The organism is Streptomyces glaucosporus (assembly GCF_039533345.1).
In the GTDB taxonomy this organism is placed as follows: domain Bacteria; phylum Actinomycetota; class Actinomycetes; order Streptomycetales; family Streptomycetaceae; genus Streptomyces; species Streptomyces glaucosporus.
In genome coordinates, this window is the sequence record NZ_BAAATJ010000004.1 from 169,452 (window position 1) to 225,102 (window position 55,651).

The window sequence follows — 55,651 nt, forward strand, 5'->3', positions numbered from 1 at the left end:
AGGTCTGATGGCGAAGAAGAGCAAGATCGCCAAGAACGAGCAGCGCAAGGCGGTCGTCGCCCGGTACGCGGCCCGGCGCGCGGAGCTGAAGGAGATCCTCCGCCGTCCGTCCTCGACCGACGCCGAACGCGCCGCCGCCCTGGCCGAGTTGCGCCGCCAGCCGCGAGACGCCAGCGCCACCCGGGTGCGCAACCGCGACGCGGTGGACGGCCGGCCGCGCGGGCACCTGCGCAGGTTCGGGCTGTCACGGGTGCGGATGCGGCAGCAGGCACACGCCGGCTTCCTTCCCGGAGTCACCAAGTCCTCCTGGTGACACGCCGCTTCGCGGCGGGGCGGCCGACCGCCCCGCCGCGAGGGCGGTGATGCGGCGCGTTCCGGACCGGAGGCCGGCGCGGCCGGATTCAGTCCTCGGCCCCTCTCCGCACCCGGCGGGAGGGAGCGAAGGCGTAGAGGTCGAGCATGCCGGGCGGATCGGCGAGACCGGGGCCGCCGTCGCCGGCCCAGGCGGCGATGTCGGCGGTGGCGTCGGGGTCGTTGACCAGACCGAGCCAGACCGGCCGGCCCCCTGCCGCGCGTCCGGCGGACGAGGGCTGGACGACCACGACGTTGGCGTGTTCGCACGCGTCCAGGCAGTCGGTGACGCGCACGGTCGCGATGCCGTCCAGCGCCCGGCGCAGGTCCCGTAGCTGGGCGGCGTGGTCGAGCCCGGGGATCTTGGCGCTGCCGCAGCAGCAGCCGCGGCAGACGGTGACCGTGCACCGTGCCGCTCCCGCCGGCGGGACGGGGGCGGCACGGCGGGTTCGCCTGCTCATACGGCGTCTCCTTCGGAGGTGTTCTTCCAGGCGGCCTCGCGCAGCAGACGCAGCCCGTTGAGGCCCACGACGACGGTGGAGCCCTCGTGTCCGGCGACGCCGAGGGGCAGCGGCAGGGTACCGAACAGGTCCCAGGCGACGAGGACGGCGATGAACGTCCCGGCGACGGCGAGGTTCTGGACCACCAGCCGGCGCGCGGTCCGGGACAGCCGCACCACGGCGGGGACGGTGGCCAGTTCGTCGCGGACCACGACGGCGTCGGCGGTCTCCAGGGCGAGGTCGGAGCCCGCCTTGCCCATCGCGATGCCGCAGTGCGCGGCGGCCAGGGCGGGGGCGTCGTTGACGCCGTCGCCGACGACGAGGACCCTGCGGCCCTGCCCCTCCCATTCCCGCACGGCGGCGACCTTGTCCTGCGGCAGCAGCCCGGCGCGGACGTCGGTGATGCCGACCTGGGCGGCCAGGTGCTTCGCGGCGCGCTCGTTGTCGCCGGTCAGCAGCACCGGCGGCCGTCCGGTCAGCTCGGTCAGCGCGGCGACGGTGGCGGCGGCGTCCGGCCGCAGCCGGTCGGCGATCCCCAGGACGCCGACGGGGCTCCCGTCACGGAGCACCACGACCGCGGTGCGCCCGGCGTCCTCCACCTCCCGGACGGCGTCGCGGACCGGGCCGGCGCCGCCGGGCAGGAGCCGGTCGGGGGAGCCGACCTGGACCGTGTGGCCGCCGACGGTGGCGCTCACGCCCCGGCCGGGGGCGGAGGCGAAGCCGGCCGCGTCGGCGACGGCGAGGCGGCGTTCGCGGGCGGCCTCGGTGACGGCGCGGCCCAGCGGGTGCTCGCTGGGGTGCTCGGCCGCGGCCGCCAGGGCCAGCAGCCCGTCGTCGGTCAGGCCGCTGCCGGGCAGCGGGCGCAGGTCGGTGACGCGCGGGGCGCCCTCGGTGAGGGTGCCGGTCTTGTCGAGCGCGACCGTGTCGATCTGCCCGAGGCGTTCCATGACGACCGCGGACTTGGCGAGCACGCCGTGGCGTCCGGCGTTGGCGATGGCCGACAGCAGCGGCGGCATCGTGGAGAGCACCACCGCGCACGGCGAGGCCACGATCATGAACGTCATCGCGCGCAGCAGCGCCGACCGCAGCTCGTCGCCGAGGGCGAGCGGGACGGCGAAGACCGCCAGGGTGGCGATCACCATGCCGATGGAGTACCGCTGCTCGATCTTCTCGATGAACAGCTGGGTGGGGGCCTTGGTCTCCGAGGCCTCCTCGACCATCTTCACGATCCGGGCGATCACCGTCTCGGACGGGTCCCGCTCCACTCGTACCGTGAGGGCGCCCGTGCCGTTCACGGTGCCGGCGAACACCTCGTCCCCGGCTCCCCTGGCCACCGGCAGCGGCTCGCCGGTGATGGTGGCCTGGTCCACCTCGCTCTCCCCGGCCAGGACCCGGCCGTCCGCTCCGATCCGCTCGCCCGGCCGGACCAGGACGGTGTCCCCGACCGCCAGTTCACCGGCCGGGACGGTCTCCTCGCCCCCGCCGGGCAGCAGCCTGGTCGCGGTGGCCGGGGCGAGGTCGAGCAGGCCGCGCACCGAATCGGCGGTGCGGGCGGTCGCGACCGCCTCCAGGGCGCCGGAGGTGGCGAAGATGACGATCAGCAGCGCCCCGTCGAGGACCTGGCCGATGGCCGCGGCGCCGAGCGCGGCGACCACCATGAGCAGGTCCACGTCCAGGGTCTTCTCCCTCAGGGCCTTGCATCCCTCCCAGCCCGGCTCCCAGCCGCCGGTGGCGTAGACGGCGGCGAACAGCGGGCCCCACAGCCAGGCGGGCGCGCCCAGCAGGTACAGGGGGAGGGCGGTCAGGAACAGCACCAGGGCCGCGAGCGCCCAGCGGGCCTCGGGCAGCGCCAGGATCCGGGTGCGCCGCCGTGGAGGAGCGGCCGGGCGCGCGCCCGGCGGCGCCGGGGTGGTCAGTGTGGAGGTCATCGGCGAAGAACCTTCGGTGGGCGGGGGATCCGACCTCCACACCATACAGGAACGAATGAACATCCATTCATGTAATCGTGTCCGTAGGATGGTGCGCATGGGCCACGGAGCGAAACCCCCCGAGAACAGCGGCGCGGTCCCGCGCACCCGGCTGACCGCGCAGAACGCGCCCAAGGTCGCCGAGACCCTCCAGGCCCTGGCCACCCCCTCCCGCCTGCTGATCCTGGCCCGGCTGCGCGAGGGCCCCTGTCCGGCCACCGAACTGGCCGCCGCCGTCGGCATGGAGCAGTCCGCCTGCTCCCACCAGCTCCGCGTCCTGCGCACCCTCGGCCTGGTCACCGGCACCCGCCAGGGCCGCTCCGTCGTCTACGCCCTCCACGACGACCACGTCGCCGAACTCCTCGACCAGGCCCTCTACCACGTCGAGCACCTGCGCCTGGGCATCACCGGCACCGCGGCCGGGGCGGCCTCACCGGCCACCGCCCCCTGAACGACCGCCCCGCCGCGGCCGGGCGCCGCGCGGAATCAGGAGTTCCGGGTGTGGTGGTCCACCAGGCGGGTGAGCAGCCGCACGAACCGGTCGCGTTCGGCCGGGCTCAGCGGTGCGAGCAGCTCGTCGTGGAGGTCGTCCAGGACCTTGTCGAGGCGGCGCAGGTGGCGGCGGCCCCGGGCGGAGATCGTGATGACGTTGCGGCGCCGGTCGTCGGGGTCCGGCGCCCGCTCGACGAGACCGCGCTCGACCAGTTCGTTGAGCACGCCGACCATGTCGCTGCGGTAGATGCCGGAGCGGCTGCTCAGCTCCGCCTGGCTGCCCGGCCCGTACTCCTGCAGCGAGGCGAGCACGGCGTAGTGCCACTTGCGGGCGTCGGCCCGGGCCAGCCCCTCGGCGATCAGCCGGTCCGACCGCACGGCCAGCTGCGACAGCAGCCGGCTCGCCCGCCGCCGCAGCCTGTCGGGCGTCCTGAGCGCGCCGTCCTCGGGCACGTCCGCGGTCTCGGCTCCGGTCATGGCACTCATCCTGTCCATTGCGTTAGTCCGACTAACGGTATACGTTCACCGACGCCCAGAACGTTAGCGCGACTAACGCTCATCGAGTGAGCCCCGAGGAAGGAAGCCCATGCCCACCAGAACGGTGCGGATCCCCACCGCGGACGGCCGGGCCGACGCCTTCGCCGCCTTCCCCGGCCACGGCGAGCGGCACCCGGGGGTGCTGATGTACGCGGACGGCTTCGGCATCCGGCCCGTGCTGCGGGAGATGGCCCGCGAACTGGCCGGGCACGGGTACTACGTGCTCGTCCCCAACCTCTTCTACCGGCACGGCCCGGCGCCGGTGATCGAACTCCCCGGACACATCGGGGAAGAGGCCCGGCCCGCGGTCATGGCCAGGCTGATGCCCCTGATCGAGGCGCACACCGCCGAACGCGCCCTGCGCGACGCCGACGCCTACCTCCGGTTCCTCACCACCCGGCCCGAGGTCGCCCCCGGGCCGGTCGCGGTGACCGGCTACTGCATAGGCGGTCTCCTGGCGATGCGCACCGCGGCGGCCCACCCCGGCCGGGTGGCCGCCGTCGCCGCGTTCCACGGCCCCGTGGGCGCCGGCGGGCCCGACGGCCTGCGCCGCCTCCTCTCCGGGCTCACCGCCGAAGTCCACCTCGGCCACGCCGAGACCGACATGACGCCCGAGGCCCTCGGCGAGCTCAACCGGGCCCTGGACGCCGCGGGTGTCGACCACACCTCCGAGATCTACCCCGGCACCGTCCACGGCTTCACCATGTCCGACACCGACGCCTTCGACCCCGCCGGGCTGCGGCGCCACTGGGACCGCCTGCTGCCCCTCCTCGCCCGCACCCTGACCGGCGGCTGAGGACCCGGCCCGGCCACCGGGTGTGCGACCGGTCTCGTGCGGCAGCGCTCGGCGAGCCGGCGCCGCCCCTCGACGCCGGGAGGCGCGTTCCCGTGCGTCATGCGGTTGCGTCATGCGGTTGTGTCATGCGATGGGCCCGGGGCGGAGGCCCGCTCGGCGGTGTCCCGCCGGGCGATGGCCTCGGCCACCTGCTCGATGGCGGCGCGCAGAAGGGCGCCGTAGGCGTTCCGGGGGAGATCCGGGGCGTGCTTTCCGGCCGCGTCGATGTGCTCGGTGGCGGCCTCGAAGGATCCGAGCCGGCGGTGGTCGTCGGCGAGGTTGAGGTGCAGGGACGGGTAGAAGCCGGCGATGCGGAGGCCGGCGTGATGCTCCTGGACGCGCTGCTCGGTCAGGGCGTCGGCGGCGTCCAGGGCCCGGACGTCCCAGGTCAGAGCCTGGGCGGGGTGGTCGTGGAGGTCCGCCAGGTGATGGGCGAGGGTGCAGCGGTGCAGCGGGTCGCCGGTGACGCCGATCGCGGACCACAGGTCCAGGAGCTTCCGGCGGGCGGAAGCGACGTCGCCGGCTCGGCCTTCGGCGACGGCTCGGCCGATGGCTTCCATGGTCGGGTCGGGGCCGGTGGGAGTGGAGGTCATGGCGGGCTCCTCGTCGTTCTCGATCAGGGTTCTCGCTCAGGCGGGGTGGTCGGGCTTGACGGGCATGGCCAAGGAGGTCAGATCGCCGCGGTCGGCGGAGCGGATGGTGACGGGCCGGTCGGGTCCGCGCAGGTCGAGCATCAGGTCGGGGCCGATGGCGGTGCTGACGGCCGGGTAGAGCGTGGTCAGCTCGAAGGAGATCCGCAGGTCCTGACCCGTCACGGTGGCCGGGAGCGGGAAACCGGGGTGCTCGTCACCGGCCGTCAGGACGTTCAGGCCGTGACGGGTCGCCCACAGGGCGATCCGCTCTCCCGGGTGTTCCTCCAGAGCTCGCAGGAGCAGGTCCTTCGGGACCGTCACCCGGGTGGTGATCTCGGGCAGCGATGCGAGCATCAGCCGGTGGTCGGGGAACTCCTCCGGCAGCAGCCGGCAGTGCCGGTCCTCCCGGTCCGCCATGCGCAGCCGGATCCCGTGCGGCGTCGCTTCGATCCGCACCAGCGCGCTGCGTCGGATCTCGGCGGCCGCGGCCCGCAGCTCGTCGCCGTCGACCGTGGCGGCCCATGCCGTGGTCGCCGGTTCGGCAGGCACCACGGTTCGTGTCGAGAGCCGGTAGCGGTCCGTCGCGGTCAGCGTGACCGCCTCAGGGGTCGCCTCCACGCGCAGTCCACCGAGTACCGGGATCCCCGGATCGCGTGCGGTCGCGGTCAGGACCTGCTCGATCGCGTCCGCCAGCACGGGCCCCTTCAGCGCGGCGATCGGCAGGTGGGGCACGTCGGCGAGCGACGACTTGATCAGAACGGCCTTCCGCCGCACCGCTGCCGCGTCCCTGAGGACCTTCGCGGCGTGCTCGTCGATCAGGCGGGACGCCTCGTCGGGTTCGGCGTCGAGGACCGCCTCGACAGTGGTGAGGGGCATGGCGATCTCACGGAGCCGGCGCAGCGCGGTTGCCCGTGGCACCTGGTCGGCGCTGTAGTGGCGGTAGCCCGTGACCGGATCGACCTCGGCGGGAGGAAGCAGCCCGGAGTCGGCGTAGAAGCGCAAGGCGCTCGGGGTCAGGCCGGTGCGGCGGGCGAAGACCCCGATCGGCATCAGTTCGGAATGCGGCACCCCGCCATCGTCGGGCTTCAACCAACTCGAAGGTCAACACCGGCCGGGGCCGGCCGCGCCGTCTCAGCCCCCGGAGCGGGGTTCCCGTCCCGCTCCCGGACCGGGCGGGACGGCGTCGGGGGTGGGGTGGCAGGCCAGCACCCGGTCGATTCCGGTGAGGGACAGCAGGCGTCGCACCGGCCCGCTGGGAGCGATCAGGGCCAGGCGCCCGCCGGCCGCCCGGGCGGTCCGGTGGGCGAGGAGGAGACGGGTGACGCCGGTGGAATCGATGAAGGACACGCCGGACAGGTCCAGCAGGACCGCGGCGGCGCCCGCCTCCAGAGCCGATCGGACCTCTCCGGTGACGAGATCGGCGCTGTGGTGGTCGAGTTCGCCCACCAGGACCAGCAGGAGACGGCCGCCGCTCAGGGGGCGGACCTCCACGCTCAGCGTCTCGGGCGGCTCGGGCCGCTCGTGCGTCTCGGGCGGGGGGTGCGGGGCGTCCCGGTCGTCGTGCATGGCCCCTCCTCGTCGGGTTCCGCTGTCGTCTGCCCGGCCGGGCACCGTCAGGGGGTCAGTTCCTGCTGGTGGCCGCCGCGCCATTCGGCGAGCAGGACGGTGGCGTCGTCGTCCAGCCGATCGGCGTGGTGCTCCAGGACGGCGTGGACCAGGCGGCGCAGCGTCTCGTGCAGGGTGAGGCGGCCGGAGTGGTGGCGCAGGACGAATTCGACGAAACGGTCCAGGCCGAACTCCCGGCCCTCCGTGTCGCGGGCCTCGGTGATGCCGTCGGTGTACAGCACGATCCGGTCGCCGGGCTGGAGCTGCTCGTGGCACACGGTGATCGGCAGGCCCAGATCCGTGCCCATCGGACCGGCCGGGGGACACTGCAGCTGCTGCCACCACCTGCCGGTGCGGACGAGCACCGGCAGGTGGTGGCCGCGGTTGACCCAGCTCAGCCGCCCGGTGTCCAGGTCCAGATCGGCGATGATCCCGGTGGCGTAGCGGCTGGTGCCGAACTGCCCCACCAGGGCCTCCTCCACCTTCCGGCTGGTGCCGGCCAGGTCGGCGCCCTGACGGCGGGCGTTGCGGCAGGCGGCCACCGCCACGTTGGCGGTGAGCCCGGCGGTGGCGTCGTGGCCCATGGCGTCGAAGATCCCCAGGTGAAGGGTGGTGTCGGCCACGGCGTAGTCGAAGGCGTCGCCGCCGATCTCGTAGGCCGGCTCCGAGACCGCGCCGATGGTGACGTCGTGCCCGGCGAAGGCCGGCGGCGGAGTGAGGTTCCACTGCATCTCGGCGGCCACGTTCATCGGCGCGGTGCGGACCAGGCGGGCGTAGGAGTCGCTGAAGGACCGCTTGCTCAGCAGCAGCAGCGCCATCACCGAGGACAGGGCCCGCAGCGCGTAGCGGGTCTCCTCGTCGTCGCCGGGGGTGTCCGCGCGCACCACGCCCAGGCGCTCCACGCCGTCGGTGATCGGCGCCCACCACCGCCGCAGCCCCTCGGCGGTCCGGTTCGGTTCGGCGACCAGGTCCACCCGCTGGTAGGCCAGGCCCGGCAGCGTGCCGTCGATGCGCAGCTCCAGCCCTCCCCGGCCCGCGTCCGGTCCGTGGCCGGTGACCTCCCGCAGCACGGTCTCCTGCAGGTCCACCAGGAAGAAGACGACGTGGCGCAGGCCCGCGGCGGAGACGTGCCCGGCCACCATCTCCGGCAGCTCCTCCAGCGTCGCGACATGGCTGGCCAGCACCAGCTCGACGAAGGGCTGCGACACCCGCGCGGTGTCGGCCATGGTGGAGCCTCCTTACGGGACGGGCCGGTCCCGGCGGCCGCGCGGCGCGGCGGGGAGCGCCCGGTCCTCCCCGGCGCCGGGACGGGAGGAACGGGGGCTCTCCGGCTGCCGGTTCCCGGCCCGGGGGACCGGCGTCAGGAGTCCTTGAGAGGGTCGTGGCCCCAGTTCATCAGGGAGTGGCGCCAGGCGGTGTCGGTGGTGTCGCCGGAGGGCCGCTGGGCCAGGTGGCGTTTGATGTAGCCGGTGACCTTGCGCATGTGGGCGACGTCGTCGTCGCTCAGGTCGGACTTCGCGGTTCGCAGCAGGTCGACGATGCGGCGGCCGGAGGCGTGGCCGGTGCTCTCCTCGCCGCCCTCGTGCTGTCCGGCGGCCCGGGACTCCTCGCTCTCCAGCCAGTCCTGGAGCTGTTTGGGGGTGAGGTTGACCAGTTTCCCGAACTCGGCGACGGTCTCGTCGCGGTCGTGCTCAGTCATCCTCGGCATCCTTCGCGTTCCTCCTGCGCAGGGCGTCGGGGCGGTGGACCGCTTCGCCGCCGGACTTCTCGCTGCGCACCCGGTACTGCGGATCGTCGGGGGAGGCGTCCACCGTGCGGCCCCCGGCCTCGGTACGGGAGGTGATCTCCTCCTCGACCCGGCCGGTGGCCTCGCCGCCGTGGCTCTTCCAGGAGACCTCGTCGCCCTTGCGCGGCCTCTCGCTCTTCTTCGTCATCGGTCCTCCCGCGGGGGTGGGACGGGGACTGTCCACCGTCCCGGCGCAGACTTGCGGGGTTTCACGCTTTCCGGGTTCCATGCCGCGCACCTGCTCCCACCGGAGGGAACCGGGGCCCGGAGCGGCGGGGCGGCGGCCCGCCCTGCGTCCGCCGGGTGGTTCTCCCCGCCGGCGGCATCGGCCGCGGACGAACGGGTACACGTCCGCCGCCGACCGACCGTTCGACCCCGGGGGAGGCCGCCGGTGAGCGACCGCATCGCGGACGTCTGGGGAACCCGCACGCCGCACGCGAAGGACACGCCCTGGCCGGTGCGGGTGGACACCCATCTGGACGCGCCGCTGACCGAGGAGGACGTGGACCGGTGGGTGCAGTCCGCGTGCGTGCTGTGCAGCAACGGCTGCGGCTGCGACATCGCGGTCAGGGACGGCCGCATGGTCGGCGTCCGCGGCCGCGCGGCGGACACGGTCAACCACGGACGTCTGGGACCCAAGGGGCTGTACGGCTCGTGGCAGTGGAGCCGCACCGACCGCCTCACCCGCCCCCTGGTCCGCGACGGGAGCGGAGAACTGGTCGAGAGCGACTGGGACACCGCCATGGGCCGCATCGTCGAACGGTCCAAGGAACTGCTGGCGAGTGACGCGGGAGCGCTCAGCCACGGCTTCTACACCTCCGGCCAGCTCTTCCTGGAGGAGTACTACACCCTGGCGGTGATCGGGAAGGCGGGCCTGGGCACCCCGCACATGGACGGCAACACCCGGCTGTGCACGGCGACCGCGGCGGCGGCGCTGAAGGAGAACTTCGGCTCGGACGGCCAGCCCGGCTCCTACGGCGACATCGAGGCCACCGACGCCGTCTTCCTGTTCGGGCACAACATGGCCGAGACCCAGACGGTGCTGTGGGCGCGCGTCCTGGACCGGATCCACGGCTCCGACCCGCCGAGGATCGTGTGCGTCGACCCGCGCACCACCAAGGTCGCCGAGGCCGCCGAGGAGACCGGCGGGGTGCACCTGGCGCCGCTGCCGGGCACCAATCTGGCGCTGATGAACGCCCTGACGCGCGAGATCGTCCGCCGCGGCTGGACCGACGAGGACTACATCGCCCGCCACACCCTGGGCTTCGACGAGCTGAAGGCCGTCGTCGAGCCCTACACCCCCGAGCACGCCGCGCGGATCTGCCGGGTCCCGGCCGACGACATCCGCCGCGCCGCGGAGATCTTCGGCACCTCCGAGCGGGTGCTGTCCACCGTCCTCCAGGGGTTCTACCAGTCCCACCAGGCCACCGCCGCCTCGTGCGCGGTGAACAACCTCCACCTGCTGCGGGGCCTGCTGGGGCGGCCCGGGTGCGGGATCCTGCAGATGAACGGCCAGCCCACCGCCCAGAACACCCGCGAGTGCGGCGCCGACGGCGACCTCCCGGGCTTCCGCAACTGGGACAACCCCGCCCACATCCGGCAACTGGCCGGCCTGTGGAACGTGGACCCGCTGGTCATCCCCCACTGGGCGCCGCCGACCCACGCCATGCAGATCTGGCGGTACTGCGAGCAGGGCTCCGTCAAGCTGCTGTGGATCTCCGGGACCAACCCGGCCGTCTCCCTGCCGGAACTGCCCCGCATCCGGGACATCCTCGGCCGGGACTCCCTGTTCACCGTCGTGCAGGACGGCTTCCTCACCGAGACCGCCCGCTTGGCCGACGTGGTGCTGCCCGCCGCGCTGTGGGGCGAGAAGCAGGGCACGTTCACCAACGTCGACCGCACCGTGCACCTGTCGGAGAAGGCGGTCGAACCGCCCGGCCAGGCCCGCAGCGACCTGGACGTCTGGCTGGACTACGCCCGGCGGATGGACTTCCGCGACCGGGACGGCGCCCCACTGGTCAAGTGGTCCGACCCGCAAGGGGCGTTCGAGGCGTGGAAGGAGTGCACCCGCGGCCGGCCGGTGGACTACACCGGCCTGTCCTACGACAAACTCCGCGGCGGCAGCGGCATCCCCTGGCCGGTCGACGAGGCGGCGCCGCACGGCACCGACCGCCTGTACGCGGACGCCGAGTTCCCCACCCACGCCGACGTCTGCGAGACCTACGGACACGACCTGCTCACCGGAGGCGCGATCGGCGAGGAGGCCTACCGCGCCAAACGCCCCGACGGACGGGCGTTCCTGAAGGCCGCCCCCTACGTGCCGCCGCCGGAGACCCCGAGCGAGGACCATCCGTTCGCCTTCACCACCGGCCGCACCGTCTACCACCTCCACACCCGCACCAAGACCGGACGGGCCCGGCAGTTGCGCCGCGCCGCGCCGCGGGTGTGGGTGGAGCTGTCCGCCGGCGACGCGACACGGCTCGGGGCGGCCGAGGGAGACCTGGTGCGCCTGGAGTCCCCCCGGGGCGTCATGGAGGCCCCGGTGCGGATCGGCCGGGGCCGCGACGGAGTGGTGTTCGCCCCCTTCCACTACGGCTACTGGGACCGGCCCGGCACCGGCGGCGCCGCACCGGACGGGCACCCGAGCGCCGCGAACGAGCTGACGCTCACCGAGTGGGACCCGGTCTCCAAGCAGCCGCTGTTCAAGGTGGGCGCGGTCCGGGTCACGAGGATCGCCGACGCCGCCGGCCCGTCCCCGGCCCCCACCACCACGGCCTCCGCGCCGGCCGACCCGGCCGGGATCCCCGCGACCGCCGGCAGCCCGGACGCCGGCGTGACCGAGCAGGTGGGCGCCGCCCCGCCGCCGAAGCCCCCGCGGCAGCCGGAGGACTCGCCGGAGCAGCCCGGTTCCGGGGGAAGCACCGCGTCGGCCGCCGGCCGGGGAGGCCCGGAAGGCGCGGAGGGCCCGGAGGGCCCGGGGGGCACGGAAGGCACGGAAGGCACGGAGGGCACGGAGGGACGACCATGAACCTCGCCGTCTACGTCGGCCTGCAGCACGCCGCCTCCCGGACGCTGGCCGACTCCTTCCGCCAGGTCGCCGAGGGCCATGCCGCCGAACCGGACGTGCACCACCTCTGCCGCACCCTGGCGGACCTCAGCGACACCCACGTCGACAGGCTCGCCCCCATCGCCGACCGCTACGGCGAGCAGCGGGTGGACGAGCCCGAACGGCTGCACGCCCAAGGACTGGCCCAGCCCCGCTCCGGCGGCGTCGGGCTGCTGCGCGACCTGCAGGACCTGTACACCCTGGCGTCCTTCACCGACATCACCTGGACCGTCCTGGGACAGGCGGCCCAGGCGACGCGCGACCGCGAACTGCTGGACGTGGTGCGGGCCTGCCACACCGACACCCAGCGGCAGCTGCTGTGGCTGAACACCCGCGTCAAGCAGGCCGCCCCCCAGGCGCTCGTCGCCTCCGGAGCCGCCACGTGAGCCAGGAGCCGGGCGGACTGCCGGAGAGGGCCGCACAGCGCGCCGGCCGGGACCGTCCCCGCGGACGTCGGGGCCGTCCGCTCCCGCGGGCCGGCCGTCCCCCGCTCGCACCCGTCCGCACCGTGTTGCGCACCGAGGCCCCGATGTCCGCGCGGACCCGCCGGCACGGGAAGCCCGGGAGCGCCGCGATTCCGGCAGGTCCGGTGAGCACCCGCCGCACCGGGGCCCTGCCCGGCCGTCCGTTTCCGGCCGCCCGGCAGCCGCAGGCGTCGCGAGGAGAGCGGGCCCGTCGTCCGCCGGGGCGCGAGGTGGCGCCGGATCAGCCTCTCTGGCCGGATCAGCCTCTCTGGAAGAATTCCACCTCCGCCAGGGCCAGGTGACGGCCCTCGGCCAGACCGACGGCCGACCGCAGGACCAGACGCACCGACTTCACGTCGCTGATCCCGGTGGGGAACGTCTGCGGCCCCGGTGTGTCGCCGAGGACGAGCTCCTCGTGGTGCTTCGTGCCGTCCTGCCTCGTCACCTCCAGGTCCAGACGGAGGGCGCGTGCCTGGCGGGCGTAGTGCTCGGGGGACTTGGACGCGCCGTTGACGATGATCAGGTCGACCAGCCGGAACGGCTCGCGGAAGGTGTAGGTCACCGAGGCGCCCGGTGCAGGCGCGCCCCAGTAGCGGTTGCTCAGCCCGTCCGTGGTGTTCGTCGCCGGGTGCCGGGGGAGCTCGGCGCTCGCCTCGATGCCCACCGGGGTCACGGGCCTCGGCTTGCTCATCTTGTCCCGGGCGTCCTCGAACACCGCGCGTCCGGCCGGCAGCAGCATGAGGCCGCCCGCGCCCAGAGCCACCAGCACGGACAGGATCACCAGGAACCGCACCACCCGGCCCGAGCCCGCCCGCACCCGGCGGCGGAACGGCCACACGGTCCGCCACCACGGCAGCGGGTCGCGCCGGGCGGCGGGGCTCAGCGCGGTCGCGCAGCGCCGGCAGAACCGGCGGTGCGGCGGGTTGGGGGTGCCGCAGGAGGGGCAGGGCGCTCCCGCCACGTCGTCCGGCACCGCCGCGGACCGTACGGCGGGGCGCGGGGCCACCGGCTTCGCGGGGCGCACGGGCAGCACGGGAGGGGCCGGTGCCTCGGGGGCGGGGCCGGCCGGAGGCCGGGGACCCGGTGTGCCCCGGCCGGCCCGAGGACGCGGTGCGGTGGGGGGTGATGCCGCGGCCCGGTCCCGCGGTGGCCGCGGCCCCGCTCCTGACGCGGCGGGTCCGGAGGGCCGCGGTGCCGTGGCGGGGTCGCCCTCGTCGCCGGAGGGGGCCTCCCCGGCGCCGGCGGTCGGGCGGTGCGCGGGGGCGGGAGGCCCGGTACGGGCATCGCCGCGTCCGGCCTGCGGGGGAGGGCTCGGGCTCTCCTCCCGGCCGGGCCCGACGCCGGCCGGCCGGGCGTGCGGCGACGAGGCGCGGGGAGGCGCGGCGGACGGGGACTCGTCCGCCGGCGGTGCGGGCGCCGGGGCGGGGGCCGGCGGGACCGGAGGCTCCGAGCGCGTGCTCGGGGCTTCCGGGGTGTGCGACCAGCCCAGGTACGTGCCGCAGTTGCCGCAGAAGTCGTCACCCGGGTCGTTGGACGCCCCGCACGCGGGGCACGCACGCACGGCGTCACCTCCCTTCGTCGGTGGGCGGGCCGGGCAGGACCTCCACCCGGCAGACGGTGTGCACCGGGCACATGGCCCTGACGATCTCGCGGACCCGGTCCGGGTCCACCCGCGTCGCGCGGCCCGGCCACACCCGGACCAGGGTCTCGGGGGGCGGGTCCGGCGGGAGGTCGGCGCCGGCGGTGCGCGACCACGCCGCGCCGCCGTCGCCGGTCACCTCGGCATGCACGCCGAGCATGAGCCGCAGGCCCTCGACCAGGCCGCGCCTGGTGCCGCGCCAACGGTGCAACTCCACCGCGCGGGCGACCGCCTCGCGGCGCGACTCCAGGGGCCACTGCGGGTCGTCGGCGGCGCCCACCCACGACGCCAGCCAGGCCAGGAAGTCGGGCGGGGCCAGGCGGGGGTCGAAGTAGGCGGGCAGGTTGTCGAGGGTCGCGAAGACCGGAGCGAGGACGGTGTCGAGACCGCCGGTGAACCGCTGCGCGAAGTCGTCCTCGGCGTACAGGGCGGGCAGTTGCCCGCCGATCGGGTGCCTGCTCGGCAGGCCGGGTACGGCGGCGCGGCTCATTCCCGTGCCTCCGGTCCGGCGGCCGTGACGACCACCTGATGCTGGTAGGAGAAGACCAGCGCGCCCGCGGCCACGTCGATGCGGTCCGCCGGCGCGCCGCGCCGCCCGGTGACCGGGTCGGCGGGGAACAGCCGGATGTCCTCCACCAGCGCATCGCCGGCGGCGCGCTGGAGCACGCCGAAGACCTCCCCGTACTGCACCGGCCGCCCGAACGGCCACCCCGTGCCGCCGGGGCCGCCGTGCAGCGGGTCGAGGTACCCGAACAGCGCGTCGAGCGCCGCGTCGCGCACCCGGTCGGCGTCGCCCGCCGCCGAGAGCCGGGCCACCACGGTGACGCCCTGGTAGAACGGCGGCTCCACCACCAGGCGGGTGCCTATCAGGCGGCGCTCGTCCAGGCACGCGGTGATCGCCCGCAGCACCTGGTCGGAGGGGATCAGCTGCTCGAAGCGGAGCCGGTCGCCCTCGTCGGGCACCGCGTCCGGCACCACCAGGACCCGTACCGCGCCCGGGCCGTCGCCGGCGGGCAGGCAGCGGACCCGGCGCACCGAGGGGGCCGCCTGGCGGCCGAGGAACTCGTAGTCCTCGGCGGTCACCGCGCGCTCCTGCACCCGCAGCGCGTTCGGCGCCCGCAGCTTGGCGTCGGCGAGGGTCTCACCGGCGACTCCGCCGCGCGCAGCCTCCCGGTTGGTCACCCGCGCGACGTACGGGACGGAGCTGCGCAGTACGGAGATCGCGCCGCGGGCGACGTTGCCCGCCGGGCCGCCGCCGGTGCGGTAGCGGGCCACCCGCACCTGGGCGCCCTTGGGCGGTACGGCGCCGCACTGCCGCAGCGTGCCGTCCGGTTCGCGCAGCACGGGCGGGAAGGCGAACTCGCCGGTGGTGGCGTCCACGCGGACGTGCCGGTCGGCGGGTCCGGAGCGGCCGAAGTGCTCCACCACCTCCCAGCGCCGCCACCCGTCGGCCGAGGACACCTCCACCACGGGGGGCCCGCCGTCGAGGAGGACCGGTGGGCGGCCGACCCGGAAGGTCTGCCCCGCGACGCCCTCCGAGGCGCCGAGCGGCACGTCGGTCACGGTCTCGGCGTGCTCGACGGACATGGTGCCGCCCACGGTGAACACCGCCGCCTCGCGGACCGTCGGGGACTCCGAGTAGAACGGCTGGCCCGGTTCCGCCTCGGTGACGCGGCAGCGCAGCCAGCCGGCCCGCGTCCCGCCGATCACCGACGCCGTGTGCCCGGCCGGTACGTACACGATGACCTCGCCGGGCCGGTTCAGCCCGCCGGTGGTGTCCTCGCCGGTCTCGCACACCTGCCAGCCGCCGCCGTCCCAGGCCTCCCACACGAGCGGGGGCTGGCGCGGGTCCACGCCGACTCCCTCCACCCGGCTGTCCAGGCGCACCGCGACGATGCAGCGCGGCACCGCCGCCGGCAGGCCGAACAGCAGCGCGTCGCCGGGCCGGGGTGCCGGCTGGAAGCAGGGGATGTCGCGGCCCTCGGCGAGCGTCCCGGTCCGGTCGGTCTGTTCGCCGGTCCGGGGCGCGGTCACCAGCCGCGCCAACTCGCTGGGAACGATGCGCAGTTCGTCCGTGGTCGTGAACACCACGGCCTCGTCCGTCTCGCCGCCCGCGGTGGTCACCTCCGTGCCCGCGGGCAGCGCCACCGTGTCGGGCTGCGGCGCCGACAGCCAGAAGTCGACATCGGCCACGGCCGCGGTCGGCGGGAACAGTCGGATGCCCAGCAGGTCGAGGAAGGCGGTGTAGTGCTTGTCCGGGACCCGGTTCAGCCGGTACAGCAGCTGGTCCACGAGGTAGGCGAACGTCTCGATCAGGGTGACGCCCGGGTCGGAGACGTTGTGGTCGGTCCACTCCGGGGCACGCTGCTGCACGTACCGCTTGGCCTCGTCGACGAGTTGCTGGAACCGCCGGTCGTCCAGGTTGGGGGAGGGCAGGGCCATCAGCCGGCACCCCTCTCCCCGGTCTCCCCGGTCTCCCCGGCCCCCTCGTCGAAGGGGATCGTGTAGAAGGGGAAGACGAGGTTGCGCCGGTCGTTGGTGGAGCGCACGGTGTAGTGCACGTCGATGTAGAGGGTGCCGGCCTCGACGGCGTCGAAGGCGACCACCACGTCGTCCACCGCGACGCGCGGCTCCCACCGCTGGAGGGCCTCGCGCACCTGCTGCGCGACGCGGCCGGCGGTGGCGCCGTCGCCGGGGGCGAAGACGTAGTCGTGGATGCCGCAGCCGAACTCGGGACGCATGGGGCGCTCGCCGGGCGCGGTGCCGAGCACCAGGTGGATCGCCTCCTCGATCTCCCGGTCCTTCTCGACCATGCCGATTCCGCCGGTCGGCCCGACCCGCAGCGGGAACGCCCAGCCGCGGCCGATGAACCGCTCGCTCATCACACGCCCCCGATCAGGACGTTGGGGGCGCCGGTCAGGACGGTCGCGCCGCACGCGCTCTGGTCGAATGCCCGCGCGGCCGGCAGGCCGCCGATGAGCACCGTGCCCGCGGTGACCGCCGCCGGGCCGGGCTTGATCACGTTGGCCGGTCCCAGGGCCGCGTGCTGGGGGATCGGGCAGAAGGTCCGGCTGCCCACGACGGCGGCGGGGTGGCCGCCGATCAGCACGCGCGCCACCGACGCGGCGGCGCCGGGCGGCGCGGTGGTGATCCGGCCGCCGTGGCTGGTGGGGTCGCCGGTACGGGCTGCGGCTGGCATGCGGTGCTCCTCGCGGAAGGTCCTGGGCCCGGGGGTTCGGGTCGCGTTCTCGGTGGGTGGGGAGGGCGGACGAGGACGGGCACGGTCCGGGCCCTCAGTTGATCTGGACGAGCCGGGCCTTGAGGACGCCCAGCAGGCCGCCGTCGACGGTGACGTCCGACTGGCCGGTGACGTTCACCGAACGGCCGCCGATCCGGACGCCGGCCGTGCCGTCGATGTCCACCTGCCGGCCCCGCACGCTCACGGTGCCCTCTCCCGCGTCCAGCGTGATGCCGTCCTTGTCGAGCGAGACGGAGGCGAGAGGGCGGCCGCGCCCGGCGTACACCGCCAGCTCGATCCGGTTCCGCCGGTCGTCGAGGAACACCTGGAGGCGCTCGTCACCGGTCGTGAGCCGCACCCCGGACGGGCCCGGAGCCCTCGCGTCCAGCAGCTCCACCCGGTGCCCCGAACGCGACACGACGGAGCGGCGGTTGACCTTCCCGGTGGTGCCGTCGACCAGCGGCACGTCGTGGGGCGACGGTTTGTCCACGCCGTTGTAGAGCCCGCCGATGACGTACGGGCTGTCCAGCAGGCCCTGCTCGAAGCCGACCAGGACCTCGTCGTTGACCTCCGGGCTGACCACGCCTCCGCCGCCCCTGCCGCCCCACTGCACGGTGCGCACCCAGTCGGTGACGTAGGTGTCGTCCAGCCAGGGGAACTTCAGCCTCACGGCGCCGCTCTGGGCGCCGCCCGGCTCGCGTACGTCCGTCACGACGCCGATCGCCAGTCCCGGCATGCGCGGGCCGCGGGACGGCGCGTTGGCGCCGGTCACCAGACCCGTCAGGGAACGGTCCGGGCTGGCGCTCACCCACACCGTCGTCCGGTACCCGCCGTGCGGCTCCAGGACGTGCCGCACCGCCGTCGCGGTGTACTTGCCCGAGAACGCCTGCCCGGCGTTGCCGAGCGCCACCGGCCTGCCCGCCCGCAGCCGGGGGTTGCCCTCGGCCACCGCCTCCAGCTCGGCGAAGCCCGCGCCGACCTGGGCGGCCACGGCGTCCGCGACCGCCGCCGTCTCGGCCTGGGTGCGGTACGGGGTGTCGGTGACGGTCAGCTTGGCGGACCTGCCGAAGCGGGCGGCGGACGCCGGGCTCAGGCCCGGCACCGCCGTGTCGCTGTCCACCGACGGCTGCCGGGCCACCAGCGGCCGTTTCGTGGTGGCGTCCCAGCCGCGCACCTCCACCTGCTGCGCGCCGTCCGCGGCCGACAGCGAGGCCCGCAGCGCCAGCAGGTTCCGCCCGTACTCCAGCACCATCGGGTCGCGTGCGGCCGAGGTGGACGGCGAAGGCGCGCCGGACGCCTTCCGCGGCCGGGTGAACTGGAGCAGCCCCTGGTCGTCGACACGCACCTGCGCGCCGCTCTCTGCCGCCAGGAACTGCAGGAACTCCCAGTCGGAGACGTTCGCCTGCGAAAGCTGCCGGTAGGTGACCGGCGCGGCCTGCACGGTTCCGCAGGCCAAACCGGCGCCGGCGGCCACCTTGCGGACGATCGCCGCCGCCGTCATGTTCCGGTACGCCACCACCTTCCGGCCCCGCTGGAGGCGGTGCGCCCTGGAGTAGGCGCGCACCACCGTGAACGAGCCCGTGCGGTCGCGGTCCGCCTCCAGGGCCGTCACCTCGCCGTCGAACAGCCGTTCGCGGGCCCGCCCGGACACGGTCACCACCGACACCCGCAGCGGGGTGCCGATGGTGATACCGGTCGCCTGCAGGAACTCGTGGTCGGGGTCGCGGAAGGTGAGCTGCGCCGCATCCGGCAGGCCCACGTTCTCGTCCACCACGCAGCTCACCAGCTGGGCGGCCCAGATCCGCGGAAGCGCCGCGGGCGCCTCCACGACGGGGTCCGCCGCGAACGACCTGCCGCCCCGCTCCCCTGCTCCGCTCACCGCTCCTCCTCGCCCCCCGCGTCCCGCAGCCCCGGCACCACCAGCTCGGTGCCGGGCACGAGCGCCATCGGGTCGTCGATTCCGTTCGCCTCCGCGATGACCCGCCAGGCGGTCGCGTCGCCGTACTCGCGCCAGGCCAGCAGGGCCAGGCTGTCGCCCGCCACCACGGTGTGCGTGCTGCGGGCGGTGCGCGCGCCGGACGTCGGGTTCTGGCCCGGCGGGTCGACGCTCGCCTCCTCGATCGACAGCGCGCAGGTGGCCCGCAGCGGCCTGCCGTCCACGTCGAACAGCGTGTACGTCACCGACAGGCTCGACATCACCCCGTCGAACGAGGTCGTCCGCGCGGTGCCCCACTCGAACCGCACCCACGGGCTGGCCGGCTTCTCACGGCCCAGGCTGGCCGGGGTCGGTACGCACGCCTTCATCAGCTTCTCCACCGCCTGCTCCACGGAGTCGTCGTGGGTGGCGGTGGCGTCCAGGAACACCTCCAGGCTCAGCGTGCGCGGGCCGCTGCCGACGAACTCGGGCAGCGCCGACTGCTCCGCCATCCGGGACGGCGAGCGCCGCCACTCGGTGGTCTTGCGCAACTCCAGGGTCGCGGGGTTGAACTGGAGGTCGAGCCGGGCGATCGTCCCGCCGGGCTTCGAACCGACGGTCGCCGGGGGCTCCTTCAGGGTCAGCTGGGCCCTGGCCCGACCGGTGCGGACCGCTGAGGACATGCCGGACCCTCCTTTCCGGGAGCGAGTACGTCAGGGGCGGGCGGTCGACGGGACCGCGTCAGGAGGGGCGCAGCCCCTCGTGGGCGATCACCAGGGTCTCCGTCGCGGCCTGGGAGACGGCCGGGTCGAAGGACGGCCCCTCCCAGCGCACCGGGACGATCCCGAACACCTGCCAGCCGATGATCGGGTCCAGGTTCGGCTTCAGCGCCACGATCTCGCCGTCCTTGGGCTCCACCCGCCGCAGCGTCTCGTCGAGCCAGCGGGCGATCTTCGCCGTGTCGGCGGTGACCGGCCGGGTGAGCGTGATGTTCGTCCAGGTCACACGGCCCGGCAGGTGCCAGGTGAAGCCGTTGTTGCCGCCCTCGGCGTAGCTTTCCAACTCGACCTCGGCGCCCATGCCGGAGCAGGTGTGGAAGGCGCCCAGGTCGCTGCCGCCGATCGTGAGCCGGAAGAACACGCTCGTCGCGAAGATGCTGTTCGTCATCCGTCCGTCATCCGTTCCATGCTCTCGTCCATGCCCTCAGCGGCGTCCGTCGTAGGGACGGCCCGTGCGGTCCCGGCCGCGCCGCAGCTCGGTGCGGAGCAGCCGGGCCATCGGGTCCAGCAGGCGGCGCGCCAGGTCGTCCAGGTCGACGCCGGGGGCGGCACCGGGTCCGGCGCCGGCGTCCTGCGGTGCCCCGGCGCGCCGGCCCGCGCCGCCGGGGGCGGACGGCGCGGAGGCCGGCCGGGACCGGGCGCGCGCCGGCACCGCCTCGACCGGCACGCCCGCGGTGACGGCGGCGCCGAGGCCGGCGGCGTCGCGCTGGACCGGGGGTGCGGCCCGGCCGGAACCGCGGCCCGCCGCCGGTCCGGGCCCCGGGCCGGAGGGCCTGGGCCGGACCACGGGGGCGGTCCCCGCCGGTGCCGGGGTGGTGGCCGGCGGGCGGACCGGGGGAGTCGGCGCCTGCGGGGCGGTCACCTGCGGGGCGGTCACCGGAAGCGACCGCGCCGGTACGGGTGGTACGGGCGCGCCGGCCCCGGCGGCAGCCTCGGGCGTCCCCCGCGGGGGCGGCGCGGGCCGGACGAGGGGGACGCGCCGGGCCGGACCGGGGGAGCCGGTTGTCCCGGTGCCCGCGACCACCGGCCGGGGGTGCGCGGACGGGGCCCGCTGGACCCGCGGCGCCGCCGGGGCGGGGGCGGACGGTCCCGGGGCCGGACGCGCGGGTGCCCCGGTGGCCGGGCCGGGGCCTCCTCGAGGGCCGGCCGGCCCGCCGGACCAGCGTGCCGCCACCACGGGACGGCCGCCCGGGCGGACGGCGGCGGGTGGTGCCGCGCCCTCCGGGAGCCGGGTGTTCAGGGTGAGCGGGCGTGCGGCGAGCAGCGCGAGGGTACGGGGTGCCGCCGGGGCGGGGCGCGCCGCGGAGCGGGCCGCGGTGGGCGGACGCGAACCGGCCTCGCCGGGGGTGCGGGCGGTGTTCCGGGACGGTGGCCCGCCGGAGTCCGGCCCGCCGGACGCCACGTCGGGGCGTCGCGTGTTCCCCGCCGGGCCTTCGGCCGCCGCCGGGCCCTCCGGTGCCGGGTGGCGGGGCACGGCGACCGGGGGAGGGAGCGCCAGCGGCGTGGTGAGACCTTCTCCGCGGGGCGCGGGGCCGGCTTCCGCGGCGGCCCCGGCGGGGGAGCGGTCCACCGGGCGGCGCTGGATGCCGCCCGCCCCCAGCAGCGGCGTGTCCGCCCCGCTCGCTCCGGGCGCGGGGGGTGCGGAGGGCGCGGGGGGCGCGGGGGGCGCGGGAGGTGCGGTCCGTGGTGCGGCCCCGGTGGGCGTCCGGTCCCGGTGGGACGGGGTGCGCCGGGTTTCGGGGCCGGGGGCGGTGCGGGAGGCGCGGGCTTCGGACGCGGCGGAACCGGTCAGGTCGGCGCTCGGCGGCAGCGCGGGCAGCGGCGCGCCCAGGCCGCCGCGCCCGCGTGCCCCGGAGCGGCCGGGGCCGGTGCTTCGGCGCGGAGCGCCGGCCGGTGCGGCGGGACCGCCCGGGGTGACGTGGTCCGGTCCCCCCGCGCCACCGTTCGCGCCGCCGCCGTGCGGGCCCGGGGCGCCGGCCGTGCTCTCCGCCTGACGCTGGACGACGGGCAGCGCCGGACCGGGAGCGGTTCCGGTGCCGGACGCGGTTCCGGCGCCAGGGGCGGGACGCGGGGTGGGGGCGTCCGACGGCGACGGTGCGGCCGTGGAGGGCAGCCCGTCCAGCGGGGCGCCGAGGGGTGCCCGGCTCCCCGTACGTCTCCCGGCGCGCTGTCCAGGAGAGGCGGGGCGGGTCTCCCGCTCGGCCGGTGTGACCGACGCGGTCGGCGCGGTCGCGGCGGAGGCCGGTCCGGCCGCGCCGGGGGACGCGGCCGCACCGGGCGCCGGCGCGGCGGGCCGCAGGGCGGGCAGGCGGCGCACCGGTTCGGCCGGACGCCGGGCGACGATCGGGCCGGGCCCCGCCGGGCGGGGCCGGACGAGCGGACGGGAGACGGCGGAGCCGGAGGCGCGGGACGCGTCCGGCCGCCCGCCGGTCCGGGCGGGCAGCGGCCCCGCTCCCCCCGCCCCCGCCGCGGTGCGCTGCCGCTCCGGGCCGGAAGGCGTACGGTCCCCGGAACCGGCCGGCGGCCGGGCCGCGCGCCCGGCCGCGCCGGACGGTGCCTGTGCGGCGGGCCCGCCGGAAGCGGGTGGCCGGGGCGCGGCCCCGCCGTCGGCCGCGGCCGGGAGCACGGAGATCCGCCGCACCAGCGGGATCTCCGGAGCCTTCGGCCGGGAGCCGGCGCCGACACCGGCATTGGCGGGAACGGGGGCGGGGCTCGTGACCGGGCCGGCGCCCGGCTGCGCGGCCCGCTGAACGGCGGGAGGCGAGGAGGAGAGCACGGCGGGGGAGTCCGCTGAGGCGAGGTCACGGGCCTTCGGCACACCGGCCGGACCGCTCTTCCCGGCGGCGCTCTTCCCGGCGGTCCGGCCGGAGCGCGCCACCGCCGGTCTCCGTCCGGAGCCCGGGTTCGCCTCCGGGGCCGGAGCGGCCGGCGGCCGGGCCGGGCCGTCCGCGGTTCCGGCGTCCGGCGTGCCGTCCGGTGGGCCGTCCGCGGTCCCGGCCTCCGGCGGGCGCAGCGCCCGCAGCAGCAGCGGCCCTCCGCCGGTGTGGGCGGGCCGTGGGGCGGCCGGGACGGCGACGCCGTGCACCAGACCGACCGGGGCGGTGGGCAGCAGGGCGTGGCCGAGGCCGGTGTCGAACGAGGGGTTCTGCCAGGCGGCGAGGCCCGAGCGGAAGGCGAGGCCGTCGCTGACGCCGAGCGGAGAGCGGGCCACGGTGGGCTCCAGCGGCGCGGTGCGGCGCCAGCCGCCGTCCCAGTCGCCGGGCACGGACGGTCCCGGAGCGCCGGGCGCGCCCCGCTCCGGGCCGCCGCCGGACGGGCCGCCCGCCGCGGCCCCGGAGCGCTCCGCCCGCCGCCGCAGTCTGTCCCGCCATGCCATGTGCTCAACCGCCTTCGTTCACACGGGTGTTGATACGGGCGATCTCGGCCACCCACTGCAGGCGCTCGCCGTGGGTCAGGCCGAGGATCTCCTCGCGCGGCCAGTGGAAGTGGTAGGCGATGTACGCGATCTCCTCCCGGAGCCGGGGGAGGGCGTACGTCACGATTCCCCCAGGCGCCCACCCGAGAGGTCGACCTCGAAGCCGCCCTCGCAGTGCGGGCAGGTCACCGCCGCGCGGGTGTGGCCCTCGCTGTTGACGCGGCGGTAGAAGTCCTGGAGGAACGCGACGTCGGTGGCGTACATCCGCTCCACGATCCCGGCGTGCACGTCGGTGATCGTGCCGATCCGGGTGATCACCTGGCTCAGCAGCACCACGCTCAGGTACGCCGGGTTCTCCTTGACCCGCAGGTCGATCTGGGGCCGCAGCTCGTCGCGGGCGGTGGCCAGGCGCATCGCGCCGTGGCGGTGCACCGTGCCCGCCTCGTCCACGTACCCGCGCGGCAGCTCGAACTCGAACTCGGTGCGCAGCCCGTGGTCCTCCCGGGGTGCCGCGGCGGGGGGCGCCGCCGCCTGCTCGGACGTCGGGGCGGGTGCCGTCGCCTGGAGGATCTCCTCCAGGTTGCCCGCCGTCACCGTGCGGCGTCTCATTCGACGACGATCTCCTCGAACACGATCGTGACGGTCTCGGTGGCCGGGGAGGACTCGCCCGCCCTCAGGGAGGGTCCCTCCCACCGGGAGGCCCAGCCCTGCATCAGCTGGATGCGGCGCACCGTGGTGCCCTCGGAGTCCATGATCTCGATGGTGAGGTTCTGCCGTGCGGCGTTCACGGCGCCGTTGTTCAGGGTCTCCTTGATCCAGTTGGTGAACTCGCTGCTCTGGTCGAGCCCCCGGGTGATCGTGATCTCGCCGGCCTGCCGGGCGCCGGGCTGCTTGCGGATGATCTGCTTGCCCTCGGCGCTGACCTGCTTGACCTCGACGACCTCCTCCTCGACGGTCAGTCCGCTGATCTCCTGGATCGACTCGACCAGGTATCCGCCGAGCTGCACGCCGAAGACGTGGGTGGAAAGAGCGTCGCCCACTGCCATGACTGTTCGTCACCTTCCCTTGCGGACCCGCGGGTCACTCGTCGATGAGGCTGGTGCTGTCGGAGAACTGGGCCAGCCGGAACACCACGAACTCCGCGGGCTTGACCGGCGCGACGCCGATCTCGCAGACGACCCGGCCCTGGTCGATGGACTCCTGCGGGTTGTTGTCGCGGTCGCACTTGACGTAGAACGCCTCCTCGGCGGTCCGGCCGAACAGCGCGCCCCGGCGCCACTCCTCGGTGAGGAACGCGGTGACGTTGCGCCGGATGCTCGACCACAGCCGGCCGTCGTTCGGCTCGAAGACCACCCACTGGGTGCCCAGGAGGATCGACTCCTCCAGGTAGTTGAACAGGCGGCGCACGTTCAGGTAGCGCCAGGCCGGGTCGGAGGAGAGAGTGCGGGCGCCCCACACCCGGATGCCCCGGCCGGGAAAGGCCCGCACGCAGTTCACGCCGATCGGGTTGAGCAGGTCCTGCTCGCCCTTGCTCAGCCGGATCTCCAGGTCCACCGCGCCGCGGACCACCTCGTTGGCGGGCGCCTTGTGCACGCCGCGCTCGGCGTCGCTGCGCGCCCACACACCGGCGATGTGCCCGCTGGGCGGAACGGTGGTGTTGCGTCCGGCGGCCGGGTCGAAGACCCGCACCCACGGGTAGTAGAGGGTGGCGTACCGGGAGTCGTAGCCCGCCTCGTCGTTGCGCCAGGCGCGCACCTGCTGGGCGGTCAGGCCGGGCGGGGCGTCCAGGACGGCCACCCGGTCGCCCATCTGCTCGCAGTGCGAGATCACGGCGAGCTGCACGGTGCGCACGCCCTCGGCGTCGATGTCGCCGCGCTGGTGGGCGCTCATCAGGTCCGGCACCGCGACCATGGTGATCTCGTCGATGGTCTCCAGGCCGCCGAACCCGGTGCGGGCCGCGGCGTCGCCGACGTACTCGGCCGGATCGAGGCGGGGGACCTCGCCGGAGCCGGGCGCGGCGGACGCGGCCGGGGCGTCGGGCAGCGCCACGGTCTGGCCGGCGGGCCGGCTCTGGGCGGCGCCCCGCTGCTCGGCGACCTCGATCAGCCGGGAGGCGCGGACCTGGTTGACCAGGTACGCCTTGACGTTCCTGCGGGTGGAGACCTCGTAGGTCTCCACCACCTGGCCGCCCTGGCGGACCAGGAGCTTGAAGCGGTCCTCCGGCGGGTTCTCGCCGTCCGCGTCGGCGATCTCCACCGACACCCCGGTCACCCCCGGCCGGGCCGCGACCAGGAAGCCGCCGAGCTCCACCGGCTCCCCCGCCCCGGCCTCCCGCCGGGCGCCGCCGGCCGCCGGGGCGGAGGCGTCCTCGGCCGAGCCGCCGATCCGCACCACGTACGCGGCGCCGCCGCCGTTGGCGAAGTACCCGTAGACCGCGTGGGCCAGGTAGGTGCCCTCGGTGAAGCCGCCGAACTCCCGGGTGTACTGGTCCCAGCCGGTGACGAGCGTCGGCGTGTGGAACGGGCCGCGCTCGGCGAACCCGACGAACGCGGCGACGGCGGTGCCGACCCCCTCGATCGGTCGGGCACCGGACTGCACCTCCTCCACGTACACGCCCGGGGTGAGGTACGTCGGCATGCTCGCTCCTTCGCGTTTTCGCGGGTCACCGGTGTTCAGGCTGTTCAGGCTGCTCAGGCCGAGTCTGTGCGGCGGGTCCGCCGCGGTGACAGGGACCGGCGGACCTTTCCGGGGCAAGGCGGCTGCCTTTCCGGGCCCCGCGTGGACCGTCCGGGCGTCACCCGCCCTGCCCGCGCACTGTCCGTCCGGGCCTGGACACCCCGTCCGCCCGGCCGGTCCACTGGAGGCCGTAGCAGGGGTGCGCCGACGAGGAGGCAGCGGATGCGGACGTCCAGGTCGCGTGCCGAGCAGGCCGGGGACGAGCAGGCGGCACGCGGACCGGCCGCCCGCCGGAAGGCGCCCTCGGCCGGCGCCGCCGTACCGCCCCCGCTCACCGCCGACACCCTCCGGGCCGCGCAACACGGCGCGGGCAACGCCGTGGTGACCGGCATGATCGCCCGCCGTGCCCGCACCGCGCCCGCCTCGGAGCAGTACGACGCCGGGGAGCACGACGCCGGGGAGGACAAGGTCCCGCACCCGGAGCACCGGCACGGCGCGGAGCACGGCGGGGAGGCCGCGGCACGGCCGAGCGCCGCCGACGAGGTGAACTCCGTGGTGCGGTCCACCGGCGGAAGACTGCCCCTCCCGTTGCAGCGGGAGATGGAGGCCCGCTTCGGGGGAGAGGACTTCTCCGACGTGGCGGTCCACACCGGTGCCGCCGCCCGGCGCTCCGCCGAGGCGGTCGGAGCCGAGGCGTACACCACCGGCACCCGCCACATCGTGTTCCGCGGCACGATCGACAGGAAGACCCTCGCGCACGAGCTGGAGCACGTCCGCCAGCAGCGCGCGGGCGCCGTGGCCGGTACGGACGACGGCAGCGGTCTGAGCGTCAGCGACCCCTCCGACCGGTTCGAGAGGTCGGCCGAGCGCACGGCCGAGCAGGTGATGCGGGGCGGGGCGGACCTCCGGCGCCCGGTCGCGGACCACACCGCCGGCGCCGTGCAGCGGACGGCCGGGGCGGCGACCGACGTGCAGCGCATGGCCAAGAAGAAGCAGGCGAAGAAGTCCGCGGGAGGCGACCCGCCCGCGGCGGAACCCACTTCCTCGAAGAGCGAGTTCGAGAAGATAGTCGAGTACTTCGAGGGGCGCAGCGAAGAGTTCAAGGGAAAGAAGCAGAACGAGAAGGAGTACCTCCTCGGGAACATCGGGATCGAGCCCGGGAGCGATCTCTACACGCTCGACGAGGTGAAGAACGACGAATCACTGCTGAACGATCTCCTCACGGAGATCGAGACCGCGAAGCACTCCTCCGGGTTCGCCGGCGCCGGCGGCGGCAAGAGCGACTGGGCGGCGAGCGCGATCACCTCGGCACACGCGGAGATGCGGAAGGAACACCCGTTCTGGGGTGACAAGACGACCCTCCACCACAAGATCTCCCGCAGCGAGCTGGACGCCGTGCTCGCGTCGGCCGAGAGGGACAGGGCGAACGCGAAGCCGCTCTTCGACTTCCTGGACGAGATACGGGCGGTGCTCGGCTCGACCGCGGCGGACAAGAAGGCCCTGCTCAACATGCCCGCCAACCTGGAGATGGGGCCGGCGAGCGACACGAGGACGGGCGACCCGGGCTCCGGAACCGACTTCAACTACACGCCTTCGGGCGCGCTGACGCCGAGGTCGAGCGAGCTGAAGCAGGCGCTGAGCCTGGCGAACGCGCCGACCGTCGACTGGGAGGCCGTCGCGGACAAGCTGAGGGAGGCGCAGCGCCTTCACGAGAAGGAGTACGGGGGCGCGATCCTCTCCCCGCCCGACCTCGCACGGTGGGTGAAGGCGGGCGCCAAGTGGAAGAAGGCCTCCGACTGAGGTCCTCCGCGCCGGGGCCGGGGGAGGCGGGTCCGGAGGGGGCGGGCCGTGCGGGCCGCCCCCTCAGACGTCGACGGCCTCCGCCAGCCACGGCCCGAACTCGCCCGCCAGGACCAGCCGGCCGAGCTTGCGGTACTCCTGCGCGACCGCCCTCACCACCTGCCGCATGGTGAGCGGCCCGCCGGCCTCCGCCGCGAGGTAGGCCGCGGTCACCGCGCAGGCCCGGATCGAGCCGCCGGCCAGCTCGAAGCGGTCCGCGCAGAAGGCGAGGTCCACATCGCCGTCCCGGGGCAGCCGGTCGCCCAGGCACCGCTCCCACAGGGCCAGGCGCTGCCCGGCGTCGGGGACGGGGAAGTCCGCCACCACGTCCAGCCGGCGGGTGAACGCCTCGTCCAGGTTGGCCCGCAGGTTGGTGGTGAGCACCGCGATCCCGTCGAACGACTCCATGCGCTGGAGCAGGTACGCCGACTCGATGTTGGCGTGCCGGTCGCGGGCGTCCTTCACCTCGGAGCGCTTGCCGAAGATCGCGTCGGCCTCGTCGAAGAGCAGCACCGCGTTGACCGCCGACGCCTCGGTGAAGATCCGCTCCAGGTTCTTCTCGGTCTCCCCGACGTACTTGTCGACGACCGTGGACAGGTCCACGACGTACAGGTCCATGCCCAGGTCCGCCGCGACGACCTCGGCGGACATGGTCTTGCCGGTGCCCGACTCGCCGGCGAACAGCGCGATCACGCCGCGTCCCCGGCCGCCGCCGGGCCGCATCCCCCACTGTCCGAGCACCTGCTCGCGGTGGCGGGCGCGCAGCGCCAGTTCGCGCAGCCGCCGGTGGGTGGCCGGCGGGAGCACCAGGTCGTCCCAGCCGACCGCCGGCTCGATCCGGCGGGCGAGTCGTTCGAGTCCCGCGCCGTTCTGGGCCCGCACGGCGGCCCGCAGGTCGTCGGGACCCACCGGGCGGCCCGCCAGGGCGGCCGTGCGCACCGCGACGTCGGCGGCGCGGCGCAGCTGCCCGGAGTCCAGGCGGTGCGCGGCGACGGCCCCGGCGAGCCCCCCGGCATCCCCGATGACGGAACCGGCCACGGAGCCGTCGCCGACGGCCCGCTCCAGGGCGTGCCGCCAGCGCGCGGCCTGCCGCTCGGGGGAGGGCGCGGGCACGGTCAGCGCGACGGGGGAGTCGGCCGCCCACACCGGGTCCCAGCCGGCGGCGCCGTGCGTCAGCAGGGGGATCCCTCGCAGCGCCGCGCACAGCGTCCCCAGCGTGCGGGCCCGTTCGGCGGGCTGGGCGGGCAGCGCCTCCAAGGGCCCGAGGACGACCCCGGAACCGGTCAGGCGGGCTTCGAGCGCGGCGACGCGGGCGAGTTCCGGTACGTCACCGGAGCGCCGGGCGAGCGCCGCCGTGTCCAGGACGAGCGGGCGGAGTCCGGCCGCGCGCAGGGCGGCGACGGCCAGGCCCGCGGCGTCGCCGCCCCGTCCGCGCAGATGGACGAGGCCGGTCACGGCCGCTGCCGCCGCCTCGCGGACCTCCGCCGCCCCGGCGGTCGGATCCCCGTACGGCTCGCCGAGCACCCCGGCGAGCCGGGCGTCGGGTCGCGCGCTGCCCAGCAGGTGCCCGGTGACCCGGTCGGGGACCGTCAGGACACGGGACAGCGGCGGCCGTTCCGGCTCGGTGACCTCCACCAGACCACCCGCGACCAGCGGCGCTCCGGGGGCGAGCCGGAACCGGGCGGGGGACGCCCCGCCGAGCCCGCACAGCTCCAGGGCGAGCCCGACCGTGGGCCGGCGGCGGGTCAGGTCGTCGTTGAGGTAGCCGTAGAGCTTCTCGAACCGCGCGTCCAGGTCGGGCGCCACCGCGACCAGGAGCAGGTCCAGGTCCAGCGGGGACAGGCCGAACCGCGCGGCGAGGCCGCCGAGGACGGAACCGGCCGGCGGGTGCCGGGGCTCGTGGGCGGGCAGGCCCAGGCCGCCCGGCTCGTGGAGGATGCGGGTGACCGCCTCGGGGGTGAGGTACTGACCCCGGTACGGGTCGTCGGGGTCGGGGTCGGCGGCGCGGCGGGCCGCCACCGCGTGCCGCACCCGCTCCTCGACCGCGCAAAGCCGCGTCCACAGGTACTCCGCGCCGGCGGGGACGGTCTCGGCGCCGGTCTGCGCGGCGGTCCGAACGGCGGGTCCGGTGGTGTGCGTCACGGCCGGCGGTCCCCCCGGCGGCGCCGGGCTGGGGCGGCCGGCCGCTCGCGCGGACCGGCGAAGCCGTCCGGTCCCGGATCGCTCGCCTCCGTGTAGCGCAGCCGGCGTCCCGGTACCGTCTCCCCGCCCTCGCTCCGGGCGGCGGAGCGCACCACGAGCCCTTCGGTGACCGGCGGCGCGACGGCCCTGCTCACCCCGGCGAGCGGCGCCCGCACCCGCACCCCGAGCGACGCCTTCAGGTCCCCGCCGAGCGCGGACCACACGTCGGAGGCGGCCGGCGCGTCGAGTCCGGCCCCGGCGGTGTCCAGCCCCACGGTCAGGCCGAGTTCGGCGAGCGTGCCGGTGAGCAGCCGGGCCGGCAGCGTGTCGGCGGCCGCCAGGCAGGCGAGCACCTGGGAGAGCAGCCGGTGCTCGTCCTGCGGGCGGCTCGCCCACGCGGTGACCAGGTACGTCAGCTCGAACCAGCGCGGCGGGGTGCGCCGCGCCACCAGGTGACCGTCCGTGTCGTACACCTCCCCGGCGCCGCTGCCGCGCCGGGCGGCGTCCTCGCGGATGTCGTACAGGAAGACGCAGACCGTCGGGGCGGTGCGGCGCGCCGCCCAGTCCCGGGTGGGGGCGTCGAAGACCACCTCGACGCCCGACGCCTCCAGCCCGGACTCGCCGAGCAGGCGGCGCAGCCCCTCGTCGACCTCGTGGATCACCGGCGGACCACCTCGTCGGGCGGCTGCACGGTGCCGCTGACCACCAGGAAGTCGGTCCTCGCCGGTGAGAAGCCGGGCCCCGTGGCGGTGATGGTGCGCGGCCCGGTCTGGTCCTTGGGGAGGACGAGGAGCTGGCCGACGAAGGTGCCGTCCGGTCCCGGCACGGTCGGCGCCGCCGCCGCGGTGATCCCCGGCTTCCAGGCGAACCGCACCGGCACGCCCGGCGGGAAGTCCCTGCCGCGCACCGAGGTGACGAAGCCGGGCTTGCCGATCTCCGGCACCGCGACGATGCGCGGCCGGAGGACGCGCAGCCGCTGCCGGGCGGTGTTGTCGCTCCGGTCGGCGTCCGTCCCGGTGGTGGTGAGGCGGCCGGTGACGCGGCCGGTCATCGCCCTGTCGGGGCTGAGGACGACCTGGACGACGGTGCTCGCGCCCGGGGCCAGGTCGGGCAGCGCGCACACCCAGGAGCGGTCGCAGCCCGGCGGCGGTCCGTTGTGCGGGATGCCCGGGGGCAGGCCGATGCGCAGCCGCAGTCCGGTCGCCAGCGCGTTGCGGCCGTTGCGCACGGTGTACGTCACCGTGACGCGTCCGCCGACGTAGCCGGGGTTCGGCTGGGCCGTGACGCGCACTCCGGGCCCGGCCCGCGGCGCGGGCTCCTCCGGCACCGGGGGCGCGGCGGGCGGCGGAGGCGGCGCGGACGGCGAGGCGGGCGGGGGACTGGTGGGCGGGGGACCGGCGGGCGGGGCCTTGACCACCGGCACCAGGGTCCGGCCCGTGTTGTCGCCGGGCCTGGGATCCAGGACGGTGCCGGTGACCGACCAGTCGACCGGCGCCTCGCCGGGCACGGCCCCGGTGAGGGTGACGTCCACCGGGACGGTGGCGCCGGGGGGCACCACGCCGAGGCCGCACTGGAGGGACGCGGCGTCGCAGGTGCCGCCGGGCCGGGCCATCCGGGTGATCCGCACCCCGGGCGGCGCGGCGACGGTCAGCCGGGTGCCGGGGGAGGCGGCGGGGCCGTTGTTCACCACCTCGACGCGGACCGTGACGGAACGCCCGACGGCGACCTCCGGGACGGCGCCGGGCGCGCGGAGCGCGAGGTCCACGAACTGCTGGACGGCCGGCTCCTTCTGCCGGCCCGGCAGACCGGCGGTGAGCGGGGTGCGGCGGCCGGTCGCGATGTCCACCAGGTGCAGCTTCTCGGGGCTGTTGCCCGCGAGGGCGGTGCGCGAGCTGATCACCAGGCCGCTGCCGTCGGCCGTCCAGGCGGCGTCGCGCGGCTGGAACGGGCCGGTGGCAGAGGTGTCCGGCAGCTCCCGGCGGCAGGCGCCGGGCAGGCCGCGGGCGGCGTCGGGCAGCAGCACCCGGCAGTCCTTCCCCGACGGGGAGGCCAGCAGGATGCCCTTGCGCTCGTCGGTCCGGCCGCCGCTCTGGCGGTTGAAGGCGATGGTGCGCCCGTCGGGGGAGAACGCCGGGCTGTCGTCGATGACCTCGCAGTCGTCCGGACAGGCCGTGTCGCTCAGGTCGTGCTGCCGGTCCAGGTCGTCCACGGGCGCGGTCCAGATGTGCTTGTTCCCGCCGCCGCCGTCGATCACATGGTTGCGGGTGAAGGCCAGTGTGGTGCCGTCGGGGGACCAGGCGGGCTGGGCGTCGCCGCCTCGGAGCTGCCCGTCCGGCGGGACGATCTCGTCGCGGATCTCGCCGGTCGCCACGTCCGCGACGAGGACGCGGCTGGGACCCGCGGCATCGGCGACGCCGCCCGGTGAGGTCCGGGTGAAGGCGAGGTACCGGCCGTCGGGGGAGAACGCCGGATCGGTGTCCCAGTCCCGCGGGCCGCGTCCCGCGAGCGGCAGGAGCACCGCGTTGGAACCGTCGGCGTCCGCGATCCAGATCCGCTGGACACGGGCGTCGGGGGGCCCTTCGAAGCGGGTCACCGCGATCCGGCGGCCGTCGGGCGTGTAGGTCTGCCGCTCGGTCCACGGGTCGTACCCGGGCTCGGGCCGGAACAGCGGGTCCTCGGCGGGGTCGATGTTGGTGTCGGCCCTCGGGTCCTCCTTCAGGATCTCCAACCCCAGGTCGCGGGGGTCGGTCCCGTCCAGCCGGACGTCCTGCAGCGTCACCGTGCGGGGGCCGGACGCCGAGACGCGCTCCACCACCGCGCCGCCGCCGTCGAGCGGGCCGAGCCAGGTGGGCGAGAGGACCTCCCGGTCCTCGTCGAGCACCACCGGGGGCTCCCGGTCGGAGTGCGGGGCGGTTCGGAACACGTGGTTCCAGTTGCTTGTGCAGCTGCAGGTGACCTCGGGGCTCAGGAACAGCACCTCGTCCCCGCCGGGCAGCCACGCCGCCCCGTGGGCGCGCCACTGCTCCCGTGCGCCCCCGAGCAGCGGCCCGTCGGTGCGCCCGTCGGTCAGCCGCAGCCGGGGGCCGTTCTGCCCCTTGAGGGTGGCGGTGTACGCGATCAGGTCCCGGTGGGCGGGGTCGTCGACGGGGTTCCACGCCGGTTCGGTGGCCGCGCCGTTGCGGGGGTCGGTGATGCGGGAGGCGGTGCCGCCCTCCAGGGGCCGGACGTAGATCTGCGCCCCGGCCGCCGGGTTGCCGTCGTCGGAGTACGCCAGGCGCTGCCCGTCCGGGGAGACCGCAGGGTGCTCCTCGTTCGAGGGCGTGTCGGTGAGCCGCCGCAGACCGGTTCCGTCGGTGCGCACCAGCCACAGGTCGCGCTGCTTTTTACCGCCCGGGCCGCCGGGTTCGGCCGAGTCGAACACCACGGCCCGGCCGTCCGGCGTCAGCTGGGGGTTCGCCGCGTCCCGGCCGCGGGTGAGGCGGAGCACCGAACCGTCGGCGGACCGCAGGTAGATCTGCGGGTCCTTCTCGTCGCGGCGGCTCGCGAACACCAGCGTGTCGCCGAGGGCGGACGGCTGGACGTCGAAGTGGGCCGGGCCCGCGCCGAACAGCGGCGGGCTGGAGTTCCTGGTGTCGACCCGGCCGAGACTGCGGTGCCGGGTACCGGCGTACGCGACTCGGGTGTCCGCGGCGTCGGCCGCCCGCGGCCGGGTCTCGGCGCCCTCCTGCCCGGAGGCCGCCGTCACCGTGAGCAGCGGGATCACCAGCAGCAGCGACATGCCGAGCCTGGCCAGGCGGTTCCGCCCGCCGGAGCCGGCGGTTCCCATCACAGCCCCCTAGGTCTGGTGAGGCACCCGGATGTGCCCCCGCCACCCTGCGACGGCCGCGTGCGGCGTGGCAGGGCGGCGGGGCCCTGCCCGGGGGAACGCGTGGTGCGCTTTCGGGCAGTGCCGGGGGGCCGGCCGTCGTCAGATCAGCCCGTTGCGCAGCGCGTAGCCGACCGCGTGGGCCCGGTTGCGCAGTTGCAGCCGCGTGGTGATCCCGTGGAGCACGTTCTTGACGGTCCGCTCGGAGTACGCGGTCTTGCGGGCGATCTCCGCCGTGTCCAGGCCCTCCGAGACCAGGCGCAGCATGTCCGCCTCGCGCGGGGTCAGCGTGGACAGGGACAGGGCCCTCGGATCGAGCGCCGAGCGCTGGAGGCTCCCCACGTGTGCGAGCAGTTTGCCGAGCAGGTCGCCGGGCAGTACGCCCTCACCGTTGGCTATCGCCAGGACCAGGTGGAGAAGTCGGTCCTGGTCGGCCTCGGCACGCCGCAGCACCGCCGCCACGCCGCACTCGATGACGCGCTGCAGAGCGCCGGGTTCGAGAGTGCCGACCACGAGGCCCGTGCGGGTGGCGGTGTTGTGCCGCAGCCGGTGCAGCAGGGCGACCACATCGTCGTCGACGCCGTCCACGATCACCAGCGACGCATGGGCCCGTTCCGCGTCGGCGTCGTCGAGCAGGTCGACCTCGGGCCGCGAGCGTAACTGCTGGACGACGCCGACGCGCAGGACGGGATCGGCGGCGTAGACGGCCACGGTCACCCGGTCCGGGGGGCCGGAGCGGGGGGTCCGGTGTGTGGACCGGGGCTGGGCGGGCACACGGGATATGGCGGCGGACATGGCCGGGGTGCACTCCTCTGAGCAGGGCATGGGGGTTACCTGTTCCGTAGATCCGGGTCCGTGGGGCGACGCGGGAACGGCACGGCCACCCGTGTGCTGGCCGCACAGGGCGACGGGATGCCGTGGCCGCGTCTCGTCACGACAGGGCCGGCTGTCGCACTTCGGGCACTGTGATTGCCCGGGTGTTGCCCTCGCGCTCCTCGTTGAGCCCTCGGGCACGGTCCTACCGTGGCGGCGTGACGCCTTCTGAAACCTCTTCCGGTTCCGGCGCGCCCGGCCTCGACATCCCGGCGGTGACGGTGACGCCGGGCGGCACCGTCACAACCGGTGTGACCGTCCGCAACGACAGCGACATCGTCGAAGCGTACAACCTGGAGGTCGTCGGGGACTGCGCTTCCTGGGCCACGGTGGACCCCCCGCGGGTCTCCCTCTATCCCGGCACCTCGGAGAGGGTGACGATCCGACTGGAGCCGCCGCGCTCCCCGGAGGTCCGGGCCGGTGAGACACCCCTCGGAGTGCGGGTCCTGCCGGCCGAGCACCCCGAGTCGGTGCGGGTCCTCGAAACCACCGTGCACGTCGAGGAGTTCCGGGAACTGCACACGGAACTGGCTCCGGGACGCCGGCGCGGCTGGCTGCGGGGCCGCTACCGGCTGGCGGTGCGCAACCGGGGCAACTCCCCCGTGCGGGTGGGCTTCACCCCCGGCCAGGCGGGCGAGGAACTGGGACTCGCCTTCAGCCCGGCGGAGCCGGCACTGGAGCCGGGCGAGTCGGCGGAGGTGGGGCTGCGGGTCCGTACGGGCAAGCCGGTGTGGTTCGGCGCCCCGGTGGTGTGGCCGTTCACCGTGGACACCGCCGAAGCCGGCGACCAGGAGGCGGCGCGACGGGACGAGACCGCCGTCCGGGCGCCTCTGGAGGCGGAGTTCGTCCAGATCCCGGTCTTCCCCAGGTGGCTGCTGGTGGTGCTCGCGGCACTGCTCGCGCTGTTGCTCGCCTGGTTCGCGCTGGTCCGTCCGGTGGTGCGCAGCGCCGCCGAGGAAGCGGCCACCGAGGCGGTCCAGCCGCGCCCCACGCCCGCCGGGGAGCCGGGCGGGCAGACCCCGGGCACCGGTCCCGGCGACGACTCGTCCGCCCGGCCCGGCGGCCAGGAGGCGGGGGCGTCGTCCGGGCCGGGCGGTGACGGCCCCGCGGCCGACGCCGGCGCCGACAGCGGCACCTCGGCCGGTGCCGGCCGGCAGAGCTCGGCGACCATCGACCTGCGGACGTCCGGCGGGCAGACCAGGACCGGCACCTACCGGGTCCCCGGGAACAGCGTCTTCAAGGTCACGGACATCGTCGTCGCCAATTTCCAGGGGGACGAGGGAGTGCTGACCATCACGTTCGGAGACCGCAAGATCACCACGATCGCGCTGGAGACCTTCCGCAACCAGGATTACCACTGGGTGACCCCCATCGAGATTCCCGAGAACGGCACCGTGACCGTGGAAGTGACCTGTGAGAAGCCGGGCACACCGGCCACCGGTCGCCGGGCGCAGGGATGTCATGAAGTCCTGAACGTGAGCGGTGTGCTCAGCCGTATCACGCAGTGAGGGCTCCAGAACACTATTGATCGGTGCCGGCGCCCAGCTGAAGAGTTGGATCTTGTTCCGTCTGGAAAACGACGGCCCGGGTCCGAAAAGCGACTCCCCCGGAGGACGCGTCCCGCCGCGGTTCAACACCCCTCCGGCCGCCGGAACGGACCGCCGTGCCGGACCGAGCCGTCGGCCGGCGTGCCTCCCGCTCGGGCGGAGACCTGTCCCCGGCGTCCGCGGGGAGGCCTGACTCCCGGCGGGCGGCGGGCCACCGGAATTGCGTGGCCCGGCAGTCGGCGGGACGCTGGACGAGTGGGCCCCGCGGCGTCCGATCGTGCCCCCAGGCCCGCAGCGGACGCCCGGGCGCCGGCGCACAACCGATCACCCGCGGCCCGGGCGACGAGAAGGCGGCCCGTCCCGTCCGGCTGCCCGGGTGCCGAGGGGCACCTGCGGGCGCCCGGGAACCCCCGGGTTCCGGAACGATCCGGCGAAGACCCCGGGGGAGACCCGCGGCGGGTGATCGGGGCGGCAGTCGCAGAAGGCCGGGGCCGGGCGGGCGGGAACCGCGCCTCCCCAAGGAGACCACCATGGACAACGCGACTCTGGAAGCGATGCGGACCACTCTGCGCGGACCGGTCATCGGCCCGCGGGATCCCGAGTACCCCCAGGCCCGCAGGATCTACAACGCGATGATCGACAAACGTCCCGCGGCCATCGCGCGGTGCACGGACGCCGCGGACGTCGTGAACGCGGTCAACCTCGTCCGCGACAGCGGCCTGGAACTCGCCGTCCGGGGCGGCGGACACAGCGGCCCCGGCCTCTGCCTGGTGGACGGCGGCGTCACCGTCGACCTGTCGCCGATGCGCTGGGTGCGCGTCGACCCCGCCGCGAGGACCGCCCAGGCCGGCGGCGGCAGCCGACTCGGCGACCTCGACCACGCCACCCACGGCTTCGGGCTCGCGACACCCACCGGGATCATCTCGATGACGGGTGTCGGGGGCCTGACCCTCGGCGGCGGCCACGGCTACCTCACCCGCAAGTACGGCCTCACGGCGGACAACCTGCTGGCCGCGGACGTCGTGCTCGCCGACGGCGGCTTCGTCACCGCGAGCGAAACCGAGCACCCGGACCTGTTCTGGGCCCTGCGCGGCGGCGGCGGCAACTTCGGCATCGTCACCTCCCTCACCTACCGGCTGCACCCGGTGGACACCGTCGGAGCCGGTGCCACCGTGTGGCCGGTCGACCGCACCCGCGAGGTGCTCACGTGGTACCGCGACTTCCTCCCGCGGGCGCCCGAGGACGTCTACGGCTTCTTCACCGTCTTCGTCATCCCGCCGGGCCCGCCCTTCCCCGAGGAGCTCCACGGCCGGAAGGCGTGCGGAGTCGTGTGGTGCCACACCGGCGCCCCGGACCGGCTGGAGGAGGACCTCGCCGCGGTGAACGAGCCCGCGCCGCCGGCCTTCCACTTCACGGCGCCGATGCCCTATCCCGCGCTGCAGAGCATGTTCGACGAGCTGATCCCCACCGGGTACCAGTGGTACTGGCGCGGCGACTTCTTCGACAGCATCCCGGACGCCGCCGTCGAGGTGCACCTCGAACACGGCGAGAACATCCCCACCCCGCTGTCGCTGATGCACCTCTACCCGGTCGACGGGGCCGCCCACCGGGTGGGCCGGGACGAGACCGCCTGGAGCTACCGGGACGCCGTCTGGTCCGGCGTCTTCGCCGGCGTCGACCCCGACCCGGCGAACGCCGGGACCATCAAGCGGTGGTGCGTCGACTACTGGGAGAAGGCGCACCCCTACTCCATGGGCGGCGCGTACGTGAACTTCATGGGGGAGGACGAGGGCCAGGAGCGGGTCCGGGCCACCTACCGCGACCACTACGACCGGCTCGCGCGGGTCAAGCGGACGTACGACCCGGACAACCTCTTCCACGCCAACCAGAACATCCGCCCCGCCCGGCAGCCGTGACACCCCGCCCCGCCGCCCGGACCCGCCGGGATCCGCGCCCGCGGAGCCCGGACGGCCGCCGCCTCGCCGGGGGAACACCGCCTCCGGCGGAGAACCCCTCCGGCGGAGAGCCCCTTCAGTGGGCGGCGGCGGTGGCGCGGGCCCGCAGACGCCGGGTGACGGGCACGACGAGCGCGGACGCCGCGAGGCAGTACCCGCCCAGCGCGACGAGCTGGACCGGCTGGCCGACACCGGCGTCCAGGAGCAGGCCGCCGGCCCCGGGACCCAGCGCCGAGGCGAAGACCAGGACCGCCACCACCACCGACCGGATGGCGCCCAGGTGGCGGGTGCCGTAGACCTCGGGCCACACCGCGCCGAACAGGCTCAGGGAGAGGCCGTTGGTGACGCCGTACAGGGCCATGAAGGCGAACACGCTCCACGGGTCCGTGACGGTGCCGAGCAGCAGCAGCCCGCCGCCGAGCGGGAGGAGGAAGACCGGCAGCAGCACCAGCGCGGTGAACCGGTCCAGCAGGACGCCGCCCGCCACGCTGCACAGCACGGTCAGGACCGCGTAGAGCGGGAACGCCGACGCCAGCACCTCCAGCGACCAGCCGCGCGTCCCGGCCAGATGGGCCTGGTGGAAGAAGACGGTGTTGCCGATCAGCGCGGGCGCCGCGGTGGCGAGCAGCAGGGGGTAGAAGCACCGGTCCCGCAGGACCTCCGCGCGGGTCCAGCCGGCGGCGGGCTCCGCCGGGTCCGGGGAGCCGGCCGCGGGGTGCGGGGCGCGTTCCGTCCTGAACAGCGCCGCGACGGCGGCGCCCACGACGATCACCACCGCCCCGGCCGCCCACCACACGGACTGCCACCCGGCTGCGCCGGCCAGCGCGACGGCCAGCGCCGGAAGGGCCGCCTCGCCCGCGTTCAGACCCAGGGCCGCCAGGGACACCGCCCGTCCCCGCTGCCGGGTGAACCAGCGGCCCAGCACGGTGAACGCGGTGTGCGTCATCATGCCCTGCCCGAACAGCCGCAGCAGGACGAGGGCCCCGAACAGCGTGAGGAGGTCCGCCGAGCAGGCCATGGCCACGGCTCCCAGCGCCAGCAGGGGCACGCTCACGAGCACGACCCGGCGCGCCGGGTGGCGGTCGACCAGGTGCCCCGTCCTGGTCAGGGCGACGGCGCCGAGCAGGGTGGCCGCCATGTACAGGGCGCCGTAGGAGCCGTGGGTGAGGCCGTGCCTGCCGCGGACGTCGTCGGCGAAGAGCGAGACGAAGAAGGTCTGGCCGAAGGAGGAGAGCAGGAACAGCAGGAAGCCGCCCAGCAGCCGGCGGCCCTCGCGGCGGAGGAAGGCGGCGGCCTTGTGCGGGTGGGTCATGTGGCCTGCCCGCGCCCGCCCGCGCCGCCGTGGACCGGCTCCGCGCCGCCGTGGACCGGCCCCGCGCCGCCGGGCCCCCCGGCGTCTTCGGCGGTGAAGGCCGCCGCCGCGTACGCCTCCGCGCTGCGGGCCCAGTTCAGGTCGCGGTGGGCCGCCATCATCTGCAGGTCGCGCCAGTGCCGGGCGAGCGGGTCGCCGGTGAAGTGGGCGGCCGTCCCCGCCAGCTGGACCAGCCGGTGCACGGAGCGGACGCACAGGCGGGCCAGGTAGGCGCGGTCCCTGCCGATCGCGGCGGCGTCCTCGGGGGAGAGGGCCCGCCGGGCGGTTCCCGCCGCGTGCAGGCGTGCGCACACGGACTCGTACAGGTGCCGGGCGCAGGCCAGCTCCGCCGCGCTCTCCGTCAGCCCGTCCCGCACCGGCGGCTGCTCCAGCGGACGCGACCCGCCGGCGTCCCGCGAGAACCGGGCCAGGCAGGCCGTGAAGGCGCCCTCGGCGCAGCCGAGCACCGGGCCGATGACGCAGCTGTTGACGTACGGCAGGAACGGCACCTCGTCGAGGTAGTACGGCGACGGCGACGGCCCGCCGTCGGACGGCTGCCGCCCGGCGAAGCAGTGCGACAGGGAGCCGGTCAGCGCCTCGGGGACGAAGACCCCGTCCACGCGGATGTCCCGTGACCCGGTGCCGGCCATCCCGGAGACGTCCCACCCGTCCTCGACCCGCACCTGCCCGGCGGCGAGCGGAACCAGCAGCCGGTCCGCCGGATCGCCGCAGTGGACGTTGAGCAGGAACCAGTCGGCGTGGTCGGCGGCGGAGCAGAACCGCCACCGGCCCGCCACCTCGAAGCCGCCGGGGACGCGGGTGAGGCGTCCGTCGGCCGCCGCGGACGCCGTCGCGAACACCTGCCGGGGGCCCGCCGCGAAGACGGTCTCGGCCGCCGCCCGCGGCAGCCGCCCGGCCAGTGCGGCGTGCCCGCCGACGACCCCGACGACCCACCCGGTGGACGGGCAGGCCCTGGCCGCGCGCCGGGCCGCCTCCACCAGCGTGGGCCAGCCGTGTCCCGGCCCGCCGAAGCCCGGCGGCGCGGCGAGCTGGAGCAGCCCGGCGTCGAGCAGCTCGGCGACGGTCGCGTCCGGCAGCCGGCGTTCCCGTTCCGTCTCGGCGGCCCGGCCGCCCCACCGGCCGGCGAGCGCGTCGACGGCGGCGAGCACGTCCGGGTCGGCGCCCTCGACGTGCGTGTCCGCGCCCCTCACCGCGGTCCCGTCCCGCCGTGCCCGCCGACCCGGCGCACGACCGGGTCCTCGAAGCAGAAGCCGTCCGGGATGAGCGGCTCCCCCGCCAGCTCCAGGAACTCCGCGAGCGTCCCGGCGTCGTCGCACGCCACGAACTCGTAGAAGTTGGTGCCGTTCCACAGCAGGTGGACGTGGGCGAAGCGGTCGCCGAGCGCCCCCACCAGATCGTCGAACTCCACCTGGCCGTCCACCATCCGCGTCAGCATCTCCCGCCGTTTGCGCTGGATCTCCTCGGGAGGGAAGTAGCGGGCCTTGTGCACCTCGTCCTTGACCCGCTCCCGGCGCTCGTACTCCAGCGGGTCGGGGTGGTTCAGCTTCTCCAGGAAGAACGCCAGGCCGCCGGGCCTGAGCACCTCGGTGAGGTGTGCGATCTGCGCGGCGCGGTCCTTGCCGTAGAACTGGAACGCGGCCGTCTCGTACACCACGTCGAAGCCGTCGCGGAACGGCGCGTACTCCGGCGCCGCCCGCAGTGCGGCGCGGTCGAGGTGGAACAGCGAGCCGGGGAAGTAGCGGGAGAGGGCCGGGTCCGCCCAGGTGCGGAACCACCGCTCGTTGGCCCGGTTGGGCGAGCTGGTCAGGGTGGTGACGCGGCCGTCGGCGAAGGCCGCCAGGGTGCGTCCGCTGCTGCCGTCGAACGCGTCCGCCTCGTAGAAGGTCAGGCCGCGTCCGTCGCGCTGGGCGCGGCGCCCGGCCAGGCGGGCCAGCGCGACGCCGACCCGGGACAGCTCCTCCAGGACACCGGGCACGCTGGCCAGGAAGTGCCGGAAGAGCGGACCCGAGCGTTCCACCATGGCGTCCTGGTAGTCCAGCAGGAGACGGTCGGGGACGGCGTCGCGGATCGTGGAGCGCACCGGGGCGCGCGGCACCTGGTCCCGTCCGGTCGCGATCGCGTCGAAGCGGTCGGCGAGGCCGATCATCGAGGACGACGCCACGTACTCGCGGGGATCGCCGTCCGGGGGCCCGGGGGCCGGTTCGGCGAGTGCCCGCCGCAGGGCCCGCCGGTCGGTCTTGCCGGACTCGGTGCGCGGAAGCTCGTCGTGGAAGACCACGAACGCGGGCACCATGTGCCAGTCGAGGTGCTCGGCGCAGTGGCGGAGGAGTTCCTCGGCGTCGGGCGTGCGGCTGTCGCGGGGCACGACGCAGGCCGCGGGCACCTCGCCCGCCTCCTCGTCGGGCACCGGCACCACGGCGGCGTCGGCCACCGAGGGGTGCTGCCTGAGCCGCGCTTCGACCTCGTGCGGGTTCACCTTGAACATCGAGCGGCTGAAGGCGTCGTCGCCGCGGGCGACCCAGTGCAGGAAGCCGTCCTCGTCCCGGGTGAACAGGTCGCCGGTGAACAGCACCCTGTCCTCGCCGAACAGGCCGGTGCGCAGGACACGGCCGGTCAGCTCGGGGTCGCCCCAGTAGCCCTGCATCACCTGGTCGCCCGCGACCACCAGTTCGCCGGGCACACCGGGTTCCCCGACGGGAGCGCCGTCGCCGTCCACGAGGTGGGCGCGCACACCGGTGACGGGTTCCCCGACGGAGCCGGGACGGCGGTCGATCTCCTCCGGCGGCAGGGAGCACACGCGTTTGCACTCGGTGAGCCCGTACATCGAGTGGATCGGCACGTCGGGGAGCGCCTCGCGCAGTGTCCTGATGTGCTCCACGGGGAGGCGCTGCCCGGTGCTGGACAGCAGGCGCAGGGACGGGCGCGGATCCCGGCCGAGGCCGTCGATCCGGCACAGGTGGGCCAGCAGGGAGGGGAAGCCGTGGACCGCGGTGACGCCCTCCTCGCCGATCGTCTCCCACACCTCCCGCGGACTCGCGGCGAGGCCCCGCAGCAGCACCGCCCGGCCGCCGAAGGCCAGCGGCATCACGATGTTGTAGAAGCCGAAGTCGGAGCCGATGGGGGTGCAGCTCAGCACCACGTCGTCGGCGGTGTGGCCGAGGGAGGAGGTGACCGCTTCGAAGGCCGCCGTCATGGCGCGGTGGCCGACCGTCACGCCCTTCGGCGACGAGGTGGAGCCCGAGGTGTAGAACACGGCGGCCGGCGGGCCCGCGAGCGGTATGCCCGGGCCCCTCCGGGGCCGTCCGAGCGGACGCGGCCGTGGCGTCGCCCCGCCGGGCGGTCCGCCGGCGCCCAGGGGGAGCACGGCGGACAGGCCGGTGTCGGCGAAGAGGTCGCCCAGGGCCCCGGCCCGGTCGGTGACCAGGAAGGCGGCGTCGCAGGCGCGGATCTGGTGGACCAGTTTGCGCCGCGAGAACGTCGGGTGGGTGGTGACCAGGCAGCCGCCCGCCTTGAGGATTCCCAGGGTCGCCGCGACGACGTCGAGGGACAGGTCCGCGTAGACCACCGCGCGGTCGCCGGCGTCCAAACCGAGACCGAGGAGCCGCGCCGCGTACGCGTCGGCGAGTTCGTTCAGTTCCCCGTAGGAGACGGTGGTTCCGTCCAGGGTCACGGCGGCGCGTGCGGGGTGCCGTGCCGCGTTTCCCTCGAACAGCCCGGCGAGCCGCGTGGGGTGTCCGGTGGCGCCGGCAGAGGTGTCGTGCGTCGGTCCGTTCATCAGTAGGACGACGCCTTCTCCCGGTGGAGCGTGTGGCGTTCCGTGCCCCGCAGCGGCGGGTTGAAGACGCTGAGCAGCGTCATGTCGCCGTCGGGGTCCGCGCGCAGTTCGTGCCGGTCGTGCCGGTCGAGCGCGTAGAGCACGCCGGGGGTGATCCGGTGGCTGTTGCCGGCGTCGTCCGTGATCTCCCCGGACCCCGACAGGCAGAAGCAGGCCTCCAGGTGCGAACGGTATTCGAGGAGCGAGGACGTGCCCGCCCGGACCACGGTGTGGCACACGGTGAAGCCCATGTTGTCCGTGGCGGTGAGGAGGCGGACGCTGGTGCCGTTGCCCCAGTCGACCTCGTACCGGGAACCGGCCAGTTCGGTCAGCGATCGGATCAGCATGCGGCTCCCTCGGCGCTCTGTTCCCCGTGTGGATCGCGATCACTATAGAAAGCGCTTGCACAGGCTCGACAGTTGATATTCCGCCACTCCTATGGCGCAAAGACGCCGTGCGGGGAAGAGCTTTCGGGGCGGAGCGACGAGCGTCGGCCGGCGCAGGGCCGGCCCGCCGCAGGCGACCGGTCCGTCCCCGCCGCACAGGGCACGGCCTTTATCGGATTGCCGCCGATCGGCCGGTCGGGTAGGAAGCCCGCATGTTGAGAGGCAGCAAGGTCGGGCTCAGGGCCCGGCACGAGGGCGACATCCCGGTCCTGCAGGCCGAGCTCCACGACGACGTGGCCAACCACTCACGGGCCGACGGCCGACCGTGGCGGCCGATCACGCCCGGCTCGAAGGAATCGCCGTTCGTGGTGGACGACAAGGAGCAGCGGCACGCCTGGTTCTCCGTGGTGGAACTGGACGGCGGCACGCTGGTCGGCGCCGCGGAGCTGTGGAACATCGACACCCACAACCGGTCCGCGCACATCGGGCTGGGCCTGCTGCCGTCCTCCCGCGGCAAGGGGTACGGCACCGACGTGGTCGCGGTGCTGTGCCACTACGGTTTCGCCGTGCGCGGCCTGCACCGGCTGCAGATCGAGACGCTGTCGGACAACGCCGCGATGCTGCGCGCCGCCGAGCGCAACGGCTTCGTCCGCGAGGGCGTGCTGCGCTCGGCGGCCTGGGTGATGGGCGAGTTCCTGGACGAAGTCCTGCTCGGGCTCCTCGCCCGGGACTGGAAGCCGGACGCGAAGGGCTGAGGAGTCCCGGCGCGGTGCGGGCGGCGGCCCCGGCTCACGCGCGCAGCGCGGCGAGGACGTCGTCCTCCCGCACCTCCCCGGACAGGACGGGGCCGTCCGCGAAGAGGAACACCGGCGGGGCCGGCAGGCCGAGTTCGCGGACGCGGGCGAGTTCGGCGCGCACCGCGTCCGCGCCGCCGTCGTCGGTGACGACGCCCGTCTCGGCGACGATCCGGGCGAGCACGGCGGGGTCCGCGATGTTCAGGCCGTCGGTGAAGTAGGCGCGGAACAGCCGCTCGGCCACTTCCTCGCCCTTCCCCTGTCCGGACGCCTGTGCGGCGAGACGGTGCGCGTCGAAGGTGTTGGTGAACACCGCGCGGCGGAAATCGAGTTCGAGGCCGTCCTCGGCGCCGAGCGAGGTGTCGGCGGCGAGCCGGGCCGCCACGGCCGCGCCGCGCTCACGCGACCAGACGTCGATCAGCGGCTCGCCGGCGGGGGACGCGTCGGGCCGCAGCTGGACGGGGCGCAGCACCGTCTCGGCCGTGCCGCCGTCCGCGCGGTGGCGGCGGACGGCCCGGACGTAGCGGGTGAAGCCGATGCAGCAGTGGACGCAGACGAAGTCGAGTACGGCCTCGACGCGGCGCGGAGGGGTCATGGGCGGACTCCTGGGAGTGAGGGAGGGGGGCGGTACCCGGTCCGGGCGTTCACCAGGGCATCGGACCGGCGGCCGTGAAGTAGCCGCCGGTCGGCCCGTCGGGTCCGATCAGGGCCATGCGGACGATGATGTCGGCGCCCTCCTCGACGCTCTGGGCTCCGGTGCGGCCGTTGAGGTCGGTGGCGGTGTGTCCGGGATCGACGGCGTTGATCCGCATCGTCGGCAGGGCGCGCGCATACAGCACCGTGACCATGTTCAGGGCGGCCTTGGAGGAGTTGTACGGCAGTGAGGAGACCCAGACGGGAACCAGTGGGGCGTGGGCGGCCGGATCGGCCGCGACGGCCAGTGAGCCCAGGCCGCTGCTGACGTTCACCACGACCGGCGACGCGCTCCGGCGGAGCAGGGGCAGGAAGGCGTGCGTCACGCGTACGGCGCCGAACACGTTGGTGTCGTGGACCGCCAGCATGTCCGCGGCGGTGATCTCGTCGGCCGGCCGCGCGGGACCGGCCACGCCGGCGTTGTTGACCAGGACGTCGAGTCGTCCGGCCCGCTCGCGGACCAGCGCGGCGGCCGCCGCGACGGAGGCGTCGTCGGTGACGTCGATGGTCAGGGGCCGGGCGCCGACCGCCCGGGCGGCCTCCGCGCCGCGGCGGGCGGCGCGGGCGCCCAGGAAGACGGTGTGCCCCGCCCGGACCAGGCGGCGGGCGGTCTCCAGTCCCAGGCCCTTGTTGGCCCCGGTGATGAGAGTAGTCGTCACGCCCGGCAGTCTCACCGCTCGGCGGCCGGCCCGGCAGGCCACCGCTCTTCCTGGTAACGCCGGTACCAGGACGGCGCGGTCCGGGACGCCGATACTGGAGCGGTGGGCACACAGGGCGCGGGCGGGCATCCCCGGCGGCGGGGCAGCGAACTGGGCGACGCACTGCGCCGCTGGCGGGAGCGCGTCCCTCCCGCCGCGGTCGGGCTGCCCGCCGGACGGACCCGCCGGACGCCCGGCCTGCGCCGCGAGGAGCTGGCCCTGCTGGCCGGGATATCCGCCGAGTACGTGGTCCGCCTGGAGCAGGGCCGGGCGACGTCCCCGTCCGCCCAGGTGCTCGGCGCCCTGGCACGGGCACTGCGCCTGTCGGGAGCCGAGCGTTCCCTCCTGTTCGCGCTGGCCGGGCAGCCCGAGCCCGCGGACGGCCGGCTGCGGAGCCGGCTCACGCCCGGGGTGCGGCGGCTGCTCGACCAGATGCCGGGCACACCCGTCGGCGTGTACGACGCCGCCTGGACACTCCTCGCCTGGAACCGGCTCCACGCCGCCCTGACGGGGGACCCGTCCGCACTCCCGGTCCGGGAGCGCAACGTGGTGTGGCAGCACTTCACCGGCCCGCCCGGCCGTGTGCGCCACACCTTTGAGCAGCAGGCCCGCTTCGAGACCGCGGTGGTCTCCGACCTGCGCGCCGCCCGCGCCCGCCACCCGGCGGACGCGGCCCTGCGCGGCCTCGTCGCGGACCTGCGCAGGACGAGCCCGCGCTTCGCCGCCCTGTGGGACGCCCACGAGGTGAGCGGTCACACCCGCCACACCAAGACCGTCCACCACCCCGAGGTCGGGCCGCTCGACCTCGACTGCGACATCCTCACCGACCCCGAGGGCGACCTGCGCGTCGTGATCCTCACCGCCGCGCCGGGCAGCGACGCCGCCGGCCGGCTCGACCTGCTCCATGTCATCGGCACCCAGCGGATGACCGAACCGCGCACCGGCACGGACCGGTTGACCGGCGACGGACCGGTGTCCCACCGGTGACGCCTTCGCAGCACGGTCCCGTCCGTCCCGTGGCGGGGCAGTTCTCGCAGCTTCCTCACCGCTCGGCCGCGCCGACCGGGTCCGGAGCCGGATGAGCGGGTTCAGGACCCGCTGAGGTGCCGGGCCGTTACCCGCACGAGTACCGGCATTCCGATTCCTTCCGCCCCGGGAGCACGGTGTGCCGCTGCCGCTGCCGCTGCCGAAGGCGAGGTTCCGTCGCGAGGAGCCGGGGAACGGCCACCGCTGCTTCGAGCCCGCCCCGGAGGCGATCGCCGGGATCGCGTACCGGTGCCGAGCGTGTCGGCACGCTTCCTCCTGGACGTGCGGGAGCGGCGTCTGATCTTCTTACCGGCATGACACGGTTTCTCCGACTGCGATTAGTCATCACGGCCGTGACCGCTTCCGCACTGCTGGGCGGCCTCGCCTGTGCGGCCGGTGCCGTTACCGGCGAAGAGGGCTCCACGAGTGTCGCCGCCGCCCGGACGGGCAGCACCTCCTCATCCGGTTCCGGGTCGGAACTGCGCAGGACGCTGCGGGAACTCGAGGAATCCCATGCGGGGCGGATCGGTGCGGTGGGCATCGACCTGGGGACCGGCCGCACGGTCGGCTACCGGGCCGACGAGCGCTTCCCCTTCAACTCCATGTTCAAGGTGTTCGCCTGCGCGGCGGTGCTGCACGAAGCACGCACCAGCAGGCCGGGGCTGATGGACGAAGTCGTGCGCTGGAAGCCCTCCGACATGACCGGCCTGACCGGGAACTCCCCCGAGACCACCGAGTACACCGACACGGGCATGACCCCGGCCCAGCTGTGCCGTGCCGGGATCACCAAGTCCGACGGCTTCGCGGGCAACATGCTGCTGGAGCAGATCGGCGGGCCGCGCGGGCTGACCGACTTCTTCCGCGCCATCGGCGACCGGGTCAGTCGCCTGGACCGGCCGGAACCCCGGCTGACCGAGTGGCAGCCCGGGGAGAAGCGCGACACCACCACTCCCGCGGCCGCCGCGCGGACTTTCGCCGAGCTCACCACCGGCTCGGTCCTCCACGCCCGCGACCGGGCCCGGCTGGTCGGATGGCTGAAGGCGAGCCTCACCGGCGCCGGCCGGATCAAGGCGGGCATTCCCCGGGACTGGACGGTCGGCAACAAGACCGGCACCGGCGGCGCGAGCAACCACGGCACCGCCAACGACCTGGCGATCGTCTGGCCGACCGGATCGGACGCGCCGATCGTGCTGGCAGTGTTCACCAACCGCGATCTCGATGACACCCCGCACGACGACAAAGTGATCGCGGCCACCGCGACCGCGCTGGCCGAGGCCCTCGGCAGGCTGTGACCTGCCGAGGGCCTCGGCCGGCGGCGCTTCCACCGTGACGCGACGACGGGCGATGACGGCAGACGACAGCAGATGACGGCAACGGTCACCGTCGTCACCGTCCGCACCCGCCCGGTGGGCCCCGACGCGCCCGTGTCGGGGCCCACCGGCCCGCGAGGAACACGAACCGGCGAGCCAGAGGCTTCGATGAGTCCCCAGTCCCGTCCCTTCCCCCCGCCCGCACGCCGGTGCCGGCCGGCCCGGCGAACGATGCTCACGGCGCTGGCCACCACGGTGCTGGTCCTGCTCGCGTCGACCGGCTGCGCCCGATGGGCCGAGCCGCCGCCCCTTCCGCCCGCCGGCGTCTACGAGCACGGTGCGGCGGACGAGAACTCGCGGGCCGAGCCGGTCCCGCCCGACGGCGTGGCAGGGGCCCTCACCCGGCCGCTGAGGAAGGCCGGCTGGTTCTGTGCGCAGGTCCGAGCCAATGCGGACGGCCGTGCCCTGTGGTGCCGGATCGCTCACCGCGACGAGGCGGAGACGGTGCGTTCGCAGGTGGCGCAGTTCCTGCTCGACCGCGACGACCGGCTCGCCTGGGCGTGGTTCCCGCCCATCGAGGCGAACCCCGAAGGCCACGGGGTCGCCGTGGCCGCGGCGCCGGCGCTGACCGCGATCTGGCCCGGCGCCGGGGACCGCCTGCGGGCGGAGATCGACGACTTCGAGGACGACCACCGTGCCGACACCCCGGGACGCGACGGCGACACCCCCCGGACGGGGTGGCGGGACAGGCACGCGGAGTACCGGTACGACCGGCACAACGGGCTGGTCGTCACCGCCCGGGACGTCTCCGTACGGCGCTGGCCGTTCGGCTCCGAGCACTACGCGACCACGATGAGCTCCGCTGTCGACGATCTCCTCGCCGGCGGCTACGACTGCTTCTATCCGCCCCAGCAGAGCTGCACCCGCGTCCAGTCGAACGGCTCCTTCGACGTCACCCTCCGCGGCGACCAGATCGTCTCGGTCCGGTTCGGCATCGGCAGCCTGATCGAGTCCGGGCGGCAACAGCACCCGCTCGGCGAGGAGTTCCCGAACGGCCTCACCTTTCTCACCGAGACGGTCCGCCGTCCCGTCACGGAGCGCATCGAGCGGTCCCGGCGAACCGGCACCGGCTTCGCCGGCATCGTGGCCGGAACGGTCGTGATCATCGACGCGCGTTCGCGTGTGCGCGGCGAAGGTGATCTCGTGGCCTACTTCCACATCCGGATCGGCGTGCCACTGGCCGCGACCCTGCCCCTCTGATCCCGCGGCCAGGACGCGGGCACCGCCGGGGCGGGCGTGCCCCCCGGGGGGCGGTCCGGAAGCCGGTCACGTGCCCGCCCGGCCGTCGTGCGCGGTCCGCCGCCGCGGCCGAACCGGCCGCCTTCTAGGCTCCGTTGGCATGCATGTGGTTGCGGTCCTCACGCTCGACGGGGTGTCGGCCCTCGATCTCTCCATCCCCTGCCAGGTGTTCGCCCTCGCGACCGGCCCGGACGGCTCGCCGTTCTACGACGTGCGGGTCTGCGCCGACCGGTCGGTGACCGCGACGGCCGGCCCGTCGCAGCCGTTCCGGGTCTCCTCCGAGTACGGCTGGGACGACGTCCGCGCCGCGGACACCGTCATCGTCCCCGGGGTCCCCGCCGACCACGTCCCGCATCCGCGCGCGGTCCGGGTCCTGCGGGACGCGGCGGCCCGCGGGGCCCGGATCGCCTCCATCTGCACGGGAGCCTTCGTCCTCGCGCACGCCGGGCTCCTCGAGGGACGCCGCGCCACCACGCACTGGCGGTTCGCCGACGAGCTGGCCGAACGGTACCCGCGGACGGACGTCGACCCGTCCGTGCTGTACGTCGACGAAGGGCAGGTGCTCACCTCCGCCGGGATCGCCGCCGGCCTCGATCTGTGCCTGCACATGATCCGCGTCGACCACGGTGCGGCCGTCGCCGCCCGTGCCGCGCGGATGCTGGTGATGCCGCCGCAGCGCACCGGCGGCCAGGCGCAGTTCATCGAGTACCGCACACCCCGGGAAGACGCATCGGACCTCGGCCCCACCCTCCAGTGGATGCGCGGCAAGCTGAGCGAACCCCTCAGTGTCGCCGACATCGCCGCCCACGCCATGATGAGCCGGCGCAGCCTGGCGCGGCACTTCCGCGCCCAGACGGGCACCACGCCGCTGCGCTGGCTGGTCGTCCAGCGCGTCCAACGCGCCCGGGAGTTACTGGAGACGACGTCGCTGCCGCTGACGAGAGTGGCCGAGGCGACCGGGTTCGGCTCCCTGGAGACCCTCCGCCACCACTTCACCCGCCAGGTCGGCACGACCCCCTCCGCCTACCGGGCGGCCTTCCGCGCGTGAGCGGGGCGCACTCCTCCGCGCGGCGTGGCCGTATCTTGCGCACCATGGGCACGCGAGCCGGTGCCGCCGGTCACCGGCCGCCGCAAGACTGAAGGCGTTCCCGCGCCCCGGCCCCGGCCGGGACGCGCCGCCCACGTCCCCGCGGAGGCCCCCTCATGCCGTCCCCGTCCGGAACCGCCGCGCCGTCCTCACAGCCCCCGCCGTCCGCGTCCCGGCCCGCGCGGCGACTGCGCGTCCACACCGTGCTCTACGACGGTGTCGAGGAGCAGGATTTCGCCGGTCACGTCGAGGTGTTCGGCATCGCCGGGGAGGAGCGGATCGCGCAGTCCTTCGTCACCGCCGATGGTGCCCGCAGGGTGAGGACGTCCGCCGGGATGGAGATCGTGTGCCGGGACCCCTGGTCCCCCCGCACCGCGGACCTGATCGTCGTCCCCGGCGGCGGGTACGGCGACGGCTCCCCGCTCCAGCGGGAGATACGGCGCGGTGTCCTGCCCGGTGCGCTGGCGGCGGCCCGCAGGGACGGCCTGGTCTTCGGGGCCGTGTGCACCGGCACCATGCTGCTGTCCGCCGCCGGCCTCACCGCCGGGCGTCCCTGCACCACGCACCACATCGCCCTGGACGACCTGCGGGCGCAGGGCGGACTCGTGGCCGCGGGCCGGGTCGTCGACGACGGCGACCTCGTCACGTGCGGGGGCGTCACCTCCGGCATCGACCTGGCGCTCTGGCTCCTCGAACGGTTCTTCGGCGCGGACACGGCCCTCTTCGCCGAGGAGGTCCTCGAATACCAGCGCCGGGGCACCGTGAACGCGACCTGACCACCGCAGCCCCCGCTCGTCCGGGACACGGTCCCGCGTCGCCCGGACTCCGGCCGGGCGCCCGTCCCGCCGTCCCGCCACGAGAAAAACCGACCCCGTCACGAGACCACGAGACCACGAGACCACGAGACCACGAGACCACGAGACCACGAGAAGAGGTCACCCCGTGAACCGACGTACCCTGCTGCGCACCGCCACGGCCCTGGGAGCCGCGGGCCTGGCGACCGGCGTCCCCCTCGACGCGGCCACCGCGGCCACCGCGGCCCCCGCGTCCCCCTCCGGGACCCGCGACCCGCTCCGCGTGCACGTCGTCCTGTTCCAGGGCGTGGAGGAACTCGACCTCGCCGCCCCCTACGAAGTGCTCAGCGCCTCCGACCACTTCACCGAGCGCGACGTGGACGTCCGCTACGTCGCCCTCGACGGACCCCGCGCGATCACCGCCGCCTTCGGCACCAGGCTCCGCGCCGACCAGGGCTGGGCCCCGGAGGAGGCGGACCTCCTCGTGGTCCCCGGCGGCGGGTACGCCCGCAAGGAGGACCCCGGGGTCTGGGCGGAGATCCGGCGCGGCGATCTGCCCCGGGCCCTGGCCGAGGCACGCCGGCCCGGGCTGACCATCGCCGCCCTGTGCACCGGCGTGATGCTGCTCTCCGCCGCCGGCGTCACCCGCGGCCGCCCCTGCACCACCCACCACCGGGCCCGCGCCGACCTCGAACAGCAGGGGGGCCTGGTGAAGAACGCGCGCGTCGTCGACGACGGCGACCTGGTGACCGCCGGAGGCGTCACCTCCGGCCTCGACCTCGCGCTGTGGCTGGTCCGCCGCGAACTGGGCGTCGACGCTGCGCTGGGGCTGGAGGCCATGCTGGAGTACGAAGCACGCGGGACGGTCTGGACACCCGCCTCGCCTTCCTGACCCGTGGCAGCGGCCCCGGCCTTCCGGGCAGGGGCCGCTCACGGGCACGCCGGGGTCCGCCGGGCAGAGCGGCGCCGGGACCGGACGGGCCCGCCGGGTCGGGCGGGGTGCGGCCCTGATCTCGCCGTGCGGGGGCGAGGGTGTCGCTGTTCGCTTCCGGGCGTCGACAGGGCGGCCCGAAAGTCATCTAGTCCCCCTAGATGTTTCCGTCTAGAGGGCCTAGATTGGCAGTAGAGGGAAAGGAGGCCGACCGGTGGGCATGTACCGAGTCGAGGCCCGGAGGGTCACCGGCGGATGGCAGCTGCACGTTCGTGGCGCAGAGATGGAGCCTGTGTGGACCAAGGGCTTGCACGGAGCCCTGGACGTGGCACGGAAGGCCATCTCCCAGGCGACGGGCGAGCCGGCGGACGCGGTTTCGGTGGCCATGAACTTCGACCTCGGGCCGGAGCTGTCCGCCGCGGTCCGTTCGGCCGTACAGGCCACGGTCGACGCGCGCAAGGCGCAGATGCGGGCAGCCGCGCGGCTGCGCGAGACGGCGCGGCGGTTGCGCGAGGCGGGACTCACGGGCCGTGACGTAGCCCAAGTGCTCGGGGTCTCGCCGCAACGTGTTTCTCAGCTCCTGGGCAGACCTGCGGGAGGGGACGCCGCTGCCCGCCACCCCGCTACAGACGACGCCCCGCCACCGCGGCGTCGTTCAGCCGGTGAGTGAGGGCGCCGGCGAGGCGGTCACCACGACCCGTTGGTACGGGCAGGTCCATCCGCCGGTGGAGTACCAGCCGTGGGCGTCCGGCCTGTCCATGGCCAGGCCGGACGACTCGCTTCCGTGATCGTCGCACGTGATGTGCCCGGTCCGCGGATACCGGTCGAGCACCCCGCGCAGGGCGACGAGCGTCTCGTAGTGCACGCGGAAGACCCTTCCTGTGCCCGGTGGCACCGCGCACGGGTCGGGTGTCCGTAAGCACTTCTCCGGGCTTCCCGCACGGAGCGGAAGTGGTTTTACGTGTAAGGAGTTGACCTGGCTCCACTCCGCGCTGCGCCTGAATAGGGTGTGGTGGGAGGTCCGTGGGATGAGTTTCCGGCTGGCGGCGTACGCCGTGTGCATCGAGGACCGGCGGGTGCTGCTCGCCCGTCACGTATCACCGGAGGGCGGGAGCACCTGGACCCTTCCGGGCGGCAGGGTCGAGCACGGGGAGGATCCGTTCGACGCTGTGATCCGGGAGGTCGCCGAGGAGACCGGCTGCGCCGCGGTGGTGGATCGCCTGCTGGGCGTGGACTCCAGGGTGATCCCCGCGGCCGTGGCCCGGGCGGGAGTCGAGCACCACAATGTCGGCGTCTTCTACCGGGTCCGCGTCACCGGCGGCCGGCCCCGGCCCGAGCCGAACGGCGAGATCGCCGAGTCGGTGTGGACCGCGATCCCCGACGTCGCCTGTCTGCGCCGGTCGTCACTGGTCGACGTCGGCCTCGCCCTGGCGCAGACGCTTCCGGCGACCGGCCATGTCGCTCCCGTCCCGGTCGGCGGTCTGATCCAGCACTGAGACGCCGTCAGCACGGGATGTGTTGTGCCTGTGGATGTGCAAGGCTGCGTGATACCTGTGCATGCGCCCAAGCGAGATTTAATCCATTGACAGAGTCAATGCACGAGTGTCATCCTCGTTGCGAGATGAAGGTGTACGGCGAGTACCGCACCGAAAACCTGATTTTCGCCGAGTACGACCGGATGACCGCCGTCGGCCCGAGGCTGGAGAACCCGCTCGGCGAGGGCGGGTCCGGCACGTACCGCTCCACCCTCGCCCCGCCCCACCGCCAGGGGCTCCGGCACGGTTGATCCGCCGACCCCTGGGTGGCCGCATCTGCGGCCGCCCAGGAGAGGCTGACCTCACGCAAGGAACCAGCACCACGTGGTACGCCGAAGCCAGACCAGCAACCCGCGCTCAACCGTCGTCCTGACCTCGGGCGCGGACTGGCGTGGCCGTGCCGCGTCCCAGCGGCGCAGCAGCGGAGCCGAGTCACCCTTGCCCCGTCGGCAGCCGGCGAAGATCAAAGCCCTGCAGCAGACCATCGAGGTGGCCCGCGCGGCGATCAACAAGAAGCGCTGGCCTCAGGCGCGTTACGCGCTCAGCCGGGCGCGGGCTCTCGTCAACGTCCTTCCCGCCAACCTGGTCGCCCAGGAACGCGAACAGTTCTCGCAGCTCCGCAAGGAGTATGCGGCGCGTAACACGCCGGCCGCGAGGAACGGCAAGAAGCCGCAGCAGAAGCCCACCGCGCCTACAGGCGGCAAGAAGTCGGCCGCGAAGACCGCGGCGGAGAAGCCCGCGGTGAAGGTCGCGCAGAAGCCGAAGCCTGCCCCCGTTCGCGACCTCGGCGACCGTTACATCAACCGTGAGGCCCTGGGGTACGCGCCGACCGACAAGGCGTAAGGCGCGGCCATACCCAGGCAACAGGGGCAAGCCCGGCGCATACCGCTTCCCCTGTCCCACCGAAGCTGACGTCGGCTCGCTCATCCGCCAATTCGGCTTGACCGCATGGACGCTCGATGAGGCGCTTCCATCGCGACGCCCCACGTCCTCCTCGTGAGCCGCGCGGGGTGTGCCGTCCGCCGCTCCGGCACCCGGCCCGGCGGACGGCACACCCCCAAGTCGCTCAGCGCTCCGACGCGAAGCGCACGAACCGTTCCCAGCCCTCGCGGCCCACCGCGAAGGACGGGCGGGTCACGTCCTTGGAGTCCCGTACGTGGACGGCCTGTCCGTCGATCGCGACCTCCACGCAGTCGTCGCCCTCACTGCCGCTGTAGCTGGACTTGAACCAGGCGAGTTCCGTCGTACCGCTGCTCATCGCTCTCCTCGCAGTCGCTCCAGCCAGGCCCGGGATTCCTTGGGGCTCAGGGCCTGTGAGCGCAGTGTTTCATAGCGCTGGCAGAGCGTCCTCACCTCTTTCCGGTCGGAGACCAGCCGCCCGTTCTTCTGCCCCTCGGAGTAGCCGAGCCGCCGCCCTTCCGGGGTCTCCAGAATCCGCACCGGCCCGTCCAGGCACGCATGCAGTCCCGCCTCCAGTGGCACCACTTGGAGCGTCACATTGCGTGGGGCGGTGAGTTCGAGGACGTGGTCCAGCAGCCCGCGCATCGCCTCCGCGTCGCCGAACCGCCGCCGGAACACGTGCTCCTCGACGATGAAGCTGAACGGCACGGTCGGCCGCTCCCGCAGCATCCGCTGCCGTTCCATTCGCGCGGTGAGCTGCGCCTCCAGCTCCTCGTCGGTCCGCGGAGGGATCGTGCTCTCGAACACGGCCCGCG

Annotated in this window: 55 protein-coding genes (2 of these 55 only partly in view); 20 read left to right on the top strand and 35 right to left on the bottom strand. The window is 74.9% G+C overall.

The window, feature by feature from the left end; translation table 11 throughout:
- Both rpmB and rpsN read left to right on the top strand, forming a co-directional pair.
- Nucleotides 1-8 carry the 3' portion of a 50S ribosomal protein L28 gene (rpmB, locus tag ABD358_RS06835; protein ID WP_344629942.1) on the top strand. The gene continues 229 nt to the left of window position 1, outside the view, so the window shows 8 of its 237 coding nt (coding positions 230-237); the start codon falls outside the window, past its left edge; the stop codon is at nt 6-8.
- Complete coding sequence (gene rpsN, locus ABD358_RS06840; protein WP_344629943.1) at nt 8-313, top strand: 30S ribosomal protein S14; 306 nt, start codon at nt 8-10, stop codon at nt 311-313. Before rpmB ends, rpsN begins: the two co-directional genes overlap by 1 nt.
- Before the next feature lie 88 nt (nt 314-401).
- Here rpsN and ABD358_RS06845 read toward each other — a convergent pair whose 3' ends face one another.
- Both ABD358_RS06845 and ABD358_RS06850 read right to left on the bottom strand, forming a co-directional pair.
- Nucleotides 402-812: a (2Fe-2S) ferredoxin domain-containing protein gene (locus ABD358_RS06845; RefSeq protein ID WP_344629944.1), complete on the bottom strand. Its 411-nt coding sequence runs from the start codon at nt 810-812 to the stop codon at nt 402-404.
- Nucleotides 809-2,779, bottom strand: a complete 1,971-nt coding sequence (locus ABD358_RS06850; RefSeq protein ID WP_344629945.1) for a heavy metal translocating P-type ATPase — start codon at nt 2,777-2,779, stop codon at nt 809-811. Before ABD358_RS06850 ends, ABD358_RS06845 begins: the two co-directional genes overlap by 4 nt.
- Before the next feature lie 97 nt (nt 2,780-2,876).
- Between ABD358_RS06850 and ABD358_RS06855 the strand changes: the two genes are divergently transcribed.
- On the top strand, nt 2,877-3,269 hold the full coding sequence (locus ABD358_RS06855) for an ArsR/SmtB family transcription factor (RefSeq protein ID WP_344629946.1): 393 nt from the start codon (nt 2,877-2,879) through the stop codon (nt 3,267-3,269).
- A gap of 35 nt (nt 3,270-3,304) precedes the next feature.
- On the opposite strand, the gene ABD358_RS06860 is transcribed toward ABD358_RS06855, so the two are convergent.
- On the bottom strand, nt 3,305-3,787 hold the full coding sequence (locus ABD358_RS06860; RefSeq protein WP_344629947.1) for a MarR family winged helix-turn-helix transcriptional regulator: 483 nt from the start codon (nt 3,785-3,787) through the stop codon (nt 3,305-3,307).
- Nucleotides 3,788-3,896: 109 nt separating this feature from the next.
- Between ABD358_RS06860 and ABD358_RS06865 the strand changes: the two genes are divergently transcribed.
- The gene (locus ABD358_RS06865; RefSeq protein WP_344629948.1) at nt 3,897-4,643 is read left to right on the top strand and encodes a dienelactone hydrolase family protein; all 747 of its coding nucleotides are present in this window, start codon (nt 3,897-3,899) and stop codon (nt 4,641-4,643) included.
- A gap of 110 nt (nt 4,644-4,753) precedes the next feature.
- Here ABD358_RS06865 and ABD358_RS06870 read toward each other — a convergent pair whose 3' ends face one another.
- The 6 genes from ABD358_RS06870 to ABD358_RS06895 form a co-directional block, all read right to left on the bottom strand.
- On the bottom strand, nt 4,754-5,275 hold the full coding sequence (locus tag ABD358_RS06870; RefSeq protein WP_344629949.1) for a hypothetical protein: 522 nt from the start codon (nt 5,273-5,275) through the stop codon (nt 4,754-4,756).
- Between the two features lie 36 nt (nt 5,276-5,311).
- Nucleotides 5,312-6,382: a DNA polymerase III subunit beta family protein gene (locus ABD358_RS06875; RefSeq protein WP_344629950.1), complete on the bottom strand. Its 1,071-nt coding sequence runs from the start codon at nt 6,380-6,382 to the stop codon at nt 5,312-5,314.
- Between the two features lie 63 nt (nt 6,383-6,445).
- Nucleotides 6,446-6,880, bottom strand: a complete 435-nt coding sequence (locus tag ABD358_RS06880; protein WP_344629951.1) for an STAS domain-containing protein — start codon at nt 6,878-6,880, stop codon at nt 6,446-6,448.
- A 47-nt stretch (nt 6,881-6,927) separates the two neighbouring features.
- Nucleotides 6,928-8,145: a PP2C family protein-serine/threonine phosphatase gene (locus ABD358_RS06885; RefSeq protein ID WP_344629952.1), complete on the bottom strand. Its 1,218-nt coding sequence runs from the start codon at nt 8,143-8,145 to the stop codon at nt 6,928-6,930.
- A gap of 134 nt (nt 8,146-8,279) precedes the next feature.
- Nucleotides 8,280-8,618: a DUF3140 domain-containing protein gene (locus ABD358_RS06890; protein ID WP_344629953.1), complete on the bottom strand. Its 339-nt coding sequence runs from the start codon at nt 8,616-8,618 to the stop codon at nt 8,280-8,282.
- Complete coding sequence (locus tag ABD358_RS06895; protein ID WP_344629954.1) at nt 8,611-8,853, bottom strand: hypervirulence associated TUDOR domain-containing protein; 243 nt, start codon at nt 8,851-8,853, stop codon at nt 8,611-8,613. Before ABD358_RS06895 ends, ABD358_RS06890 begins: the two co-directional genes overlap by 8 nt.
- 243 nt (nt 8,854-9,096) lie before the next feature.
- On the opposite strand from ABD358_RS06895, the gene ABD358_RS06900 reads away from it, so the two are divergent.
- Together ABD358_RS06900 and ABD358_RS06905 are read left to right on the top strand one after the other, a co-directional pair.
- Entirely contained in the window at nt 9,097-11,733 is a 2,637-nt protein-coding gene (locus tag ABD358_RS06900; RefSeq protein WP_344629955.1) for a molybdopterin oxidoreductase family protein, read from the top strand.
- Nucleotides 11,730-12,197: a hypothetical protein gene (locus tag ABD358_RS06905; protein ID WP_344629956.1), complete on the top strand. Its 468-nt coding sequence runs from the start codon at nt 11,730-11,732 to the stop codon at nt 12,195-12,197. Before ABD358_RS06900 ends, ABD358_RS06905 begins: the two co-directional genes overlap by 4 nt.
- A gap of 337 nt (nt 12,198-12,534) precedes the next feature.
- Here ABD358_RS06905 and ABD358_RS06910 read toward each other — a convergent pair whose 3' ends face one another.
- The 13 genes from ABD358_RS06910 to ABD358_RS06970 all read right to left on the bottom strand — a co-directional run bounded on the left by ABD358_RS06910 (nt 12,535) and on the right by ABD358_RS06970 (nt 25,898).
- Nucleotides 12,535-13,248 (bottom strand): zinc ribbon domain-containing protein, encoded by a 714-nt coding sequence (locus ABD358_RS06910; RefSeq protein ID WP_344629957.1) that lies wholly within the window; start codon nt 13,246-13,248, stop codon nt 12,535-12,537.
- Between the two features lie 592 nt (nt 13,249-13,840).
- Nucleotides 13,841-14,404, bottom strand: a complete 564-nt coding sequence (locus tag ABD358_RS06915; protein WP_344629958.1) for a phage tail protein — start codon at nt 14,402-14,404, stop codon at nt 13,841-13,843.
- Nucleotides 14,401-16,356, bottom strand: a complete 1,956-nt coding sequence (locus ABD358_RS06920) for a putative baseplate assembly protein (RefSeq protein ID WP_344629959.1) — start codon at nt 16,354-16,356, stop codon at nt 14,401-14,403. Before ABD358_RS06920 ends, ABD358_RS06915 begins: the two co-directional genes overlap by 4 nt.
- Entirely contained in the window at nt 16,356-16,796 is a 441-nt protein-coding gene (locus ABD358_RS06925) for a GPW/gp25 family protein (RefSeq protein WP_344629960.1), read from the bottom strand. The genes ABD358_RS06920 and ABD358_RS06925 overlap by 1 nt, the downstream gene beginning before the upstream one ends.
- The gene (locus tag ABD358_RS06930; protein WP_344629961.1) at nt 16,796-17,113 is read right to left on the bottom strand and encodes a PAAR domain-containing protein; all 318 of its coding nucleotides are present in this window, start codon (nt 17,111-17,113) and stop codon (nt 16,796-16,798) included. Before ABD358_RS06930 ends, ABD358_RS06925 begins: the two co-directional genes overlap by 1 nt.
- A 94-nt stretch (nt 17,114-17,207) precedes the next feature.
- Nucleotides 17,208-19,031, bottom strand: a complete 1,824-nt coding sequence (locus ABD358_RS06935) for a VgrG-related protein (protein ID WP_344629962.1) — start codon at nt 19,029-19,031, stop codon at nt 17,208-17,210.
- Entirely contained in the window at nt 19,028-19,750 is a 723-nt protein-coding gene (locus ABD358_RS06940) for a CIS tube protein (RefSeq protein WP_344629963.1), read from the bottom strand. Before ABD358_RS06940 ends, ABD358_RS06935 begins: the two co-directional genes overlap by 4 nt.
- Nucleotides 19,751-19,808: 58 nt before the next feature.
- Nucleotides 19,809-20,234 carry a phage tail protein gene (locus tag ABD358_RS06945; RefSeq protein WP_344629964.1) on the bottom strand — a complete coding sequence of 142 codons (426 nt, stop codon included), beginning with the start codon at nt 20,232-20,234 and terminating at the stop codon, nt 19,809-19,811.
- 36 nt (nt 20,235-20,270) lie between these two features.
- Nucleotides 20,271-20,633 carry a hypothetical protein gene (locus ABD358_RS06950; protein ID WP_344629965.1) on the bottom strand — a complete coding sequence of 121 codons (363 nt, stop codon included), beginning with the start codon at nt 20,631-20,633 and terminating at the stop codon, nt 20,271-20,273.
- A gap of 2,593 nt (nt 20,634-23,226) precedes the next feature.
- Nucleotides 23,227-23,385, bottom strand: a complete 159-nt coding sequence (locus ABD358_RS06955) for a DUF6760 family protein (RefSeq protein WP_344629966.1) — start codon at nt 23,383-23,385, stop codon at nt 23,227-23,229.
- Nucleotides 23,382-23,870: a hypothetical protein gene (locus ABD358_RS06960; protein WP_344629967.1), complete on the bottom strand. Its 489-nt coding sequence runs from the start codon at nt 23,868-23,870 to the stop codon at nt 23,382-23,384. Before ABD358_RS06960 ends, ABD358_RS06955 begins: the two co-directional genes overlap by 4 nt.
- A complete protein-coding gene (locus tag ABD358_RS06965; protein WP_344629968.1) occupies nt 23,867-24,307 on the bottom strand; it encodes a phage tail protein in 441 nt (146 codons plus the stop codon). Before ABD358_RS06965 ends, ABD358_RS06960 begins: the two co-directional genes overlap by 4 nt.
- A gap of 34 nt (nt 24,308-24,341) precedes the next feature.
- On the bottom strand, nt 24,342-25,898 hold the full coding sequence (locus tag ABD358_RS06970) for a phage tail sheath family protein (RefSeq protein WP_344629969.1): 1,557 nt from the start codon (nt 25,896-25,898) through the stop codon (nt 24,342-24,344).
- A gap of 261 nt (nt 25,899-26,159) precedes the next feature.
- Between ABD358_RS06970 and ABD358_RS06975 the strand changes: the two genes are divergently transcribed.
- The gene (locus tag ABD358_RS06975; protein ID WP_344629970.1) at nt 26,160-27,737 is read left to right on the top strand and encodes an eCIS core domain-containing protein; all 1,578 of its coding nucleotides are present in this window, start codon (nt 26,160-26,162) and stop codon (nt 27,735-27,737) included.
- Nucleotides 27,738-27,800: 63 nt separating this feature from the next.
- On the opposite strand, the gene ABD358_RS06980 is transcribed toward ABD358_RS06975, so the two are convergent.
- From ABD358_RS06980 to ABD358_RS06995, 4 genes are all read right to left on the bottom strand, one after another.
- Nucleotides 27,801-29,918 (bottom strand): ATP-binding protein, encoded by a 2,118-nt coding sequence (locus tag ABD358_RS06980; protein ID WP_425576266.1) that lies wholly within the window; start codon nt 29,916-29,918, stop codon nt 27,801-27,803.
- Complete coding sequence (locus ABD358_RS06985) at nt 29,915-30,619, bottom strand: Pvc16 family protein (protein ID WP_344629971.1); 705 nt, start codon at nt 30,617-30,619, stop codon at nt 29,915-29,917. The genes ABD358_RS06980 and ABD358_RS06985 overlap by 4 nt, the downstream gene beginning before the upstream one ends.
- A complete protein-coding gene (locus tag ABD358_RS06990; RefSeq protein WP_344629972.1) occupies nt 30,616-33,783 on the bottom strand; it encodes a hypothetical protein in 3,168 nt (1,055 codons plus the stop codon). The genes ABD358_RS06985 and ABD358_RS06990 overlap by 4 nt, the downstream gene beginning before the upstream one ends.
- Before the next feature lie 141 nt (nt 33,784-33,924).
- Entirely contained in the window at nt 33,925-34,617 is a 693-nt protein-coding gene (locus tag ABD358_RS06995; protein ID WP_344629973.1) for a helix-turn-helix transcriptional regulator, read from the bottom strand.
- A gap of 236 nt (nt 34,618-34,853) precedes the next feature.
- Here ABD358_RS06995 and ABD358_RS07000 point away from each other — a divergent pair, with 236 nt between their 5' ends.
- Together ABD358_RS07000 and ABD358_RS07005 are read left to right on the top strand one after the other, a co-directional pair.
- A complete protein-coding gene (locus ABD358_RS07000; protein WP_344629974.1) occupies nt 34,854-36,203 on the top strand; it encodes a COG1470 family protein in 1,350 nt (449 codons plus the stop codon).
- A gap of 569 nt (nt 36,204-36,772) precedes the next feature.
- Nucleotides 36,773-38,158: an FAD-binding oxidoreductase gene (locus tag ABD358_RS07005; protein WP_344629975.1), complete on the top strand. Its 1,386-nt coding sequence runs from the start codon at nt 36,773-36,775 to the stop codon at nt 38,156-38,158.
- Nucleotides 38,159-38,273: 115 nt separating this feature from the next.
- On the opposite strand, the gene ABD358_RS07010 is transcribed toward ABD358_RS07005, so the two are convergent.
- From ABD358_RS07010 to ABD358_RS07025, 4 genes are read right to left on the bottom strand one after another with little or no spacing between them, the layout of a single operon-like run.
- Nucleotides 38,274-39,509, bottom strand: a complete 1,236-nt coding sequence (locus tag ABD358_RS07010; protein ID WP_344629976.1) for an MFS transporter — start codon at nt 39,507-39,509, stop codon at nt 38,274-38,276.
- Nucleotides 39,506-40,759 (bottom strand): acyl-CoA dehydrogenase family protein, encoded by a 1,254-nt coding sequence (locus ABD358_RS07015; RefSeq protein WP_344629977.1) that lies wholly within the window; start codon nt 40,757-40,759, stop codon nt 39,506-39,508. The genes ABD358_RS07010 and ABD358_RS07015 overlap by 4 nt, the downstream gene beginning before the upstream one ends.
- Nucleotides 40,756-43,344, bottom strand: a complete 2,589-nt coding sequence (locus ABD358_RS07020) for a class I adenylate-forming enzyme family protein (RefSeq protein WP_344629978.1) — start codon at nt 43,342-43,344, stop codon at nt 40,756-40,758. Before ABD358_RS07020 ends, ABD358_RS07015 begins: the two co-directional genes overlap by 4 nt.
- Nucleotides 43,344-43,730 (bottom strand): ectoine synthase, encoded by a 387-nt coding sequence (locus tag ABD358_RS07025; protein WP_344629979.1) that lies wholly within the window; start codon nt 43,728-43,730, stop codon nt 43,344-43,346. Before ABD358_RS07025 ends, ABD358_RS07020 begins: the two co-directional genes overlap by 1 nt.
- A 251-nt stretch (nt 43,731-43,981) precedes the next feature.
- Between ABD358_RS07025 and ABD358_RS07030 the strand changes: the two genes are divergently transcribed.
- Complete coding sequence (locus ABD358_RS07030) at nt 43,982-44,524, top strand: GNAT family N-acetyltransferase (RefSeq protein WP_344629980.1); 543 nt, start codon at nt 43,982-43,984, stop codon at nt 44,522-44,524.
- A gap of 34 nt (nt 44,525-44,558) precedes the next feature.
- Here ABD358_RS07030 and ABD358_RS07035 read toward each other — a convergent pair whose 3' ends face one another.
- Both ABD358_RS07035 and ABD358_RS07040 read right to left on the bottom strand, forming a co-directional pair.
- Complete coding sequence (locus ABD358_RS07035; RefSeq protein ID WP_344629981.1) at nt 44,559-45,158, bottom strand: DsbA family oxidoreductase; 600 nt, start codon at nt 45,156-45,158, stop codon at nt 44,559-44,561.
- Nucleotides 45,159-45,207: 49 nt separating this feature from the next.
- Nucleotides 45,208-45,915 (bottom strand): SDR family NAD(P)-dependent oxidoreductase, encoded by a 708-nt coding sequence (locus ABD358_RS07040; RefSeq protein ID WP_344629982.1) that lies wholly within the window; start codon nt 45,913-45,915, stop codon nt 45,208-45,210.
- A gap of 102 nt (nt 45,916-46,017) precedes the next feature.
- On the opposite strand from ABD358_RS07040, the gene ABD358_RS07045 reads away from it, so the two are divergent.
- From ABD358_RS07045 to ABD358_RS07075, 7 genes are all read left to right on the top strand, one after another.
- Complete coding sequence (locus ABD358_RS07045) at nt 46,018-46,941, top strand: helix-turn-helix domain-containing protein (RefSeq protein WP_344629983.1); 924 nt, start codon at nt 46,018-46,020, stop codon at nt 46,939-46,941.
- Nucleotides 46,942-47,333: 392 nt separating this feature from the next.
- Nucleotides 47,334-48,272: a class A beta-lactamase gene (bla, locus tag ABD358_RS07050; RefSeq protein ID WP_344629984.1), complete on the top strand. Its 939-nt coding sequence runs from the start codon at nt 47,334-47,336 to the stop codon at nt 48,270-48,272.
- 249 nt (nt 48,273-48,521) lie between these two features.
- Nucleotides 48,522-49,550 carry a hypothetical protein gene (locus ABD358_RS07055; RefSeq protein ID WP_344629985.1) on the top strand — a complete coding sequence of 343 codons (1,029 nt, stop codon included), beginning with the start codon at nt 48,522-48,524 and terminating at the stop codon, nt 49,548-49,550.
- A 139-nt stretch (nt 49,551-49,689) separates the two neighbouring features.
- Nucleotides 49,690-50,637 carry a GlxA family transcriptional regulator gene (locus ABD358_RS07060; RefSeq protein WP_344629986.1) on the top strand — a complete coding sequence of 316 codons (948 nt, stop codon included), beginning with the start codon at nt 49,690-49,692 and terminating at the stop codon, nt 50,635-50,637.
- A 155-nt stretch (nt 50,638-50,792) separates the two neighbouring features.
- On the top strand, nt 50,793-51,452 hold the full coding sequence (locus tag ABD358_RS07065) for a DJ-1/PfpI family protein (RefSeq protein ID WP_344629987.1): 660 nt from the start codon (nt 50,793-50,795) through the stop codon (nt 51,450-51,452).
- Nucleotides 51,453-51,618: 166 nt separating this feature from the next.
- Complete coding sequence (locus ABD358_RS07070; protein WP_344629988.1) at nt 51,619-52,362, top strand: DJ-1/PfpI family protein; 744 nt, start codon at nt 51,619-51,621, stop codon at nt 52,360-52,362.
- A 253-nt stretch (nt 52,363-52,615) separates the two neighbouring features.
- Nucleotides 52,616-53,071 carry a hypothetical protein gene (locus tag ABD358_RS07075; protein WP_344629989.1) on the top strand — a complete coding sequence of 152 codons (456 nt, stop codon included), beginning with the start codon at nt 52,616-52,618 and terminating at the stop codon, nt 53,069-53,071.
- Here the strand turns inward: ABD358_RS07075 and ABD358_RS07080 are convergent.
- Complete coding sequence (locus ABD358_RS07080) at nt 53,057-53,266, bottom strand: hypothetical protein (protein ID WP_344629990.1); 210 nt, start codon at nt 53,264-53,266, stop codon at nt 53,057-53,059. The genes ABD358_RS07075 and ABD358_RS07080 overlap by 15 nt on opposite strands.
- A gap of 163 nt (nt 53,267-53,429) precedes the next feature.
- Between ABD358_RS07080 and ABD358_RS07085 the strand changes: the two genes are divergently transcribed.
- The 3 genes from ABD358_RS07085 to ABD358_RS07095 all read left to right on the top strand — a co-directional run bounded on the left by ABD358_RS07085 (nt 53,430) and on the right by ABD358_RS07095 (nt 54,779).
- Nucleotides 53,430-53,897, top strand: coding sequence for an NUDIX hydrolase (locus ABD358_RS07085; RefSeq protein WP_344629991.1), 468 nt, complete (start codon nt 53,430-53,432; stop codon nt 53,895-53,897).
- 86 nt (nt 53,898-53,983) lie between these two features.
- Nucleotides 53,984-54,187: a hypothetical protein gene (locus ABD358_RS07090; protein ID WP_344629992.1), complete on the top strand. Its 204-nt coding sequence runs from the start codon at nt 53,984-53,986 to the stop codon at nt 54,185-54,187.
- Between the two features lie 73 nt (nt 54,188-54,260).
- The gene (locus ABD358_RS07095) at nt 54,261-54,779 is read left to right on the top strand and encodes a hypothetical protein (protein WP_344629993.1); all 519 of its coding nucleotides are present in this window, start codon (nt 54,261-54,263) and stop codon (nt 54,777-54,779) included.
- Between the two features lie 223 nt (nt 54,780-55,002).
- On the opposite strand, the gene ABD358_RS07100 is transcribed toward ABD358_RS07095, so the two are convergent.
- Together ABD358_RS07100 and ABD358_RS07105 are read right to left on the bottom strand one after the other, a co-directional pair.
- Complete coding sequence (locus ABD358_RS07100) at nt 55,003-55,194, bottom strand: DUF397 domain-containing protein (RefSeq protein WP_344629994.1); 192 nt, start codon at nt 55,192-55,194, stop codon at nt 55,003-55,005.
- A protein-coding gene (locus tag ABD358_RS07105; protein ID WP_344629995.1) for a helix-turn-helix domain-containing protein crosses the window boundary here: on the bottom strand, nt 55,191-55,651 show its 3' portion. It continues 451 nt past the right edge of the window; only the last 461 of its 912 coding nucleotides appear in the window; its start codon lies beyond the right edge, outside the window — the gene reads right to left on this strand; the stop codon is at nt 55,191-55,193. The genes ABD358_RS07100 and ABD358_RS07105 overlap by 4 nt, the downstream gene beginning before the upstream one ends.

Coding starts and splice junctions, on each gene's coding strand:
- rpsN (WP_344629943.1), top strand. CDS start 8: ATGGCGAAGAAGAGCAAGATCGCCAAGAACGAGCAGCGCAAGGCGGTC.
- ABD358_RS06845 (WP_344629944.1), bottom strand. CDS start 812: ATGAGCAGGCGAACCCGCCGTGCCGCCCCCGTCCCGCCGGCGGGAGCG.
- ABD358_RS06855 (WP_344629946.1), top strand. CDS start 2,877: ATGGGCCACGGAGCGAAACCCCCCGAGAACAGCGGCGCGGTCCCGCGC.
- ABD358_RS07065 (WP_344629987.1), top strand. CDS start 50,793: ATGCCGTCCCCGTCCGGAACCGCCGCGCCGTCCTCACAGCCCCCGCCG.
- ABD358_RS07010 (WP_344629976.1), bottom strand. CDS start 39,509: ATGACCCACCCGCACAAGGCCGCCGCCTTCCTCCGCCGCGAGGGCCGC.
- ABD358_RS07030 (WP_344629980.1), top strand. CDS start 43,982: ATGTTGAGAGGCAGCAAGGTCGGGCTCAGGGCCCGGCACGAGGGCGAC.
- ABD358_RS06905 (WP_344629956.1), top strand. CDS start 11,730: ATGAACCTCGCCGTCTACGTCGGCCTGCAGCACGCCGCCTCCCGGACG.
- ABD358_RS06970 (WP_344629969.1), bottom strand. CDS start 25,898: ATGCCGACGTACCTCACCCCGGGCGTGTACGTGGAGGAGGTGCAGTCC.
- ABD358_RS06960 (WP_344629967.1), bottom strand. CDS start 23,870: ATGAGACGCCGCACGGTGACGGCGGGCAACCTGGAGGAGATCCTCCAG.
- ABD358_RS06920 (WP_344629959.1), bottom strand. CDS start 16,356: ATGGCCCTGCCCTCCCCCAACCTGGACGACCGGCGGTTCCAGCAACTC.
- ABD358_RS06965 (WP_344629968.1), bottom strand. CDS start 24,307: ATGGCAGTGGGCGACGCTCTTTCCACCCACGTCTTCGGCGTGCAGCTC.
- ABD358_RS07055 (WP_344629985.1), top strand. CDS start 48,522: ATGCTCACGGCGCTGGCCACCACGGTGCTGGTCCTGCTCGCGTCGACC.
- ABD358_RS07025 (WP_344629979.1), bottom strand. CDS start 43,730: ATGCTGATCCGATCGCTGACCGAACTGGCCGGTTCCCGGTACGAGGTC.
- ABD358_RS07020 (WP_344629978.1), bottom strand. CDS start 43,344: ATGAACGGACCGACGCACGACACCTCTGCCGGCGCCACCGGACACCCC.
- ABD358_RS07060 (WP_344629986.1), top strand. CDS start 49,690: ATGCATGTGGTTGCGGTCCTCACGCTCGACGGGGTGTCGGCCCTCGAT.
- ABD358_RS06915 (WP_344629958.1), bottom strand. CDS start 14,404: ATGAGCCGCGCCGCCGTACCCGGCCTGCCGAGCAGGCACCCGATCGGC.
- ABD358_RS06995 (WP_344629973.1), bottom strand. CDS start 34,617: ATGTCCGCCGCCATATCCCGTGTGCCCGCCCAGCCCCGGTCCACACAC.
- ABD358_RS06940 (WP_344629963.1), bottom strand. CDS start 19,750: ATGTCCTCAGCGGTCCGCACCGGTCGGGCCAGGGCCCAGCTGACCCTG.
- ABD358_RS07100 (WP_344629994.1), bottom strand. CDS start 55,194: ATGAGCAGCGGTACGACGGAACTCGCCTGGTTCAAGTCCAGCTACAGC.
- ABD358_RS07085 (WP_344629991.1), top strand. CDS start 53,430: ATGAGTTTCCGGCTGGCGGCGTACGCCGTGTGCATCGAGGACCGGCGG.
- ABD358_RS06870 (WP_344629949.1), bottom strand. CDS start 5,275: ATGACCTCCACTCCCACCGGCCCCGACCCGACCATGGAAGCCATCGGC.
- ABD358_RS06990 (WP_344629972.1), bottom strand. CDS start 33,783: ATGGGAACCGCCGGCTCCGGCGGGCGGAACCGCCTGGCCAGGCTCGGC.
- ABD358_RS07005 (WP_344629975.1), top strand. CDS start 36,773: ATGGACAACGCGACTCTGGAAGCGATGCGGACCACTCTGCGCGGACCG.
- ABD358_RS07035 (WP_344629981.1), bottom strand. CDS start 45,158: ATGACCCCTCCGCGCCGCGTCGAGGCCGTACTCGACTTCGTCTGCGTC.
- ABD358_RS06860 (WP_344629947.1), bottom strand. CDS start 3,787: ATGACCGGAGCCGAGACCGCGGACGTGCCCGAGGACGGCGCGCTCAGG.
- ABD358_RS06890 (WP_344629953.1), bottom strand. CDS start 8,618: ATGACTGAGCACGACCGCGACGAGACCGTCGCCGAGTTCGGGAAACTG.
- ABD358_RS06925 (WP_344629960.1), bottom strand. CDS start 16,796: ATGAGCGAGCGGTTCATCGGCCGCGGCTGGGCGTTCCCGCTGCGGGTC.
- ABD358_RS06880 (WP_344629951.1), bottom strand. CDS start 6,880: ATGCACGACGACCGGGACGCCCCGCACCCCCCGCCCGAGACGCACGAG.
- ABD358_RS06865 (WP_344629948.1), top strand. CDS start 3,897: ATGCCCACCAGAACGGTGCGGATCCCCACCGCGGACGGCCGGGCCGAC.
- ABD358_RS06930 (WP_344629961.1), bottom strand. CDS start 17,113: ATGCCAGCCGCAGCCCGTACCGGCGACCCCACCAGCCACGGCGGCCGG.
- ABD358_RS06945 (WP_344629964.1), bottom strand. CDS start 20,234: ATGACGAACAGCATCTTCGCGACGAGCGTGTTCTTCCGGCTCACGATC.
- ABD358_RS06850 (WP_344629945.1), bottom strand. CDS start 2,779: ATGACCTCCACACTGACCACCCCGGCGCCGCCGGGCGCGCGCCCGGCC.
- ABD358_RS06885 (WP_344629952.1), bottom strand. CDS start 8,145: ATGGCCGACACCGCGCGGGTGTCGCAGCCCTTCGTCGAGCTGGTGCTG.
- ABD358_RS06975 (WP_344629970.1), top strand. CDS start 26,160: ATGCGGACGTCCAGGTCGCGTGCCGAGCAGGCCGGGGACGAGCAGGCG.
- ABD358_RS06895 (WP_344629954.1), bottom strand. CDS start 8,853: ATGACGAAGAAGAGCGAGAGGCCGCGCAAGGGCGACGAGGTCTCCTGG.